The sequence below is a fragment of the Aeromicrobium sp. P2_G6 genome, from assembly GCF_056403535.1.
Genome location: NZ_JBFUFH010000002.1, coordinates 775556 through 829690 on the forward strand (window position 1 = coordinate 775556; position 54135 = coordinate 829690).

Annotated in this window: 59 protein-coding genes and 1 riboswitch (2 of these 60 only partly in view); of the genes, 30 read left to right on the plus strand and 29 right to left on the minus strand. The window is 68.6% G+C overall.

Going from position 1 to position 54135, the window contains the following annotated elements:
- The 3 genes in view from AC1DVU_RS10340 to lipB are tightly spaced (at most 36 nt apart) and all read right to left on the minus strand, a layout consistent with a single transcriptional unit that may run on beyond the window.
- A protein-coding gene (locus AC1DVU_RS10340) for a DUF4191 domain-containing protein (protein WP_476922343.1) crosses the window boundary here: on the minus strand, positions 1–426 show its 5' portion. 282 nt of this gene lie to the left of the window's left edge; 426 of the gene's 708 nt are visible here — the first part of the coding sequence; its start codon is at positions 424–426; its stop codon lies beyond the left edge, outside the window.
- 10 nt (positions 427–436) lie between these two features.
- Entirely contained in the window at positions 437–1360 is a 924-nt protein-coding gene (lipA, locus tag AC1DVU_RS10345; RefSeq protein WP_476922473.1) for a lipoyl synthase, read from the minus strand.
- A gap of 36 nt (positions 1361–1396) precedes the next feature.
- The gene (gene lipB / locus AC1DVU_RS10350; protein WP_476922344.1) at positions 1397–2119 is read right to left on the minus strand and encodes a lipoyl(octanoyl) transferase LipB; all 723 of its coding nucleotides are present in this window, start codon (positions 2117–2119) and stop codon (positions 1397–1399) included.
- A 68-nt stretch (positions 2120–2187) separates the two neighbouring features.
- On the opposite strand from lipB, the gene AC1DVU_RS10355 reads away from it, so the two are divergent.
- Positions 2188–2619, plus strand: a complete 432-nt coding sequence (locus tag AC1DVU_RS10355; RefSeq protein ID WP_476922345.1) for a hypothetical protein — start codon at positions 2188–2190, stop codon at positions 2617–2619.
- Here the strand turns inward: AC1DVU_RS10355 and AC1DVU_RS10360 are convergent.
- Genes AC1DVU_RS10360 through lpdA form a run of 8 tightly spaced genes read right to left on the minus strand, consistent with a single transcriptional unit; the run spans position 2612 to position 10350 of the window.
- Positions 2612–2878, minus strand: a complete 267-nt coding sequence (locus AC1DVU_RS10360) for a hypothetical protein (protein ID WP_476922346.1) — start codon at positions 2876–2878, stop codon at positions 2612–2614. The two genes, AC1DVU_RS10355 and AC1DVU_RS10360, sit on opposite strands and share 8 nt — an antisense overlap.
- Positions 2875–4449 carry a radical SAM protein gene (locus AC1DVU_RS10365; RefSeq protein ID WP_476922347.1) on the minus strand — a complete coding sequence of 525 codons (1575 nt, stop codon included), beginning with the start codon at positions 4447–4449 and terminating at the stop codon, positions 2875–2877. The genes AC1DVU_RS10360 and AC1DVU_RS10365 overlap by 4 nt, the downstream gene beginning before the upstream one ends.
- Complete coding sequence (locus AC1DVU_RS10370; RefSeq protein ID WP_476922348.1) at positions 4446–4802, minus strand: hypothetical protein; 357 nt, start codon at positions 4800–4802, stop codon at positions 4446–4448. Before AC1DVU_RS10370 ends, AC1DVU_RS10365 begins: the two co-directional genes overlap by 4 nt.
- A complete protein-coding gene (locus AC1DVU_RS10375; protein ID WP_476922349.1) occupies positions 4799–5578 on the minus strand; it encodes a prolipoprotein diacylglyceryl transferase in 780 nt (259 codons plus the stop codon). Before AC1DVU_RS10375 ends, AC1DVU_RS10370 begins: the two co-directional genes overlap by 4 nt.
- 48 nt (positions 5579–5626) lie before the next feature.
- Entirely contained in the window at positions 5627–6133 is a 507-nt protein-coding gene (locus AC1DVU_RS10380; protein WP_476922350.1) for a mycothiol transferase, read from the minus strand.
- Complete coding sequence (locus tag AC1DVU_RS10385) at positions 6130–7023, minus strand: TIGR01777 family oxidoreductase (RefSeq protein WP_476922351.1); 894 nt, start codon at positions 7021–7023, stop codon at positions 6130–6132. The genes AC1DVU_RS10380 and AC1DVU_RS10385 overlap by 4 nt, the downstream gene beginning before the upstream one ends.
- A gap of 3 nt (positions 7024–7026) precedes the next feature.
- Positions 7027–8946, minus strand: coding sequence for a 2-oxoglutarate dehydrogenase, E2 component, dihydrolipoamide succinyltransferase (sucB, locus tag AC1DVU_RS10390; protein ID WP_476922352.1), 1920 nt, complete (start codon positions 8944–8946; stop codon positions 7027–7029).
- A gap of 21 nt (positions 8947–8967) precedes the next feature.
- Positions 8968–10350 carry a dihydrolipoyl dehydrogenase gene (gene lpdA / locus AC1DVU_RS10395; RefSeq protein ID WP_476922353.1) on the minus strand — a complete coding sequence of 461 codons (1383 nt, stop codon included), beginning with the start codon at positions 10348–10350 and terminating at the stop codon, positions 8968–8970.
- Positions 10351–10456: 106 nt separating this feature from the next.
- On the opposite strand from lpdA, the gene AC1DVU_RS10400 reads away from it, so the two are divergent.
- The gene (locus AC1DVU_RS10400) at positions 10457–11029 is read left to right on the plus strand and encodes a hypothetical protein (RefSeq protein WP_476922354.1); all 573 of its coding nucleotides are present in this window, start codon (positions 10457–10459) and stop codon (positions 11027–11029) included.
- A 57-nt stretch (positions 11030–11086) separates the two neighbouring features.
- Here AC1DVU_RS10400 and AC1DVU_RS10405 read toward each other — a convergent pair whose 3' ends face one another.
- Both AC1DVU_RS10405 and AC1DVU_RS10410 read right to left on the minus strand, forming a co-directional pair.
- A complete protein-coding gene (locus AC1DVU_RS10405; RefSeq protein ID WP_476922355.1) occupies positions 11087–12439 on the minus strand; it encodes a serine hydrolase domain-containing protein in 1353 nt (450 codons plus the stop codon).
- A complete protein-coding gene (locus tag AC1DVU_RS10410) occupies positions 12436–13884 on the minus strand; it encodes a leucyl aminopeptidase (protein ID WP_476922356.1) in 1449 nt (482 codons plus the stop codon). The genes AC1DVU_RS10405 and AC1DVU_RS10410 overlap by 4 nt, the downstream gene beginning before the upstream one ends.
- An 81-nt stretch (positions 13885–13965) precedes the next feature.
- On the opposite strand from AC1DVU_RS10410, the gene gcvT reads away from it, so the two are divergent.
- Positions 13966–15066, plus strand: a complete 1101-nt coding sequence (gene gcvT / locus AC1DVU_RS10415; RefSeq protein WP_476922357.1) for a glycine cleavage system aminomethyltransferase GcvT — start codon at positions 13966–13968, stop codon at positions 15064–15066.
- A gap of 1 nt (position 15067) precedes the next feature.
- Positions 15068–15271, plus strand: coding sequence for a hypothetical protein (locus AC1DVU_RS10420; protein ID WP_476922358.1), 204 nt, complete (start codon positions 15068–15070; stop codon positions 15269–15271).
- A gap of 166 nt (positions 15272–15437) precedes the next feature.
- Here AC1DVU_RS10420 and AC1DVU_RS10425 read toward each other — a convergent pair whose 3' ends face one another.
- Positions 15438–15986 carry a DUF3043 domain-containing protein gene (locus AC1DVU_RS10425; protein WP_476922359.1) on the minus strand — a complete coding sequence of 183 codons (549 nt, stop codon included), beginning with the start codon at positions 15984–15986 and terminating at the stop codon, positions 15438–15440.
- 30 nt (positions 15987–16016) lie between these two features.
- Between AC1DVU_RS10425 and AC1DVU_RS10430 the strand changes: the two genes are divergently transcribed.
- The 11 genes from AC1DVU_RS10430 (at position 16017) to AC1DVU_RS10480 (ending at position 26503) form a co-directional block, all read left to right on the plus strand.
- Positions 16017–16742, plus strand: a complete 726-nt coding sequence (locus AC1DVU_RS10430) for a PspA/IM30 family protein (protein WP_476922360.1) — start codon at positions 16017–16019, stop codon at positions 16740–16742.
- On the plus strand, positions 16717–17619 hold the full coding sequence (gene htpX / locus AC1DVU_RS10435; RefSeq protein WP_476922361.1) for a zinc metalloprotease HtpX: 903 nt from the start codon (positions 16717–16719) through the stop codon (positions 17617–17619). The genes AC1DVU_RS10430 and htpX overlap by 26 nt, the downstream gene beginning before the upstream one ends.
- A 6-nt stretch (positions 17620–17625) precedes the next feature.
- Entirely contained in the window at positions 17626–18195 is a 570-nt protein-coding gene (pspAB, locus tag AC1DVU_RS10440) for a PspA-associated protein PspAB (RefSeq protein ID WP_476922362.1), read from the plus strand.
- 27 nt (positions 18196–18222) lie between these two features.
- A complete protein-coding gene (locus tag AC1DVU_RS10445; RefSeq protein ID WP_476922363.1) occupies positions 18223–19494 on the plus strand; it encodes an aspartate aminotransferase type Ic in 1272 nt (423 codons plus the stop codon).
- Positions 19495–19509: 15 nt separating this feature from the next.
- Entirely contained in the window at positions 19510–20625 is a 1116-nt protein-coding gene (locus AC1DVU_RS10450; protein ID WP_476922364.1) for a glycerate kinase family protein, read from the plus strand.
- 81 nt (positions 20626–20706) lie between these two features.
- On the plus strand, positions 20707–21075 hold the full coding sequence (locus AC1DVU_RS10455) for a HesB/IscA family protein (protein ID WP_476922365.1): 369 nt from the start codon (positions 20707–20709) through the stop codon (positions 21073–21075).
- Between the two features lie 58 nt (positions 21076–21133).
- A complete protein-coding gene (locus AC1DVU_RS10460; RefSeq protein ID WP_476922366.1) occupies positions 21134–22108 on the plus strand; it encodes a carbohydrate kinase family protein in 975 nt (324 codons plus the stop codon).
- 125 nt (positions 22109–22233) lie between these two features.
- On the plus strand, positions 22234–23082 hold the full coding sequence (gene ctaC, locus AC1DVU_RS10465) for an aa3-type cytochrome oxidase subunit II (RefSeq protein ID WP_476922367.1): 849 nt from the start codon (positions 22234–22236) through the stop codon (positions 23080–23082).
- Positions 23082–24842 carry an aa3-type cytochrome oxidase subunit I gene (gene ctaD, locus AC1DVU_RS10470; RefSeq protein ID WP_476922368.1) on the plus strand — a complete coding sequence of 587 codons (1761 nt, stop codon included), beginning with the start codon at positions 23082–23084 and terminating at the stop codon, positions 24840–24842. Before ctaC ends, ctaD begins: the two co-directional genes overlap by 1 nt.
- Positions 24843–24845: 3 nt before the next feature.
- Positions 24846–25241: a cytochrome c oxidase subunit 4 gene (locus tag AC1DVU_RS10475; RefSeq protein ID WP_476922369.1), complete on the plus strand. Its 396-nt coding sequence runs from the start codon at positions 24846–24848 to the stop codon at positions 25239–25241.
- 86 nt (positions 25242–25327) lie between these two features.
- On the plus strand, positions 25328–26503 hold the full coding sequence (locus AC1DVU_RS10480) for a L,D-transpeptidase (RefSeq protein WP_476922370.1): 1176 nt from the start codon (positions 25328–25330) through the stop codon (positions 26501–26503).
- Here AC1DVU_RS10480 and AC1DVU_RS10485 read toward each other — a convergent pair.
- The 5 genes from AC1DVU_RS10485 to ctaE all read right to left on the minus strand — a co-directional run bounded on the left by AC1DVU_RS10485 (position 26483) and on the right by ctaE (position 31205).
- Positions 26483–26752, minus strand: a complete 270-nt coding sequence (locus tag AC1DVU_RS10485; RefSeq protein WP_476922371.1) for a hypothetical protein — start codon at positions 26750–26752, stop codon at positions 26483–26485. The genes AC1DVU_RS10480 and AC1DVU_RS10485 overlap by 21 nt on opposite strands.
- Positions 26753–26878: 126 nt before the next feature.
- Positions 26879–28591, minus strand: coding sequence for a cytochrome bc1 complex cytochrome b subunit (gene qcrB / locus AC1DVU_RS10490; protein ID WP_476922372.1), 1713 nt, complete (start codon positions 28589–28591; stop codon positions 26879–26881).
- The gene (gene qcrA, locus AC1DVU_RS10495; RefSeq protein WP_476922373.1) at positions 28588–29637 is read right to left on the minus strand and encodes a cytochrome bc1 complex Rieske iron-sulfur subunit; all 1050 of its coding nucleotides are present in this window, start codon (positions 29635–29637) and stop codon (positions 28588–28590) included. The genes qcrB and qcrA overlap by 4 nt, the downstream gene beginning before the upstream one ends.
- Positions 29634–30458, minus strand: coding sequence for a cytochrome bc1 complex diheme cytochrome c subunit (gene qcrC, locus AC1DVU_RS10500; protein ID WP_476922374.1), 825 nt, complete (start codon positions 30456–30458; stop codon positions 29634–29636). The genes qcrA and qcrC overlap by 4 nt, the downstream gene beginning before the upstream one ends.
- A gap of 72 nt (positions 30459–30530) precedes the next feature.
- On the minus strand, positions 30531–31205 hold the full coding sequence (gene ctaE, locus AC1DVU_RS10505; protein ID WP_476922375.1) for an aa3-type cytochrome oxidase subunit III: 675 nt from the start codon (positions 31203–31205) through the stop codon (positions 30531–30533).
- Here ctaE and AC1DVU_RS10510 point away from each other — a divergent pair.
- Both AC1DVU_RS10510 and trpD read left to right on the plus strand, forming a co-directional pair.
- Positions 31194–31598, plus strand: a complete 405-nt coding sequence (locus AC1DVU_RS10510) for an Rv3143 family two-component system response regulator (RefSeq protein ID WP_476922376.1) — start codon at positions 31194–31196, stop codon at positions 31596–31598. The genes ctaE and AC1DVU_RS10510 overlap by 12 nt on opposite strands.
- A gap of 11 nt (positions 31599–31609) precedes the next feature.
- Positions 31610–32650 carry an anthranilate phosphoribosyltransferase gene (gene trpD / locus AC1DVU_RS10515; protein ID WP_476922377.1) on the plus strand — a complete coding sequence of 347 codons (1041 nt, stop codon included), beginning with the start codon at positions 31610–31612 and terminating at the stop codon, positions 32648–32650.
- Here trpD and AC1DVU_RS10520 read toward each other — a convergent pair.
- Both AC1DVU_RS10520 and AC1DVU_RS10525 read right to left on the minus strand, forming a co-directional pair.
- Positions 32647–32922: an Lrp/AsnC family transcriptional regulator gene (locus tag AC1DVU_RS10520; RefSeq protein WP_476922378.1), complete on the minus strand. Its 276-nt coding sequence runs from the start codon at positions 32920–32922 to the stop codon at positions 32647–32649. The genes trpD and AC1DVU_RS10520 overlap by 4 nt on opposite strands.
- A gap of 173 nt (positions 32923–33095) precedes the next feature.
- Positions 33096–34799: a DEDD exonuclease domain-containing protein gene (locus AC1DVU_RS10525; protein ID WP_476922379.1), complete on the minus strand. Its 1704-nt coding sequence runs from the start codon at positions 34797–34799 to the stop codon at positions 33096–33098.
- 180 nt (positions 34800–34979) lie between these two features.
- Between AC1DVU_RS10525 and AC1DVU_RS10530 the strand changes: the two genes are divergently transcribed.
- From AC1DVU_RS10530 to AC1DVU_RS10540, 3 genes are all read left to right on the plus strand, one after another.
- Positions 34980–35213, plus strand: coding sequence for a hypothetical protein (locus AC1DVU_RS10530; protein ID WP_476922380.1), 234 nt, complete (start codon positions 34980–34982; stop codon positions 35211–35213).
- A gap of 75 nt (positions 35214–35288) precedes the next feature.
- A riboswitch (cyclic di-AMP (ydaO/yuaA leader) is annotated at positions 35289–35463 on the plus strand.
- Between the two features lie 8 nt (positions 35464–35471).
- The gene (locus AC1DVU_RS10535; protein ID WP_476922381.1) at positions 35472–36440 is read left to right on the plus strand and encodes an NlpC/P60 family protein; all 969 of its coding nucleotides are present in this window, start codon (positions 35472–35474) and stop codon (positions 36438–36440) included.
- 52 nt (positions 36441–36492) lie between these two features.
- Positions 36493–37680 (plus strand): peptidase MA family metallohydrolase, encoded by a 1188-nt coding sequence (locus tag AC1DVU_RS10540; protein ID WP_476922382.1) that lies wholly within the window; start codon positions 36493–36495, stop codon positions 37678–37680.
- Here AC1DVU_RS10540 and AC1DVU_RS10545 read toward each other — a convergent pair.
- Complete coding sequence (locus tag AC1DVU_RS10545) at positions 37647–39380, minus strand: AMP-dependent synthetase/ligase (RefSeq protein WP_476922383.1); 1734 nt, start codon at positions 39378–39380, stop codon at positions 37647–37649. The two genes, AC1DVU_RS10540 and AC1DVU_RS10545, sit on opposite strands and share 34 nt — an antisense overlap.
- 129 nt (positions 39381–39509) lie before the next feature.
- Here AC1DVU_RS10545 and AC1DVU_RS10550 point away from each other — a divergent pair, with 129 nt between their 5' ends.
- From AC1DVU_RS10550 to AC1DVU_RS10565, 4 genes are read left to right on the plus strand one after another with little or no spacing between them, the layout of a single operon-like run.
- Positions 39510–39944: an SRPBCC family protein gene (locus tag AC1DVU_RS10550; protein WP_476922384.1), complete on the plus strand. Its 435-nt coding sequence runs from the start codon at positions 39510–39512 to the stop codon at positions 39942–39944.
- Positions 39941–40228: a hypothetical protein gene (locus tag AC1DVU_RS10555; protein WP_476922385.1), complete on the plus strand. Its 288-nt coding sequence runs from the start codon at positions 39941–39943 to the stop codon at positions 40226–40228. The genes AC1DVU_RS10550 and AC1DVU_RS10555 overlap by 4 nt, the downstream gene beginning before the upstream one ends.
- The gene (locus tag AC1DVU_RS10560) at positions 40225–41178 is read left to right on the plus strand and encodes an ROK family glucokinase (RefSeq protein WP_476922386.1); all 954 of its coding nucleotides are present in this window, start codon (positions 40225–40227) and stop codon (positions 41176–41178) included. Before AC1DVU_RS10555 ends, AC1DVU_RS10560 begins: the two co-directional genes overlap by 4 nt.
- On the plus strand, positions 41171–42208 hold the full coding sequence (locus tag AC1DVU_RS10565) for an ROK family glucokinase (protein ID WP_476922387.1): 1038 nt from the start codon (positions 41171–41173) through the stop codon (positions 42206–42208). Before AC1DVU_RS10560 ends, AC1DVU_RS10565 begins: the two co-directional genes overlap by 8 nt.
- Here the strand turns inward: AC1DVU_RS10565 and AC1DVU_RS10570 are convergent.
- Positions 42114–42515 carry a hypothetical protein gene (locus tag AC1DVU_RS10570; RefSeq protein WP_476922388.1) on the minus strand — a complete coding sequence of 134 codons (402 nt, stop codon included), beginning with the start codon at positions 42513–42515 and terminating at the stop codon, positions 42114–42116. The genes AC1DVU_RS10565 and AC1DVU_RS10570 overlap by 95 nt on opposite strands.
- Entirely contained in the window at positions 42508–43284 is a 777-nt protein-coding gene (locus tag AC1DVU_RS10575; protein WP_476922389.1) for an alpha/beta hydrolase, read from the minus strand. Before AC1DVU_RS10575 ends, AC1DVU_RS10570 begins: the two co-directional genes overlap by 8 nt.
- 78 nt (positions 43285–43362) lie before the next feature.
- On the opposite strand from AC1DVU_RS10575, the gene AC1DVU_RS10580 reads away from it, so the two are divergent.
- The 4 genes from AC1DVU_RS10580 (at position 43363) to AC1DVU_RS10595 (ending at position 47360) form a co-directional block, all read left to right on the plus strand.
- The gene (locus AC1DVU_RS10580) at positions 43363–44115 is read left to right on the plus strand and encodes a lysophospholipid acyltransferase family protein (protein WP_476922390.1); all 753 of its coding nucleotides are present in this window, start codon (positions 43363–43365) and stop codon (positions 44113–44115) included.
- 38 nt (positions 44116–44153) lie between these two features.
- Positions 44154–45170: a 6-phosphofructokinase gene (locus AC1DVU_RS10585; protein ID WP_476922391.1), complete on the plus strand. Its 1017-nt coding sequence runs from the start codon at positions 44154–44156 to the stop codon at positions 45168–45170.
- A gap of 170 nt (positions 45171–45340) precedes the next feature.
- A complete protein-coding gene (locus AC1DVU_RS10590) occupies positions 45341–46705 on the plus strand; it encodes a class II 3-deoxy-7-phosphoheptulonate synthase (protein WP_476922392.1) in 1365 nt (454 codons plus the stop codon).
- 181 nt (positions 46706–46886) lie between these two features.
- Positions 46887–47360, plus strand: a complete 474-nt coding sequence (locus AC1DVU_RS10595; protein ID WP_476922393.1) for a DUF1990 family protein — start codon at positions 46887–46889, stop codon at positions 47358–47360.
- Here AC1DVU_RS10595 and AC1DVU_RS10600 read toward each other — a convergent pair.
- The 3 genes from AC1DVU_RS10600 to AC1DVU_RS10610 all read right to left on the minus strand — a co-directional run bounded on the left by AC1DVU_RS10600 (position 47357) and on the right by AC1DVU_RS10610 (position 51425).
- The gene (locus AC1DVU_RS10600; RefSeq protein ID WP_476922394.1) at positions 47357–48244 is read right to left on the minus strand and encodes a DMT family transporter; all 888 of its coding nucleotides are present in this window, start codon (positions 48242–48244) and stop codon (positions 47357–47359) included. The genes AC1DVU_RS10595 and AC1DVU_RS10600 overlap by 4 nt on opposite strands.
- A gap of 3 nt (positions 48245–48247) precedes the next feature.
- Positions 48248–50302, minus strand: coding sequence for a Stk1 family PASTA domain-containing Ser/Thr kinase (gene pknB / locus AC1DVU_RS10605; RefSeq protein WP_476922395.1), 2055 nt, complete (start codon positions 50300–50302; stop codon positions 48248–48250).
- Positions 50303–50444: 142 nt separating this feature from the next.
- Positions 50445–51425 (minus strand): polyprenyl synthetase family protein, encoded by a 981-nt coding sequence (locus AC1DVU_RS10610; RefSeq protein ID WP_476922396.1) that lies wholly within the window; start codon positions 51423–51425, stop codon positions 50445–50447.
- Positions 51426–51511: 86 nt separating this feature from the next.
- Between AC1DVU_RS10610 and metF the strand changes: the two genes are divergently transcribed.
- Complete coding sequence (metF, locus tag AC1DVU_RS10615; RefSeq protein ID WP_476922397.1) at positions 51512–52405, plus strand: methylenetetrahydrofolate reductase [NAD(P)H]; 894 nt, start codon at positions 51512–51514, stop codon at positions 52403–52405.
- On the opposite strand, the gene AC1DVU_RS10620 is transcribed toward metF, so the two are convergent.
- Both AC1DVU_RS10620 and AC1DVU_RS10625 read right to left on the minus strand, forming a co-directional pair.
- Positions 52402–53661: a phytoene desaturase family protein gene (locus tag AC1DVU_RS10620; protein ID WP_476922398.1), complete on the minus strand. Its 1260-nt coding sequence runs from the start codon at positions 53659–53661 to the stop codon at positions 52402–52404. The two genes, metF and AC1DVU_RS10620, sit on opposite strands and share 4 nt — an antisense overlap.
- 56 nt (positions 53662–53717) lie before the next feature.
- A complete protein-coding gene (locus AC1DVU_RS10625) occupies positions 53718–53864 on the minus strand; it encodes a hypothetical protein (protein WP_476922399.1) in 147 nt (48 codons plus the stop codon).
- A gap of 51 nt (positions 53865–53915) precedes the next feature.
- Between AC1DVU_RS10625 and AC1DVU_RS10630 the strand changes: the two genes are divergently transcribed.
- Positions 53916–54135, plus strand: the 5' portion of a protein-coding gene (locus tag AC1DVU_RS10630; protein ID WP_476922400.1) for a class I SAM-dependent methyltransferase. Its footprint extends 551 nt past the window's final position; 220 of the gene's 771 nt are visible here — the first part of the coding sequence; its start codon is at positions 53916–53918; the stop codon falls past the right edge of the window.

The following is a 54135-nucleotide window of genomic DNA, read 5'->3' on the forward strand; positions in this document are numbered from 1 at the left end:
GGTGGGGTTGCCCTCGCCGACCAGGATGATGCCGGGACGGCCGACGACGCGGTGCACGACGTCCTGGTTCTTGGTGAAGGCGACGGCGGGCTTGAGCTCCCAGCCGCGGCGGAGCATCTGCAGGGCGCCGGCGGCAGCGCCCACCTGGCCCTCGACCTGGGCGTACGCGGCCTTCTCGGCGCGGCGGCCGAAGACGATGAGGGCCGCGAGGATGCCGATCAGGATGCCGAACACGATCGTGATGATCAGCCCGAACGTGCCGGAGCCGAACACGAAGAAGCCGAGCGTCGCAGCCAGACCACCGGCCAGCAGGAAGGTCAGCAGCAGGATGAGACCGATGTTGCGGTCACTGCGCTTGGTGATCGTGTACGCCTGGCGCATCTGGCCCAGGCGACCCTTGGCGGGTTCGGGGGTGGCATTCGACATGAGGGTCAGTCTACGTCGCGTTGCGGAGCGCGGCGCTGCCGCGTCCTGACTCAATCGCCTGCTTGTAGAGGCTGCCGGCCCGGTAGGACGAACGTACGAGCGGTCCGGACATGACGCCGGCGAAGCCGATCTCGTCGGCCTCGGTCTTGAGCTCGACGAACTCCTCGGGCTTGACCCAGCGCTCGACCGGGTGGTGACGCACCGACGGGCGGAGGTACTGCGTGATCGTGATGAGGTCGCAGCCGGCCTCGTGGAGGTCGACGAGTGCCTGGGAGACCTCTTCGCGGGTCTCACCCATGCCGAGGATCAGGTTGGACTTGGTGACCAGGCCGTAGTCGCGGGCCTGCGTGATGACGTCGAGCGAGCGCTCGTAGCGGAACGCCGGGCGGATGCGCTTGAAGATGCGCGGCACGGTCTCGACGTTGTGTGCCAGCACCTCGGGCTTGGAGTCGAAGACCTGCTCGAGCAGCTCGGGGATGCCGTTGAAGTCGGGGATGAGGTTCTCGACGCCGGTGCCGGGGTTGAGCTCGTGGATCTTGCGGACCGTCTCGGCGTAGAGCCATGCGCCACCGTCGGGCACGTCGTCGCGGGCGACACCCGTGATCGTGGCGTAGCGGAGCTCCATCTTCTGCACGGACTCGGCGACACGGCGCGGCTCGTCGCGATCGATCGGGTCGGGCTTGCCGGTGTCGATCTGGCAGAAGTCGCAGCGTCGCGTGCACTGCTCGCCACCGATGAGGAATGTGGCCTCGCGGTCCTCCCAACACTCGAAGATGTTGGGGCAACCGGCTTCCTGACACACCGTGTGGAGCCCTTCGCCCTTGACGAGCTTCATCAGCTCGTTGTACTCCGGGCCCATCTTGGCCCGGGTCTTGATCCACGCGGGCTTCTTCTCGATGGGGGTCTCAGCATTGCGGACTTCCAGACGCAGCATCTTGCGTCCCTCAGGAGCGATAGTCACCGTTCCAGCCTACGCCCGTGCCCCAGCCGTCACGCCGAGGACCGGCACGCTGGGATGTTCGTCGTGAACCAGATCGGCGGAAGGCTCGTACGCCTGCCAGTGGAGCAGCTCGCGCAGGTGCGGGGCAACCGCGTCGGCGGCCTCGCGCACGGTCACGTCACGCCCGAGCTCGGCACTCAGGGATGTCACTCCGGCGTCGGCGATGCCGCACGGCACGAAACGGTCGTAGAAGCCGAGGTCGACGTCGGCGTTGAGCGAGAAGCCGTGCATGGTGACGCCGCGCGAGACCCGGATGCCGATAGCGCCGACCTTGCGCTCGATGCGTCCCTGTCCGGCGGCGAGCCATACGCCCGAGCGGCCGGAGACTCGTCCGGTCGTGACGCCGAGGTCGGCGCACGCGCGGATCATGGCTTCCTCGACCCGGCGTACGTAGTCGACGACGAGGACATGGGACGGCAGCTTCGTGATGGGGTAGCCGACGAGCTGGCCCGGGCCGTGGAACGTGATCTTGCCGCCGCGATCGACATCGACGACCGGCGTGCCGTCGAGCGGCCGCTCGTGTGGCTCGGTGCGGCGCCCGGCGGTGTAGACCGGCGGGTGCTCGAGGAACAGCGCGGTGTCGGTGATCTCGTCGGCGACGCGCTGGGCGTGCAGCTCGCGTTGGAGCTCCCACGCATCGACGTAGTCGATCGCGCGTTCGCCATACCACTCGTCCAGAATCTGCAGCGTCACCTCTCCAGCCTAACCGGCCTGTGGATGGCGGCGAGCGCGCTGGTGGCGTACGGCGGCACAGTGGCGCCATGGACTGGCTGTGGGTGCTGATCGCCGCCGTGCGAGCCGTCTCGCCTGCACCTGACGATGTGTGGGCCACGCGGCTCGGCGAGCTCGACCAGGTCCGGGCCGAGGCGTTCGCGACGGCCGACGTCGACCTGCTCGGCGACGTGTACGTCCGGGGGAGCCGCGCGCTGGACGTCGATGCCGCGACGATCGACGACTACCGGCGACGTGGCGGCCGGGTCGCCGGTGCCGAGATGCGGGTCATCTCGTGTCGGGTCGTTGCAGCGTCGCCCTCGCGAGCTCGCCTCGAGGTCGTCGATCGACTGGGACCGGGGCGGATCATGTGGGCCGATGGGTCAGCGACGGCGCTGCCGCGTGACGAACCGTCGCGGCGAGTGATCACCCTCGTGCGTACGACCGAGGGCTGGCGCATCGCCGGGGCGAGACTCAGGTGACCCAGAACCAGATGCCGACCGCACCGGCGATGGCCAGCGTTGCGAGGTAGGCCAGCACGAGCCGGGTGTCGCGCAGGACGCAGCGCGACCGCTCGAGGCCGCCCCGCCAGGCCTTCCAGTAGCCGGCGAAGCCGAGCGCCGCGAAGCCAAGGAGCGCGACGGGGCCGAGCACCCAGCCGAGCAGGGCGATTGTGGCGAACACGCACAGCCGCAGCGGGTCGTACGTCGTGGCGTCGGACTCGGTCGCGTGATGGGTCATGGCAGCGTCTCCAAGAGGTTGGTCCGGCCGGTCGCGGTTGACAGCCGCGTGCGTGACAAGGGCGCCCACGCCTGGACCGCGCAGAACGGCGCGCACTGGTGTGCGGACGTCTCGGCGTTGACCGTGGCGACGTGCACGCAGCACTGCGTGAGCCGCTCCTCGATCATCGTCGACATGTCCATGAAGGGCTTGACCGTGATCCGCACGACCCGCTCGCCGAGCATCTTGCGGAGCCGCTTCTTCTGACCAGGCAAGGCGGACGAGGCCAGCGTCGTGAGGGTGCCGATGCCGAGATCGCAGTTCTCGCAGATGTCCTTCCAGATGTTGCCGATGTTGGGGTGCGACAGCGACGACTGCTCGCTGAGCAGATCGAGCAACGAGTCCTTGACGACCCGCTTCATCGTCACCGGGATCGAGTCGTCGGCGATCCGGTTGGCCAACACGTCAGGCTCGAGGTCGAGCCACTGCTTGAGCTTGTCGTGACCGATCAGCGATGTGAGCGACCGCCACGTGCCTGAGTCGTCCCGCAGCAGGTAGCCGACCGAGCAGCAGTGCGGGTGCGAGCACGGGAGCGCCGTGAGGTCCCGCCAGGTGACCTGACCGGCGGTCTGCGCGTCGAGCCGGGCGAGGACGCCGGTGTGGGTCAGACGGTCCATGGGATCGATCCCGGCGGACCGCCCGGAGCCGAACACCGGCTGGATCGTCACCCCGCCGACGTACGGGGTTTCGAGCCCGCGCTTGACGACGTAGCCGATCTCGTCGTCGTTGACACCGAGCGCTGCGGTCATCGTGAGGGTCGTGAAGATGCCGGCGGCCGAGAGGCGATCGAGGGCGCGGTCCTTGAATCTGCGGATGTCTGCGCCGCGATGATGTGTCGACGCCTCGGCCGACTCGCCGTCAAACTGCAGATAGACCTCGACACGCTCGCGGTGCCGGGTCAGCAGCGCCAGAAGCTCGTCGTCCTGGGCGATCCGCAGGCCGTTGGTGTTGACGAGCACCCGGACGATCGGCCTTGCCGCGACGGCGTCGAGCAGCTCGGCCAGCTGCGGATAGAGCGTCGGCTCACCGCCGGACAGCATGAGCACGTCGATGCGCCCGTTCTCGCGCTTCAACCGGGTGTCGATCGAGGCGAGGACCTGCTCGAGAGGAGCGACCGACGACATCGCCGGCGCCGACTCGGCGAAGCACGTGGGACAGCGCAGATTGCAGTGGTCCGTGATGTCGGCCAACAGGATGCACGTGTGCTGCGTCTGCATCTCGGGCAGGCCGTCGGCGTACGCGGACGGCACCGGCTGGAAGTTGCCGGCGACGTCCGGCTCGTGCACCTTGGTCGGTGCGGTCCACTCCTCGAGGTACGACAGGATCTCCGGCGACTCGTCGTAGAGCGTCGTCACCAGCCCGTGGTCGGGGCACCCACGCTCGAGCCATACACGGTCGTCGCGCACTGCGAGCCACCCCGAGAGCCGGCGTACGTCTGCGAGTGGGCGGTCCGGCTTCTCGTCGTGGCACCGTGGGCAGAACGCGTTGACGTAGCGATGGACGCGGTAGTCACGCAACGGCATTCCGGTCATGCGTTCAGGCTCGCGATGATGGCGACGCACGCGCCGCCGACGACGATCACGGCGATGGCCCAGCTGATCAGGATGCCGAGACCCCACGGGCGGGACGCCTTGCCGAACATGAGACCGATCCCGACGAGCGGCACGAGAACAAGCCCCAGCAGGACCTCGACGCCTCCGAACCCGGCGCCCGTGCCAGAGGCGATGGCGAGCACGATCAGAGGCAGCAGGATGGCGGAGATGCCGCCGACGACGACTCCGCCGAAGATCTCCCACCCGCGGCCTTTCTCGGGCCGGGGCATGGGTTGCGGGTAGTGACCCCACGGCGGTGGCTCATCGGGTGGTCCGGTCGGCGGCTGGGTCATCGTGCCTCCACTGGCTCGAGTCGGTAGATGCCCTTGCGGGCCTGCACGACGATGCGCGCGACCACGAGGGGGACTGTGAGGAGAAGGAACAGCTGCGGCCGGGTCAGGCCTTGCCAGGCGACCTCGTTGCCGCGGGTGAACTCGACGAGGAACCGGAAGACTCCGTAGCCGAGCAGGTAGAATGTCAAGGTCTCGCCCGGCGACACCAGCCGATGGCGGAGCCAGAACCAGATCACGGCGAACGCGGCCGCCTGGAACGCGATCTCGTACGCGAAGGACGGATGCAGCGGAACGCCGGCGGGGGCGCCGAGGCGGGCAGCGTCCTCGGCATCCAGCCGGATGCCGAATGAGGTGCCGGTCGGCGTCCCGGGAAGCTCGGTGAAGAAGCAGCCGAATCGGCCGATCGCCATGCCGAGCGCCACGGCGGGCGCGAACAGGTCTCCCGTACGAGCTTCGTAGCCGACCAGGCGCTTGGCGATGTGGACCCCGAGCCAGGCCCCGAACAGCCCGCCGAGGATGCTGCGGTTGCCGTAGAGCCACTGCTCGGGGAGTGAGGCGTTCTCGCGCAGGTCGAGATGCTGGAACCACGGCCCCAGCCGCATGAAGATCGCGCCTCCGACCAGGGCACCGAGCACGACGTACCAGATCCGTTCGTCGGTCTGCCCGCGTCGCCGGGCCTCGACGACGAAGATCGCGGCTGCCGCGAGCACGCCCAGCGCGACGAACAGGCTGTGGGTCGGGATCGGCAGCCCGAGTACGTCGATCGTCGGCAGCACGGAGCCAGCATGTCAGCGACCGGCAGCATCCGTACGCCGAATCGCCGGTCAGCCCTCGCCGGTCGTCCCGTCGATCAATTCACGCACGATGTCGAGGTGACCCATGTGGCGGGCGTACTCCTGCATGACGTGGAACAGGATGGCGAGGAGCGTGGGCGGCGGCGTGCCATCGGCGAAACGACCGTCTCCGGATGCGACGTCGAGCAGGTCGTGGCTCGCCACGATCTCCCGGACTCGGACACCGCCTGCGTCGAGCGCGTCGAGCATCTCGTCGATCGGTCCAGTGGTGGTCCAGCGGCCGGACTCGTCGCGATCGCCCCACGGTTCGCCGACGTCCTCGCCGAGGAACCCCCAGACGAACCACCGGCGCTCCATGTGGACCAGGTGGGACACCAGCTCGGCCGGCGACCAGCCCGACGGCAACCGGCTGTCGTGCAGGTCCGAGCCATCGAGGTCGGCGACCTTGCGGCGCACCTCGGAGCGGAAGTAGTCGAGGTAGTCCAGGAACTTCTCGGCCGGATCGACTGCGTCGGGGCCCGGCTCCGGGAGCTTCATCTCAGCGCGGCCTCGAGCGCGGAGCGGAGGTCGGGCTCGGAGAACGTGAAGCCCGCATCGACCAGCGCGGCGGGGGAGACGCGCATCGACCCGAGCAGGTCGTCGGCCATGCTGCCCAGTGCCGCCTTGATCGCGAATCGCGGTGCGACGAGGAACGTCGGCCGGTGCACGACGTCTCCGAGGGTGTCGGTGAACTCCGCGTTGGTGACCGGGACCGGCGCCCCGAAGTTGAACGGGCCGCTGAGCTCGGGGGACTCGATCAGCAGCGTGGCGGCGCGCACCCAGTCGTTGAGCGAGATGTACGACATGTAGTGGCGCCCGGGACCGAGGCGGGCGCCGAGGCCGAGCTTCCAGAACGGCACCATGAAGCGGAGCAGGCCCTCGCCGGCCTTGAGCGCCAGGGTCGTACGCGTGAAGCAGACCCGTGCTCCGGCTTCGATGGCCGGGGACGCTGCGGCTTCCCACGCCCGGACGACCCCGGGCAGGAAGCCCGAGTCGGCGGCGCCGGTGCGTTCGGTGAGCACCTCGGCGCCGCAGTCGACGCCGTAGTAGGACATGCCCGAGGCCGAGATCAGCGCCGGGGGCTTGGCCGACGCCGCGATCGCCTTCGCGAGCGTGCCGGTGGCCGACGTGCGGGACTCGAGGATCAGCTTGCGGCGCTTCTCGGTGCGCGGCCAGCGCGCCACCGACGCTCCGGAGAGGTTGACGACCGCGTCGGCCCGATCGATGACGATCTGGTCGATGCGCCCCGCGTAGGGGTCCCAGACCGACGCGTCGTCAGCAGGAGGGCCGGAGCGGACCAGGCGAGTGACCTGGTGACCGCGCTGGCGCAGGTTCTGCGTCAGCGCGGTGCCGAGGAACCCCGAGGCACCCCCGATGACGACGTGCACGGGTCAGGACCCGAGCTCGCCTTCGAACGAGCCGCCCTGCAGGCGCTGCTTGACCGCAGTCAGGTAGCGGCCGGCATCTGCGCCATCGACGATGCGGTGGTCGTACGTCAGCGCGAGGTAAGCCATGCTGCGCACCGAGATGCTGTCGCTGCCCTGCGCATCGGTCACCACGACGGGGCGCTTGACGACAGCGCCGACGCCGAGGATCGCCACCTGCGGCTGGTTGATGATCGGCGTGTCGAACAGGGCGCCATTGCTGCCGAGGTTGGTGATCGAGAACGTCGCGCCGGACAGCTCGTCCGGGGAGATCTTGTTGGTGCGCGTCCGCTCGGCCGCGTCTGCGATCTTGCGGGCCAGCCCGGCGATCGACAGGTCGCCGGCGTCCTTGATGGTCGGCACCAGCAGGCCGCGCTCGGTGTCGACCGCGATGCCGAGGTGCTCTCCAGCCGGGTACGTGATCGTGCCCGCCTCGATGTCGACCGCCGAGTTGAGCTGCGGGTACTGCTTGAGTGCCTCGATCGCAGCCTTGGCGAAGAACGGCAGGAACGTCAGCTTGACGCCCTCGCGCTCGAGGAAGGCATCCTTGTGGCGAGCCCGCAGGCGAGCCACCTCGGTGACGTCGACCTCGTGCACCTGGGTGAGCTGCGCCGAGACCTGGAGCGACTCCACGAGTCGGCTCGCGACGACCTTGCGCAGGCGCGAGAGCTTCTCGGTCTTGCCACGCAGCGGCGACGGCTCGGCTGCCGCGGCGGGAGCCGCAGCAGCGGGTGCGCTGGCGGCGGGGGCTGCTGCCGGTGCCGCTGCTGGCTTCTCGGCGGCGTCGAGGACGTCCTGCTTGCGGATGCGGCCGCCGACGCCGGTGCCGGACACGGCGGCGAGGTCGACGTTGTGCTGCTTGGCGAGCTTGCGGACGATCGGCGTGACGTAGGTGTCGCCACTGGCGCTCGGTGAGGCCGCCGGGACCGGAGCGGGCTCGGGCGCAGGCGTGGGAGCCGATTCGGCAGCGGGTGTCGGGGCCGGTTCGGGAGCGGGTGGCGGAGCAGGTGCCTCGGCGGGTGCTGCCTGTGCCGGGGGTGACGCTTCGGCGGGGTTGGCCTGCGACTCGGGTGCTGCTGCTGCCTCGGGCGCAGGCGTGGGCTCGGGAGCCGGTGCTGCTTCGGGGGCGGGAGCCGCCGGTGCGCTGGCGGCGGGCGCTGCGTCGGCCGAGCCGATGATCGCGAGCTCGGCGCCGACCTCGACGGTCTCGTCCTCAGCGACCTTGATCTCGAGGAGCTTGCCGGCGACCGGCGAGGGAATCTCGGTGTCGACCTTGTCGGTCGAGATCTCGAGCAGCGGCTCGTCGACGGCGACGTCGTCACCGACCTGCTTGAGCCATTGCGTCACGGTGCCCTCGGTGACGCTCTCTCCGAGCGCCGGAAGGGTCACGGCCGTACCGCCACCGGACGTCGGCGCGCTCTCGGCCTGCGGTGCGGGGGCGTTCTCGGCTGCGGCCTGCTGCGCGTCGGCGCTGCCGGCAGGTGCGGGGGACCGCTCCTCGGACGCGCTCTCCGCGACGGGCTGCTCGGCCGGCGCCTGCTCGGCGGGGGCCTCAGCGGCCGGGGCCTGCTCGGCCGGAGCCTCAGCAGCGGGTGCTTCAGCGGCCGGGGCCTCGGCGGCAGGTGCGGCGTCGCCACCGGCGCTCTCGCCCTCCTCGCCGATGATCGCGAGCACGGCGCCGACCTCGACTGTGTCGTCCTCGTTGGCCTTGATCTCGAGCAGCACGCCCGCGACTGGCGACGGGATCTCGGTGTCGACCTTGTCGGTGGAGATCTCGAGCAGCGGCTCATCGACCGCGACGGAGTCGCCGACCTGCTTGAGCCATTGGGTGACTGTGCCCTCGGTGACGCTTTCGCCGAGAGCGGGAAGGGTGACAGACGTAGCCATGATGTCCTCTGGTTCTCCGGGTCAGGCGTGTGAGTGGAGCGGTTTGCCGGCGAGCGCGAGTGCTGCCTCGCCGAGTGCTTCGTTCTGGGTGGGGTGGGCGTGGATGAACTGCGCCACGTCCTCGGGGTAAGCCTCCCAGTTGACCATCAGGGAGGCTTCGCCGACCTGCTCGCCGTAGCGGGCGCCGATCATGTGGACGCCGACGATGGGCCCGTCCTTCTCGCGTACGAGCTTGACGCTGCCCGCCGTGCTGAGGATCTGGGACTTGCCGTTGCCGCCCAGGTTGTAGTCCTGGATCTCGACCTTGTCGTCGCCGTACTTGTCGCGGGCCTGCGGCTCGGTGAGCCCGACAGACGCGATCTCGGGGTCGCAGTAGGTCACGCGGGGGATGCCGGAGTCGATGACCGGCTGCGGCTTGAGGCCGGCGATCTCCTCGGCGACGAAGATGCCGTGCGCGAAGCCGCGGTGTGCGAGCTGCAGGCCGGGGACGAGGTCACCGACCGCGAACACGCCGTCGACGTTGGTCGCGAGGCGCTCGTTGGTGGGCACCCAGCCACGGTCGACCGTGATGCCGGCCTCCTCGTAGCCCATGCCGGCGGAGTTGGGGCCGCGGCCGACCGCGACGAGGACCAGGTCGGTCTCGATCGTCGTGCCGTCCTCGAGGGACACCGTCACGCCGGACTCGGTCTGCTCGACGCTGCTGAACTTGACTCCAGTCTTGAAGTTGATCTTGCGCTTGCGGAACGCGCGCTCGAGCTGCTTGGACAGCGACGGGTCCTCGAGCGGGATGAGCGTCGGCAGGCCCTCGATGATCGTGACGTCGGCGCCGAACGACTTCCAGACCGATGCGAACTCGACGCCGATGACGCTGCCGCCGATGATGACGACCTTCTCGGGGACCTCGCTCATCGTGAGCGCCTCGGAGCTCGTGATGACCCGGCCGCCGATGTCGAGACCCAGCGTGCGCGAGACCGAGCCGGTCGCCAGCACGACGTTGGTGCCGGTGTAGCGCTCGCCGTTGACCTCGACCGTCTTGGCGTCGACGAGCTTGCCCTCGCCCTCGACGACCGTGATGCCACCGGACTTGATGAGCCCCTGGAGACCCTTGTAGAGGCGATCGATCACGCCGTCCTTGTACTTGTTGACCGCCGGCATGTCGACACCGTCGAACGTCGACCTGATGCCGTAGTGCTCGCCCTCGCGCGACAGGTCAGCGACCTCCGCCGAGTGGAGCAGCGCCTTGGTCGGGATGCAGCCGGTGTGCAGGCACGTGCCGCCCAGCTTGGCCTTCTCGACCAGCGCGACGGACTTGCCGAGCTGGACCGCCCGCAGCGCGCAGGCGTAACCGCCACTGCCGCCGCCGAGAATCACGATGTCGAAATTGTTGCCGGCGACGTCCGCCACTGTGTCCTCCCAAGGATGTCGTTCGTCATCATCTTGTCACTTGAGGCAACGACGCTGCCACCGGGGTTTGATCGGGGTGTGCCCGATGATCGGGCACACTTGTCACATGGGAATCTTCCGGCGTAAGGCCAGGACTGATGGCGGCGCCGTGGTCTCCGATCGCAACGCGAGCCGAGCGGACCTCGACGCGCTGCGCGCCTTCGCCGAGTCACGCAAGGGCGTCGAGGCCTACGTCGAGCCCAAGACCTCGGTCACCCAGACGACGTTGCTCCTGGTCGCCGCCGACGGTGAGTCGATCCGTCGCCGGGTCCCCTCGGCCCAGGCCGCGTACGAGTTCGCGCGCAAGAAGCTCAACATCCCGGTCTATGACGCCAACCTGGTCGGTGTGCCGTCGCGCAAGCGTGACTACGACCTCCGCAAGGCCAAGGGCACTCCGTCACCGCAGACGACCTCCACGACTCCGCAGCCGGCGAAGCAGACCCCCAAGGAGCTCGCCGCGATCATGACGCTGGAGTCGATCGCCGGGGTCGACCCGCTGCCGACGAACCCGTCGTTCGAGGAGCTCATGCGGGTCTACCGCAAGGCACGCAAGCAGGCGCACCCGGACCGGCTCGGCGGCGATCGCCACCGGTGGGACACCGTCGAGGACGCCGCGCGAGCCCTCGGCCTGCCTGACTGACCTACCAGCTGGTTGAGGTGCGTGGGCCGCCCGCGTCCTAAGCCTCCGTTGCTCCGCTCAGTGCCAGCCGGCCTCGTCGACACCGCCGGGGATCGTCGCGTCCGGATCGTAGGGCGTGCGGGTGAAGACGAACGATGCGAGCACCAGGCGGATCGCCCGGCCTGAGGCGTCGCGCTCCACCGCGAGCGGCTCTCCGCGGTAGTAGCCGTCGAGTCCGACCCACCCGTCGCCGTCGGGCCTGAAGCGCGCGCCGCGGCCCTCGCCCGGTGTGCCGAGCACGAGCTGACCATCTGCCGCGAGCGAGAGCCTGAACTCGTACGTTCCCCAGAACCACGGGCCGACCAGGTCGAGTCTCGCTGCCTGGGAGACATCGGCCGTCCACGGCTTCGGCGGCGACGGCTCCTTCTCGGCGAACAGGCTGAGCAGCTCGGTGGTCGCCTTGCCCAGGCCACTGGTGGCGTTGGTCATCAGCACGATGCCGTCGCCGGACTCGATGTCGACCCGGAGGTCCGCCACGAACCCCGGCATCGATCCGCCATGACCGGCGAACCGGCGCCCCTCGACGTTCCACGTCTGCCAGCCGAGGCCGTGCGCGCCGGTCCAGGCCGCACCGACCACGTCGTTGACCGCGATCGGCCGCAGCATCTCCTTCAGCGTGTCCGAAGCCAGCACGTCGCCGGTTCGCCCACCCAGGAAGGCCGCCCACACGGCGAGGTCGTCGACCGTCGACCAGAGCTGACCGGCGGGCGCCATCGAAACGGCGTCGTGCTCGGGCTCGACGTGCACGAGGTCGGCGAGTGGGTGCACCGCAAGGCCCGGAGCGGCAGGCTGCATCGGACGGGGTGTCGTGCGCGTCATGCCGAGCGGCTCGAGGATGCCCACCCGGACGGCGTCCTGCCACGGCTGTTCCCGCAGGCGGGCGATGAGCTCACCGAGCACGGCGAAGCCCACGTTGGAGTAATGAAAGACCGTGCCGGGCGTCGATCGCAGCCCGGGGCTGGAGGCCAGCAGGGCGGCCCACGAGCCGCCTTCGGTGCGCTCCCACCAGTCGCCGTCGGTCTCGGCCTGGAGCCCCGAGGTGTGCGTCAACAGCTGAGCGACGGTCACCTGCGGGAACGGCACCTCGGGCAGGTGAGTGCCGATCGTGTCGCCGAGGTCGAGGCGTCCCTCGTCGCGCAGGCGCAGGACCTCGACGCCGACGAACGTCTTGGAGATCGACCCGATCCGGTACTGCGTGTCCGTCGTCGGTGCAGGACCGTCAGCACGGCCGTCGAGTGTGCCGACGGCGTCAGACCAGACGATTGAGCCGTCACGCACGATGCCGGCGGCGATCGACGGAAGGCGTTGCTTCGACTGCTCGACGGCGAGCCGCTGGGACAGCGCCCGGCTCGTGGAGGCGTCGATCGTCATCGAGCCCCGGCCAGCTCCGTCGCGAGCCGGACGAGCGTACGTACGCCGGTGCCGGTGCCGCCCACGGGCGTGTAGTCGAACGCGCTGCCCTCGTTGAACGACGGCCCGGCGATGTCGAGGTGCGCCCAGGGGATGTCCTTGACGAACTCCCGCAGGAACGCCGCCGCGAACAACGCGCCGCCGTACGGCTTGGGGTTGTGCTGGCGCAGGTCGGCGATGCTGGACGAGTTGACCTTGCCCTTCATCTCCTCTGTGATCGGCAGCGGCCACATCGACTCGCCTGCGGACTTCGACGCGGCAAAGACCATGTCGCCGAACTCCTCGTCGTTGCCGAGGATGCCGCTGGTCTGCTCGCCCAGCGCCACGACGCAGGCGCCCGTGAGGGTCGCGACGTCGACGATGCGATCCGGCTTGGCCTCGGCGGCGAGGGCGAGGCCGTCGGCGAGCACGAGGCGCCCCTCGGCGTCGGTGTTGTGCACCTCGACCGTCGCGCCGCTGCGCATCGTCAGCACGTCACCGGGGCGGGTCGCGCCGCCGCTCGGCATGTTCTCGGCGATGCACGCGTACGCGGTGATCTTGATCGGCAGCCCGAGTCGGGCAATTGCGACGGTCGCGGCGACGATCGCGGCGGCGCCGGCCATGTCCAGCTTCATGGTCTGCATCGAGGCGCCCGGCTTGATCGAGAGTCCGCCCGAGTCGAACGTGATGCCCTTGCCGACCAGCGCCAGGTGCGTGACGGCGTTGGCGGGGGAGTACGACAGCGTCACCAGCCGCGGCGGGCTGTCGGATCCGCGGCCGACACCGAGGATGCCACCGCAGTTCTCCTTGGCGAGTCGCTTCTCGTCCCACACCGTCACCTTGACGTCGGTGCCCGCGTGGGTCGTGATGGCCTCGGCGAAGTCAGCCGGCCGCAGGTCGCCGGGAGGCATGTTGACCCAGTCGCGCGCGGTGTTGACCGCAGCGGCAACCGTCGCCGCCCGCTCGACGGCCTTCGTCGCCGTCGTCTGACGTGCGAACGGGCTCAGGATCACCGCGCTCTTGAGCTTGGGCTTCTTGGCGTCGCCCTTCTTCTTGGACTTGAAGGTCTCGAACGCGTAGGCACCGAGCGGCACACCCTCGGCGATCGCCTCGACCTCGTCGACGCCGGCCGGGTGCAATGCGATCGCGACACTCGTGGCGTTCTTGGCAGCGCGTACGCCCCGGGCCGTGGCCCGGCGCAGGTCCTCGGCAGTCGGCTCCTCGGGCAGTGCGACGGCGACGATCAGCGACGCCTTCGCGGCACCGTTGGCGGGGAACGTCACGGTCTGCCCCTTCTCACCCGTGAACCCCAGCAGATCGAGCGTCGGCGCCAGATCACCCTTGTCCTCGTCGCCCCGGATCCCAAGGATCAGGGCGTCGGCGCGCGCGGTGGTCGGCTTGGCGGTGCTGAGGGTCACGGAAAGCATGTCCGCCACTCTAGGGTCGAGGGCCACACCGGCGCGAGGACCCCGACGAGGTGCCTGGGCAGGTGCCCTAGGTTGGCTGCCATGGATCTGCTTCATTCGCCGTTGCACGACCGCCACGTGGCCCTGGGCGCCAAGCTCGCCGAGTTCGGCGGCTGGGACATGCCGCTGGAGTACTCCGGGGGTGGCGTGCTGGCTGAGCACAAGGCCGTACGCGAGGCTGTCGGCCTGTTCGACGTGAGCCACCTGGGCAAGGCCCTGGTGCGCGGCACGGGCGCTGCGGACTTCGTCAACGAGTGCCTGACCAACGACCTCCGTCGGATCGAGACCGGCAAGGCGCAGTACACGCTGTGCTGCGACGAGGACGGTGGCACGGTTGACGACCTCATCGCCTACCTCCGCAGCGACTTCGAGGTGTTCCTCATCCCCAACGCAGCCAACACCGCGGCCGTCGTGGCCCGCCTGCAGGCCGCCGCGCCACCTGGCATCGAGGTCATCGACCAGCACCGCGACTACGCGGTCCTCGCGATCCAGGGGCCGCTGAGCGACGAGGTGCTGACGTCCCTCGACCTGCCGGTCGACCATGAGTACATGTCATTCGCCGACGCGACGATCGCCGGTCAGGAGATCACGGTGTGCCGCACGGGCTACACCGGCGAGCGTGGCTACGAGCTGGTCGTCCCGTCGGCGTCCGCGGGCGAGGTCTGGGACGCCGTCATGGCAGCGGGGGAGCAGTACGGCATCCGCGCCTGCGGCCTCGGGGCTCGCGACACACTCCGCACGGAGATGGGCTACCCCCTGCACGGGCACGAGCTGTCCCCGGAGATCAGTCCGGTCATGGCGCGAGCCGGCTGGGCTGTCGGGTGGAACAAGCCGGCGTTCTGGGGCAAGGAGGCACTGGAGCGGCAACGCGCCGAGAAGACCGTCCGTACGCTGCGCGGGCTCCTCGCCCAGGGTCGCGGCATCCCGCGACCCGGCATGACGGTCGCCGATGCTGACGGCGCCGAGCTCGGCGAGATCACCTCGGGGACGTTCTCCCCGACGCTTCGCCAGGGCATCGCGCTGGCACTGCTGGAGCCATCGGTCGAGGACGGCGCGACCGTCACGGTCGACGTACGAGGTCGCTCCGAGGCATTCACCGTGACCAAACCACCATTCGTGCAACCGTCGACCAAGGAGAGCTGACATGGGCTGGACATGGACGTTGGAGAACTCACTCGGCGAGGTCGAGGGCCGGTCGGACGAGTTCGAGAGTCGCGGCGACGCCGAGTCATGGGTCGGCGAGGAGTTCGGGGCCCTGCTCGAGCAGGGGATCGACCAGGTACGCCTGTTCGACGGCGAGACCGAGATCTACGGCCCGATGTCCCTGCACGCCGACACGGAGTCGTAGCCGACGACCTACTCGGTGGTCGAGTGGGTCCGAGGAACGAGGACCCGTATCGAGACCACGTCACAGGACTTCGATGGGTCGAGCGAGCCCTCGGCTCACTGGGTCTCGATACGCCTGCTCGCAGAGCTCGCTGGCTACTCGACCGGCGGGTGGTGCCGTAGAACTGTCAGTAGCGGTTGGCGAGGGGTTCGCCGCGCTTGAGCTGCGGCTTGGGGAGCCGGAACCGGCGCAGCTGCGTGCTGCGGAGGACCGCGTACGCAACCGAGCCGCGGGTCTCGTCGGGTGAGAACCGCTGCTTGAGCTGCTTCCTGAGACCGCGCACGAGCAGGAGCTCATCGATCACGGTGCCGAAGATGATGAACGGATACAGCAAGAAGGTCGCCGTGGCACCCCACTGGGCGTTGCTGCCGAAGATGCTGATGACGAGCACGAGTGCCAGGAACGGCAGCAGGAACTCCGCGAAGTTCCACCTGCGGTCGACGTAGTCTCGGGCGAACTTGCGCACCGGGCCGCGCTCACGCAGCGGGAGGTACTTCTCGTCGCCGGTCTTGAGCGCCTCGCGCTGCTTGAGCCGGAGCTCCTCGCGGGCGGCCCGCTCACGCTTGGCCTGCTCCTTGCGCGTCACGGGGACTTTCATCTGCTTCTTGCGCGCGGCTTCGGCCTCTTTGCGCGTCGGCGTGCGACGCCCCTTGCCGGCCTCTGTCTCGTCTACCACCTGCGCAACCCTACCCGTAGGCTAATTGGCATGAGCATCGGCAAGCGGATCGCCAAGATCTTCCGTTCGTGGCGTTTTCGTGGCAATGATGTCGAGGACCTCAAGGACAAGCTCGACGAGACCTACCGCACCCAGACGGCCCTGCTCCGGCAGGTACGCCGAGGGGTCGCGGACGTCGCCACGAGCCGCAAGCGGGTCGAGCTCCAGCTGGTCGCGCTCGACCAGCAGGCTGCTCAGCTCGACGACGAGGCACGCCAGGCCGTGGCCCACGGCAACGACGACGAGGCTCGCGCCGTCCTGACCCGCAAGGTCACCCTCGAGAAGGCGGCTGTCGACCTCAAGACGCGTCACGCCGACCTCAAGGCCGAGGAGGACAAGCTCGAGGCCACGGCGCTCAAGATCGAGCAGGAGGTCGAGGCGTTCCGCGTCCGCAAGGACACTCTGGCAGCGCGCCACACCGCTGCAGCCGCCCGTGCGGAGATCAACAGCGCCACGCGAGGCATCAACTCGTCCGTCAGCGATGTCGGCCAGGCCGTCGAGTCGGCCGAACGGCGTACGCGGGAGCTCGAGGCGACCGCCGACGCGGTCGACGAGCTCGTCTCCGAGGGCATCGTCAGCAAGCCCGGCGAGAGCGCCGACGACGCGCTGCGCCGCCAGTTCGACACGGCGCTGGACAGTGCCGAGGTCGACCGGCAGCTCGAGGAGATCTCCACCCCCAGGAAGGACGACGATGGCACGGACGCGATTCAGAGGTGACCGCGGCCTGACGCTGCGGATGGGTGGTGTCGGGCTGGGACTCGGCGCGCTCTATGTCATTTTCGGCGTCGTGCTGTTCGAGGTCTTCAACGGCAGCATCATCGCCATCATCATCACGCTCGGCTTGGCGTGGGGCCAGTGGTACTTCTCCGACTCGCTCGCCCTCAAGTCGATGGGCGCCAAGGTCGTCGAGCCCGAGCAGGCGCCCGAGCTGCACGCCATGATCGACCGGCTCTGCGCCCTCGCCGACATGCCCAAACCGCGGGTCGCGGTCGCAGTGACCGACATGCCCAACGCGTTCGCGACCGGACGCTCGCCCAAGCACTCCTCGGTGTGCGTCACGACCGGCATCATGCAGCGCCTCGACGCCGACGAGCTCGAAGGCGTCCTGGCCCACGAGCTGTCCCACGTCGCCAACCGCGACGTCACAGTCATGACGGTCGCCTCGTCGCTCGGGCTGCTCGCCGGGTTCATCACACGCTGGGGCATGTACGCCGGCAACATCTTCGGCGGCCGCGGCAACAAGAACAGCGGCGCCGTGTTCCTGGTCGTGTTCCTCGTCAGCATGGTGGTCTACTTCCTGAGCTTCGTCCTGACCCGCTCGCTGTCGCGCTATCGCGAGCTCAGCGCCGACCGCAGCGGCGCCTATCTCACCGGCCGGCCGTCCAAGCTGTCGTCGGCGCTCGTCAAGATCTCCGGCGACATGGCCCGCATCCCCAACCGCGACCTCCGCGAGGGACAGGCGATCAGCGCCTTCTTCTTCGCGCCGGCGATCAACCGGGAGTCGATCGGCGCGATGTTCGCGACCCACCCGCCCCTGCAGGTGCGTCTCGACCAGCTCGCCAAGGTCAGCGCCGAGCTCTCCGAGCAGGGCTGACCGGCGGTGGGCATCTTCGACGCGATCCTCGGTCGCACCAAGCCGCCGCAGGCCGATCTCGACGTGCTGTTCGCCGTCCCGCAGGCCGCGCTGTCGTTGCAGACCGAGGGGTTCGCGACGACCGGCTCGGGGTCGGTGTGCTTCCGCGACGTCGAGGGCAACGCCGACGACGCCGTGATGGCCGACGCCGAGAAGCTCATCACGACCAACGCCGGGGCCACGGTCACGCGCAGCACGGACCGGTTCGGGTTCCACTGGCTCACCGTCACACGTACCGACAAGGACGTCTCGGGGCTCGTGACCGACCTGCACGCGGTCAACAGCTCGCTCGCCGACGCCGGGTTCGGCTCGGCCCTGCTGTGCTCGACGATCGGCTTCACTGCGGCGGACGGCAAGCCCCTCGCGCTGGTCTATCTCTACAAGCGCGGCACGTTCTACCCGTTCGTGCCGCTCGAGGGGGAGAAGCGCGACAACGCCCTCGAGCTGCAGGTGCGTGGTGTCGTCTCCGAGGACGTGCCGATCGAGCCCGACCTCACCAAGTGGCTCGCAATCTGGGGCGCTCCCGGTCTCGGCTGAATCGACCCGGCCGGATAGGTTGGACGGGTGACGTTCGACACCCTCTCCAGTGACCAGATCCAGGCCCTGCTCGACGAGCAGACGGCGGCGTACCAGACCCTGAAGGACTCGGGCCTCAAGCTCGACCTCACGCGGGGCAAGCCGTCGCCGGCGCAGCTCGACCTGTCCAACGAGCTGCTGTCGATGCCCGGCCCGGACTTCAAGGACGCCGCCGGCACCGACACCCGCAACTACGGCGGGCTCACCGGGCTGACCGAGCTGCGGGAGATCTTCGCCCCGATCATGCAGGTGCCCGTCGACCAGGTCGTAGCCGGCGACAACGCGAGCCTCGCGATGATGCACGACAACCTCGTGTTCGCGCTGTTCCACGGCGTTGCCGACTCCGAGCAGCCGTGGGGCGTCGAAGAGGCCGTCAAGTTCATCTGCCCCGTCCCCGGCTACGACCGGCACTTCGCGCTGCTCGAGGAGTACGGCATCGAGATGCTGCCGGTCGACCTGCTCGACGACGGGCCCGACGTCGCCGCCGTGCGCGAGCTCGTCAAGGACCCTGCGGTCAAGGGCATGTGGCTCGTCCCGACCTACAGCAACCCGACAGGGGCCGTCGTCAGTGAGGCGGTTGCCGCCGAGCTCGCTGCGCTCGAGACCGCGGCGCCGGACTTCCGGATCTTCTGGGACAACGCGTACGCCGTGCACCACCTCACCGAGCAGCACACCAAGACCGCCGACATCCTGGGTCTCTGCTCGGCGTCGGGACACCCCAACCGCCCCGTGATCTTCGCGTCGACCTCCAAGGTCACGTTCGCGGGCTCCGGCGTGTGCTTCCTGGGCAGCTCGGCCGCCAACATCGAGTGGTACCTCAAGCACCTCGCCAAGCGCACGATCGGCCCGGACAAGGTCAACCAGCTCCGGCATGCCCGGTTCCTCAAGAGCGTCGACGGCGTGCACGCGCTGATGGACGGCCACCGCGCGATCCTGGCGCCGAAGTTCCAGGCCGTCGTCGACATCCTGCGCGCTCGCCTGGGCGACTACGCCGTCGCGAGCTGGACCGAGCCCAAGGGCGGCTACTTCGTCAGCCTCGACGTCGTCGACGGCACGGCGTCGCGGGTCATCCAGCTCGCCCGGGAGGCAGGCGTCGCCATGACGCCCGCCGGTGCCGCATTTCCCTATGGCGACGACCCGCGTGACCGCAACATTCGCATCGCGCCGTCGTACCCCTCGCCGGAGGAGCTCGAGGCAGCGATCGACGTGCTCGCGACGTGCGTGCTGATCGCCGCGGCCGAGCAAGCCCTCACCCAGTAGACCGCTGACGTACGCGTGAGGGTTCTGGTGGCGCCGGACGCCTTCGGAGGGACGCTGACAGCTCCCGAGGCGGCGCGAGCGATCATCGAGGGCTGGCACCGCTACGCGCCCCACGACGAGCTGACCACCGCCGCAATGGCCGACGGTGGCCCGGGGTTCGTCGACGTCCTGCACGAGGGCATCGGCGGAGACCTGGCGATCGTGACCGTGCGCGGCCCGGTGGGCGCTGACGTGCCCGTGACGGTGCTGCACGCCAACGGCACGGCGTATGTCGAGAGTGCCCAGGCCTGCGGTCTCCACCTGGTCGTCCCGCAGGACCCCTTGAACGCCACCACGTACGGCGTCGGCCAGGCGATCGGTGCTGCGCTCGACGCGGGGGCTCGCCGGATCGTCGTCGGACTCGGCGGCAGCGCCACCAACGACGGGGGAGCGGGACTCCTCGCTGCGCTGGGCGCCACAGCAGACGTGCCGCTCGACGCCGGGCCCGGGGGCCTCGCCGGCATCACACAGGTCGACCTGGCGCCGGCCCGCGCTCGCTTGGACGGCGTCGAGCTCGTCATCGCCGCCGATGTCGACGTCCCGCTGCTCGGGATGTTCGGCGCCACCAAGACGTTCGGCCCGCAGAAGGGCCTGACCGACGACCAGATCATCGCCGTTGACGGTGCGCTCGACCGGTTCGTCGCCGCGACCTGCGGCACGACACCGGCGGAGCGCCGCGTGGCCGATGCCAAGGGGGCGGGTGCTGCGGGCGGGCTGGGATTCGCGCTGATGCTCCTCGGCGGCGAGGTGGTCTCCGGCATCGACCTCGTCGCGCACTCCGTCGGGCTCACGAGTCAGGCCGGCGCCCACGACCTCGTCGTGACGGGGGAGGGCAAGTACGACTTCTCGTCCCGTGCCGGCAAGGTGGTCTTCGGCGTCGCGGCCGTGGCCGGCGCGGCGGCTCGCCCGTGCATCGTGCTCGCGGGCCAGGTTTTGGTCGGCTCCCGCGAAATGCGCGCGATGGGCATCGAGAGCGCGTACTCGGTCACCGAGCTGGTTGGCATCGACGCGGCGATGGGCGAGGCGTACGCCAGCCTCGCAGCGCTCGCCGAGCGTGTCGCACGTACGTGGTCGCCACGGTCTGAGGATTGACGGCGTACGATGGAATGGAATCGGCACGGAGCATGTTGACCACCGTGTCGTGACCAAAAGACCAGATCCATGGGAGACCAGATGACGATCGAGACTGAGCAGTCCACCGTCGAGACCGCACCGGCGACCGGGGTGACCCTCAGCGAGGGCGCTGCCGAGAAGGTGAGCAGCCTGCTCGCCCAGGAAGGTCGCGACGACCTCGCGCTGCGCATCGCGGTGCAGCCCGGCGGTTGCTCGGGCCTGCGATACCAGCTGTTCTTCGACGAGCGCTCGCTCGACGGCGACCAGATCTTCGAGTTCGGCGGCGTCAACGTCGTGGTCGACCGCATGAGCCTTCCTTACCTCGGTGGCGCGACGATCGACTTCGTCGACACGATCGAGAAGCAGGGCTTCACGATCGACAACCCGATGGCGACCGGCTCCTGCGCCTGCGGCGATTCGTTCCACTAAGACATAAGACACACGACGGCCTCCTGCATTGCGGGAGGCCGTTGTCTATTGTGTGGGGGTGCACCTCGCCATCACCGGTTCGATCGCCACTGATCACCTCATGACCTTCCCGGGCAAGTTCGCCGATTCACTCGTGCCGGACCAGCTCGACAAGATCTCGCTGTCCTTCCTCGTGGACGACCTCGACGTACGCCGTGGGGGGTGCGCCGCCAACATCACCTACGCGCTCGCGCGCCTCGGCTACCGGGCCCTGCTCGTGGGCGCCGTCGGCCGTGACTTCGAGGTCGAGTACCGCGGCTGGCTCGACGACGCGGGCGTCGACACGTCCGGCGTGCTGGTGTCCGAGACCCGCCACACGGCGCGCTTCGTGTGCACGACTGACACCGAGATGGCGCAGATCGCCACGTTCTATGCCGGCGCGATGTCCGAGTCGCGCGACATCGACCTGTTCGCGCTCGGCCAGGACTTCGACCTCGTGCTGGTCGGCCCGGACGACCCCGAGGGCATGCTGCGCCACACCCGCGCCTGCCGTGAGCACGGCATCCCGTTCGCGGCCGACGTCTCGCAGCAGCTCGCATGGGCCGAGGGCGACGTCATCCGCGACCTGATCGACGGCGCTGCCTACCTGTTCAGCAACGACTACGAGGCTGCGCTGATCGAGCAGAAGACCGGCTGGTCCTCGGCCGACGTCCAGGCTCACGTCGGCACCCGCATCGTGACGCGTGGCAAGGCCGGCGTGACGGTCTACCCGGCCGACGGCGACCCGATCGAGGTCAAGGCCAACGAGGGAATCGTCGCGGTTGACCCGACCGGCGTCGGTGACAGCTTCCGCGCCGGATTCCTGGCTGGAATCGCGGGCGGACTCAACTTCGAGCGCTCGGCACAGATCGGCTGCACGATCGCCGCCAGCGTCGTCGAGACCAAGGGCACCCAGGAGTACGAGCTCGAGCGCGAGGGGTTCCTCAAGCGCATCAGCGCGGCGTACGGTGAGCAGGCCAAGGCTGAGATCGACGCGGCACTTTCGCTCGCGTGACCCGACCTTCAGACGTACGTTCAACAGAGGCAGACCTCACCGCAGGTGACCGGCCTCGCTCCAGTAAGGTGCTTCACGTGTCGTCACGTGACAGTCATGGTTCAGAAAGGCGCCCCGTGGGTCGGATGAAGCTGGCGGTTATCGCCGTTGTGGCTGCTGTCGTTTTGAGCGGCTGTTCCGAGGTCGGTGACAACGACCTCAAGCGCCTTGCGCTGCCTGTCGCGGGCAGCGATCGATCGAACGCCATGTGGAACGTGTGGCTCGGCGCCTGGATCGCCGTGCTGGCCGTGTTCCTGCTGGTCTTCGGCCTGATCGTCTTCTCGATGGTCCGCTACCGCCGCCGCAGCGACGACGAGGTCCCGGTCCAGATTCGCTACAACCTGCCGATCGAGGCGCTCTACACGTTCGCGCCGGTCATCATCGTCGCGGTCTTCTTCTTCCACACCGTCACGTCGCAGAACGAGATGCTCGAGAAGGTCGACAATCCCGACCACACCATCGAGGTCGTCGGCAGCAAGTGGCAGTGGGCCTTCAACTACCTCGACGAGGACGCGACGCAGGGTGAGGACGTGTTCGATGTCGGCACGCCCCAGAACCCCGCAGACCTGTGGCTTCCCGTCGACGAGTCGATTCGGTTCAACCTGGTGTCGCCGGACGTCATCCACTCGTTCTGGGTCCCTGAGTTCTACTTCAAGATGGACGTCGTGCCCGGCAAGATCAACACGTTCGACATGACGCCGACCCGCGAGGGTGTCTTCACCGGACGCTGCGCCGAGCTCTGCGGCCTCTACCACTCACGCATGATCTTCAAGGTCCACGTCGTGTCCAACGCTGAGTACGAAGCGCACCTGGCCAAGCTCGAGAGCGCCGGTCAGACGGGCGCGCCCAAGGGCGCAGAAGAGGCCCACACCATCGCAGGCCTCGGCAAGGGCGGGCACGTGACCGACGTCCAAGGCAACGGAGGCGGTAAATAATGGCCACCACCACGGCGGCATTCGAGACACCTCGCGAGGTGACGCACGAGCGCACCCTCGGTCAGAAGGTCGTTACGGTCCTCACCACGACCGATCACAAGGTGATCGGCAACATGTACCTCTTCACGTCGTTCGCGTTCTTCATCATCGGCGGCATCCTGGCGCTGCTGATCCGCGCTGAGCTGGCACAGCCCGGCACGCAGATCGTCGACGAGGAGACCTACAACCAGCTCTTCACGATGCACGGCACGATCATGCTGCTGATGTTCGCGACGCCGCTGTTCTTCGGCTTCGGCAACGCGGTCATGCCCCTGCAGATCGGTGCGCCCGACGTCGCGTTCCCGCGCCTCAACATGTTCAGCTACTGGCTCTACCTGTTCGGCTCGACGATCGTCGTCTCCGGGTTCTTCGTGCCCGGGGGAGCGGCGAGCTTCGGCTGGTTCGCGTATGCGCCGCTGAGTGATGCGGTCAACTCGCCAGGCCTCGGCGGTGACCTATGGGTCATGGGCCTGTGGATGTCGGGTCTGGGCACGATCCTGGGCGCGGTCAACTTCATCACCACGATCTTCACCATGCGAGCGCCGGGCCTGACGATGTTCCGGATGCCGATCTTCGTGTGGAACACCCTGGTCACGAGCATCCTGGTCATCATCGCGTTCCCGATCTTCGCCGCCGCGCTGCTGTCGCTCGAGGCCGATCGCCGTCTCGGCGCCCACGTCTTCGACGCCGCCAACGGTGGTCCGATCCTGTGGCAGCACCTGTTCTGGTTCTTCGGGCACCCTGAGGTCTACATCATCGCGTTGCCGTTCTTCGGCATCATCACCGAGATCTTGCCGGTCTTCTCCCGCAAGCCGATCTTCGGCTACATGGGCCTGGTGGGCGCGACCCTCATGATCGCGGCGTTGTCCGTCGCGGTGTGGGCGCACCACATGTTCGTGACGGGCTCGGTCGACCTGGCCTTCTTCTCGTTCATGACCTTCCTGATCGCGGTGCCGACAGGAGTCAAGTTCTTCAACTGGATCGGCACGCTATGGGGGGGATCTCTGTCCTTCGACACCCCGCTGATCTTCTCGCTCGGCTTCCTCACGACATTCCTCTTCGGTGGTCTGACCGGGGTCGTCCTGGCGTCGCCCACGCTGGACTTCCAGCTGTCTGACAGCTATTTCGTGGTTGCCCACTTCCACTACGTCGTGTTCGGCACGGTGGTGTTCGCGATGTTCGCCGGGTTCTACTTCTGGTGGCCCAAGCTCACCGGGCGCATGCTCGACGAGAAGCTCGGCAAGATCCACTTCTGGCTGCTGTTCATCGGGTTCCACATGACGTTCCTGGTGCAGCACTGGCTGGGCGTCGAGGGCTTCCCGCGCCGCTACGCCGACTACAGCCCGACCGACGGGTTCACGACGCTCAACGAGATCTCCTCGATCGGTGCGTTCCTGCTCGGTGCGTCCACGCTGCCGTTCTTCTTCAACGTGTGGAAGTCGCGCAAGGGGCCGCTTGTCGGGCTCGATGACCCGTGGGGCTGGGGCCGCTCGCTCGAGTGGGCCACGTCCTCACCGCCGCCGCGCCACAACTTCACGTCATTGCCGCGCATCCGCTCCGAGAGCCCGGCGTTCGACCTGCACCACCCGGAGATCGCCAGGCTCGAGCTGCTCGAGAACCCGGGGGAGACCTCGACGTTCGCCGACGCGCCTGACGTCGAGGGCAAGGGCGAGGGTCAGGCGCCGACAGACCACCCCGACGACGGCAAGGACGGTCGCTGATCCATGAAGGCCGAGTACTGGACCATCATCGCGTGCGGGATCTTCTTCGCGATCGTCGCGCCCGTCTACTGGGTTCTCACGCACGACCCCACCGGCACGTCGGCGTTGACCATGACGTTCCTTCTAACCGCCCTGCTGGGGTTCTACCTCGGCGTCGTGGCCAAGCAGATCCCCGACCGCCCCGAGGACCGCAGCGATGGCGAGATCGCGGACGGCGCCGGCGAGCAGGGGTTCTTCCCGCCCTACAGCTGGTGGCCCCTGTTCTGCGCCTCGGCGCTCGCGGTCGTGGTGCTGGGCGTCGTGATCGGCTGGTGGCTGTTCATCATCGGCGCCGTGCTCTTGTCGGTCGCGGCCATCGGCTGGATCTTCGAGTACTACCGCGGCATCCACGCCCACTGATCGCCTGACCTGCGCGACATCGCGACGCGTCGGATGACGCTCCGAGCGTGTCCGGACGGCGACCTGTCACCACCTAGAATGATCTGGTGAGGGATCTTCGTCTGCCGGCCGCGCTCCTGTGCGCGGCTCTTGTGGCTCTGTCCGCCTGCACCACCGACGGCGTCAAGGACGCCGTCACTCCCGACGACCCCAAGGATCCCATCACCCTGACGGCGAACGTCGAGCAGAAGGCTGCCGACGTCGAGGTCAGCACGATCGTCGCGGTCAAAGCGGCACACGGGTCGATCACCAGCGCGGTCCTCAAGAGCGACGACGGCATGTCCACGGTCAAGGGCCGGGTGGCTGGCGACTCATGGCTGGCGAGCCAGCGTCTGGAGCCTGGCACGGCCTACACGCTCAAGGTCGAGGGCACAGGAGAGGATGGCAAGCCCGGACACATCATCCGCCGCTTCACGACCCAGGCGTTGACCCTCGCCCAGCAAACCTACCCGTCCGTGGCGCCCCTCAAGGGTGAGACCGTCGGCGTCGGCATGCCGGTCATCGTCACGTTCGACGTCCCGGTCAAGAACCGGGCGCTCTTCGAGCGCAACATGCACGTGCAGTCGACCCCTGCTGTCGAGGGCTCATGGACCTGGTTCTCGGACCGCGAAGCGCACTTCCGCCCGCAGACCTTCTGGCCGGCCCATGCCCGGGTCAAGATCAACCTGCGCCTCAACGGCCTGCCCGCCGGTGCCGGCATCTACGGCCAGCAGGACCAGCTCGTCGACTTCAAGGTCGGGAGCAAGCGGGTGACGGTCGTCGACGTCGCGAAGCACCGACTCAAGTACACCGTGGACGGCAAGGTCGAGAAGACCATCCCGGTGACGACTGGCGACAACGGCCACCGCACGCGCGAGGGCACCAAGGTCATCATGGAGAAGTTCTCCTCGATCGACATGGACGCGGCCACCACAGGCGTCGACTCGGAGGATCCGGGCTACTACAACATCGAGAACGTCCGCTGGGCCATGCGAGTCACCAACTCCGGGGAGTTCCTGCACGCCGCGCCGTGGTCGGTGGGCTCGCAGGGCCGGGCCAACGTGAGCCACGGCTGCACCGGCATGAGCACCGCCAACGCGAGCTGGCTCTACCACCACTCCCGCCGCGGTGACGTCGTCCGCTACGTCCACAGCCCGAGGCCGCTGGAGGACCGCAACGGCTGGACCGACTGGAACGTCAGCTGGTCGACCTGGCTCAAGGGCTCAGCGCTCCACAGCGCCTGAGCGACGTACGACGAGCGCTGCGCGAGCCTTGTGCAGGTGCGGCATCAGGCCGTAGATGACGATGGGGACCGCCACGGTCGCGAGCACCAGGGTCCGCACGACGGTCGGCAGGTCCTTCAGCGTGTCGCCGAGGGCGAGGTTGATGACGCTCAGTGTCGGGAAGACCGCGATCCAGATCATCAGCGCGAGCTGGTGCTTGGTGGGCGGCGGGACGGGCGTACGCGGGGGAGTGACTCGTGAGGATGACATGACTCCAGCCTGCCGCGGCATCGCCAATCCGACAACTCAGTTTGCCAGTTCAGCGAATCGAGACCTCCACAGGCGACACGACGAAGCCCCCGCGAGTCGCTGACGGGGGCTTCGTGTCGTGGGAGCTCAGTGCACCCGGGGGATGCCGGTCTCGGACACGCCCTGGAACTCGTCGCCGAGCTCGACCGGGTGCCCGTTGTGATGGGCGAGATGCTCCTCGGCGTGGTGGACGTCCTCGACGGTGGGCTTGTCGACCGCACCGTCGTAGTAGATCGCCCGCGCCTTGGCGCGAATCTTGGCCATGCGGCCGTGCGGCGCGGCCACACCGTTGTGGTCGGTCTCCGGGGGAGCCTCGAGCACCGGTAGCCGGTCGTGGACGGTCAGCGTGTACTGGGAACCGACCGGCAGGGGCGCGTGGCGCTCGGTGAAGCCGCCGTCGGGCGAGCGCTCGATGACGCCCGTCTCGTAGCCGTGCAAGATGCGGTTGGCATCCGCACGCTGCAGGCCGATGCAGATCCGCTTGGTGATGATGAACATGATCACCGGCAGGACGAAGAAGCCGATCCGGCAGAACCAGGTGATTGCGTTGAGGCTCAGGTGGAACTTGGTCGCGATGATGTCGTTGCCGCCACCGATCCACAGCACGCCGTACGAGGTCATGGCCGCGACGATGAACGCAGTCCGGAACGGCGCGTTGCGCGGGCGCTCCAGCAGGTGGTGCTCACGCTTGTCACCCGTGATCCACTGCTCGAGGAATGGCCATGCCGCGCCGATGCCCAGGTAGACACCCGGCAGGATCGCCGCGGGAAGGAAGACGTTCCAGCTCCAGGTGTAGCTGAAGAACGTGCTCTCGAAGTTGGGCATGATGCGGACCGCGCCCTCCACGAAGCCCATGTACCAGTCCGGCTGGGAGCCGGCGGTGACCTCGGAGGGGTTGTAGGGGCCGTAGGCCCAGATCGGGTTGATCTGCAGCAGGGCGCCCAGCAGGGCAGTGAAGCCGAAGACCACGAAGAAGAACCCGCCCGCCTTGGCGGCGTAGACCGGGAGCATCGGGTAGCCGACGACGTTCTTCTCGGTGCGTCCAGGGCCAGGCCACTGCGTGTGCTTGTGGAAGACGAGCAGGATCATGTGCGCACCGATGAGCGCCAGGAGCAGCGCCGGGATCAGCAGGATGTGCGCCATGTAGAGGCGCGGGATGATCACGTCGCCGGGGAACTCGCCACCGAAGATGAAGAACTCGAGGTAGGAGCCGACGATCGGGATCGACCTCAGCAACCCGTCGACGAAGCGCAGGCCCGTGCCGGACAGCAGGTCGTCGGGGAGCGAGTAGCCCGCGAACCCCTCGACCAGGCCCAGGACCATCAGGCCGATGCCGATCAGCCAGTTGAGCTCACGCGGCTTGCGGTAGGCGCCGGTGAACATGACACGGAGCATGTGGACGATCATCGCGGCGACGAACAGCGCGGCCGCCCAGTGGTGGATCTGGCGGATCAGCAGCCCGCCGCGGATGTCGAACGAGATGTCGAGCGTCGAGGCGTACGCCTGGGACATCTCGAGCCCGTTGAGCGGCGTGTAGGACCCGTTGTAGGTCGTCTCCGCCATGCTCGGCTGGAACCAGAACGTCAGGAACGTGCCGGTCAGCAGCAGGACGACGAAGCTCCAGAGGGCGATCTCGCCCAGCATGAACGACCAGTGCTCGGGAAAGACCTTGCGGAGCAGGTGCGAACGCTTGCTGGCACCGGCGAGGCCGAGGCGGTCATCCAGCCACTCGACCGGTCCGGCGGCCTTCTTGCCGAAGCCGGTGTCCTCGATGTTGGTGCTGTCGTCGATGGTGCTCATGACTTATCGTCCAACCTCTTCTGGTCGCGTGCCAGTTCTGGATAGCTGGGCGCCACGATTTCGGGGAAGTCGCTCACGGCGATCAGGTAGCCCTCGGCGTCGAGCGCGAGGGGCAGCTGGGGGAGCGGCCGGTGCGCGGGACCGAAGATGACCTTGCCGTTGTCGGCCAGGTCGAACGTCGACTGGTGGCACGGGCAGAGCAGGTGGTGGGTCTGCTGCTCCCACAGGCTGATGGGGCAACCGACGTGCGTGCAGATCTTGGAGTAGCAGAGGATGCCGTCGATGCCCCAGTTCTCCCGGCCCTTGGCGGGCGAGATGTCCTCAGGGCGCATCCGGACGACGATCACGGCTGCCTTGGACTTCTCCTGCAGCAGCTCGGTGCCGTGGAGGACGGGGTGGCCGTCCTTGTCGGTCTCGTACATGATCGCGGGCTCGGCGTTGACCAGCTGGCCGACCTGCAGGTCAGACGGCTTGATCGGCGTGCCGGCGACGTCGTTGACGACGCGCATGCCCTTCTTCCACACGGTGTTCTTGTGGCCGTAGGGCAGTGGACCCATGTCACGGAGCAGGATGACCGTCGGCAGTGCCAGGGCACCCATCGAGAGGAACAGTGAACGGCGGATCATCGGGCGACGGCCGAAGCCGGACTCGTTGATGCCGTCGTTGAGGTCCTTGAGCGTGTCGGCACGGTCCTCGGCGCTCGAGCTCGCAGGGTGGCGCAGCTCGACCATCTCGTGGTCGCCCATGAGCTTCTTGGCCCACTGGATGATGCCGACGCCCATGAGCAGCATCGCGCCGCCGAGTGTCGCACCCAGCGTGAAGTTCATCGCCGACCAGCCCAGGAACGTCTGGTCCTTGTCGATCATGATGTAGCCGACGCAGAACCCGACGAGCAGCAGCGACGCCACCGTGAACATGCCGGAGATCTGTCGCTCGGCGCGCTTGTCCTGCGCCGGGTCGACGTCGGTCGGTCGGTACTGGTGATCCGGCAGGCCGGGGTCCTTGACCGGTTCGTGATCAGGCACGAGGTCCAGCTCGTCGCTCATTTCTTCTTCACTCTCGCTCCGTGCGCGCCGATCCAGATCGCCGCGATCAGCAGTCCGCCGATGCCGATGAGCCAGGTGAACAGGCCTTCGGACACCGGGCCGAGGCCGCCACCGGCCATGCCGCCGTAGTTGGGCTGGTTCTGCACCTGCTTGATGTAGGCGATGATGTTGCTCTTGTCCTCGGGCGTGATGACGTCGTCGGAGAACACCGGCATCTGCTGCGGCCCGGTGATCATCGCTTCAGCGATGTGCTTGGCGCTGACGCCGTCGAGCTTGGGGGCGTACTTGCCGCCCGGCAGGGCGCCACCGGCGCCGACCGAGTTGTGGCACGCCGTGCAGTTGGTGCGGAAGAACTCGCCGCCCTCACGGATCTGCTCGACGGTCTTGCCCGAGATGTCGGTGTACTCGGAGTCGGGGATGGCCGGTCCGGGTGCGAGGGACGCGATGTAGGCAGCGAGCTGCTTGGTCTCCTCGTCGGTGTACTCGGGGTCCTTGACCGGGGCCTGCGGAGCCGACTTGGCCATCGGCATGCGGCCGGTGCCGACCTGGAAGTCGACGGCGGCAGCGCCGACGCCGATCAGCGAGGGGCCGTAGTTGCTGCCACGCTTGGTCTCGATGCCGCTGGCGTTCTTGCCATGGCAGCTGGCGCAGCCGACCAGGAACAGCTGGCGACCGGCCTCGACGTCCTGCGTCGACGCGGTGTCAGCCTGCGCGGGCTTCGGTGCAAGTGCCGCCGAGAGGCCTCCCATGACGACGAGCGACATCAGGAGTACGACGATGCCGGCGAGTGGATGCCGGCGTCTGGTGGACAGTTTCCGCACCGAGAACCTCATTCCTTGAAGTGCTGCTGAGAATACCTTCGGGCGGTGACCCGACATGCAGTGAGGGGAGCCTTAACGGAGCACGTAGATCGTCGCGAACAGCCCGACCCAGACGATGTCCACGAAATGCCAGTAGTAGGACACCACGATCGAGGAGATCGCCTGCTCATGGGTGAACTTGCGGGCGGCGAACGTACGGCCGATGACCAGCAGGAACGCGATGAGGCCGCCGATGACGTGCAGGCCGTGGAACCCGGTCGCGAGGTAGAAGAGGCTGCCGTAGGGCGAGGAGGAGATCGTGACGTGCTCGGTGACCAGTGCGGCGTACTCCGTGGCCTGGCCGGCGATGAAGATCGAGCCCATGAGGTAGGTGAGGATGAACCACTCGCGCATGCCCCAGAGCTTGACCTGGAACAGGCGGCCGGAGCGGCCCGGCTTGCCGCGCTCCGCGGCGAACACGCCGAACTGGCAGGCGACCGACGACAGCACGAGGATCGTGGTGTTGGCCGTCGCGAACGGGATGTTGAGCTTCTCGGTCTCCTGCCCCCACAGCTCGGGGGAGATGTTGCGGATCGTGAAGTACGCGGCGAACAGGCCGGCGAAGAACATGAGCTCGCTGGAGAGCCACACGATGGTCCCCACCGTCACCATCGACGGACGGCCTTCTTGGCCATGGAGTCGGGAAGCAGGAATCACGGATGTAGTCGCCACGCGATCATTATGTACGATCGACCCGTGAGCGAGCACAAGCCCCTACGTGTCCTGGTCTACAGCGACGATCGTGATGTCCGCGCTGCCGTGCTTTCAGCCCTCGGAGCTCGCCCGCATCCTGACCTTCCGCCCTTCGAGTACGTCGAGTGCGCGACCGAGCCGGTCGTGTTCCAGCACCTCGACGAGGGCAAGATCGACCTGGTGATCCTCGACGGTGAGGCCGTGCCCGCAGGTGGCCTCGGCATCGCCCGGCAGATGAAGGACGAGATCTACCTGGCACCGCCGGTGCTCGTGCTGACCGGACGCCCGCAGGACGCCTGGCTCGCCACGTGGTCGCGTGCCGAGGCCGCGGTGTCCCACCCGATCGAGCCGATCCGCCTGGCCGAGGTCGTCATCGACCTCGCCCGCGGCGTGCTCCAACCCGGCTGACGGGCCGCTCGATGTCCACGACCTGGCCCGACGTCCTCTCCGCTCTCGTGTCGGGCGAGGACCTGGACGCGTCCTCCTCCGCCTGGGCGATGGAGGAGATCCTCTCCGGCAACGCCACGCCCGCCCAGATCGCCGGCTTCGCCGTTGCGCTTCGCGCCAAGGGCGAGACCCTCGCCGAGGTGCAGGGGCTCGTCGACTCGATGTATCGCCACGCCGTCCCGCTCAAGGTCGACGGGCGTGTCGTCGACATCGTCGGCACTGGGGGCGACCGCGCCAAGACCGTCAACATCTCGACGATGTCCGCCGTCGTGATCGCCGGCGCCGGCATTCCCGTCGTCAAGCACGGCAACCGGGCGGCGTCCAGCGCGAGCGGCTCGGCTGACGTGCTCGAGCAGCTGGGCGTACGCCTCGACGTCCCGCCCACCAAGATCGTCGAGGTGCTGCACGCGTGCGGCATCACGTTCTGCTTCGCCCCGGTGTTCCACGCGTCCTACCGCTTCACGGCGGTGCCTCGACGTGAGCTCGGCATCCCCACGACGTTCAACTTCCTCGGCCCGTTGACCAACCCGGCCCGGCCCGCGGCGATGGCGGTCGGTGTGGCGGACGCGCGGATGGCGCCGATCATGGCTGGCGTCCTCGGCGCGCGGGGAGCAGACGCCTTCGTGTTCCGCGGGGACGACGGGCTCGACGAGATCACGACGAGCACGACGACGCACGTGTGGATCGCCGATGGTGCGACCGGCGAGGTCTCCGAGGACACGATCGACCCGCGGGCGTTCGGGTTCGACTACACGCCGGTCTCCGAGCTCACGGGTGGTGACCCGGCGTTCAACGCCAAGGTCTTCGAGCGCGTGTTGGGTGGCGAGGAGTCGTCCGTACGAACGGCAGTCCTGCTCAACGCCGGCGCCGCCATCGCAGCGCACGAGGCGGCAGAAGGCGACCTGGAGAGCAGACTGCGATCCGGCATCGAGCGGGCGAAGGGGTCGATCGACACCGGCGCCGCCACGAAGGTCCTCGAGAACTGGGCCAGGACCACGCAGACCTTGGCCTAGAGCCCGATCGAGAACGCTTCCTCGAGGTCGTGCTGGCTGAACGTCTGGAACGCGATCTGGGTCTGCGTCGACAGCACGCCGTCGACCTTGTTGAGCTGGTCGGCAACGACCGTTGAGACGTCGTCGACCTGGCGTACGCGGACCATCGCCAGCAGGTCGAGGTCACCGGTGACGGAATAGACCTCACTGACCCCGTCGATGTCGGCGATCTGCTCGGCGATCTCGGAGAGCCGCGAGACCTCGGCCTGGATGAAGACGATGGCGGTGATCACGATCAGCACACTAAGGCATCTCGTCCCGCCCAGGCACGGCGCGCGCGGCCCCGCATCCCGTCTGGCGGCGTTATCGTCGGTCGCCGCACAACCCCGGTGCGCCTCCCTCCTCTGCCTTGCCAGCCGGGCGCGGATGCCACGCTCGCTGATCGAGCCTGGGCGGAACGAGGTGCCTAACCCGGCCGCTGGAGTCCCTGCCACGACGCGCTGGCGTCCTCGAACGGTGAGAGGTGGCGGGCCGCGCCGCTCAGCGGGGTGTGCCACGCGCCGCGGACCATGCGCAGGCCGGGGGACTCGAGCCAGCGCAGCAGCGTCTCGGTCTCCTCGGCGGTCGCGGCGGGGATCGGCCCGAACCCCGGCTCGACGGACTCCGCGGTGGCCAGGAGCGCGTCGACCCAACCGATCGGGTGGGTGCCCCGCGGCATGACGCCGGCCGCCGCGAGCCGGCCGAAGCGGATCACGTGGATCTCCCAGCCCTCGGGGTGTGGTGCCGCCGCGACGAGCTCGTCGGTGCCGGTCAGCTCGCGGAGCCGTTGGGTGCGGGCGACAGCGCGGAGGAAGCCGGTGAGCCGGTCGCGCCAGATCGCGGCATCCTCGAACCGCTCGGTGCGGGCCAGGTCGAGCATGCGGCCACGGATCGCCGTGACGAGCTCTTCGGGGTCACCCGTCATGGCCTTGCGCACGTGTGACACCTCGACGGCGTACGTCTCGAGGTCGACCGATCCGTCGCAGGGGGAGAGACAGTGGCCCATCTCGGCGAGGGCGCACGGCGAGATGTGTGACTTCTTGGCGAGCTTGGTGGTGCACTGGCGGATGCGGAAGGAGTCGTGCAGCGCCGTGAGGGCCCCTTCAGCGGCCGCGCGGCCGCGGAACGGACCGATGTAGTCGGCGTCGTCGTCGAGGATCTTGCGGACGATCGAGAGCCGGGGCCACGGCTCGCGGGTCAGCTTGAGCCAGCTGAGCCGGTCGGGGAATCGCGAACGCCGGTTGTAGGGCGGACGATGCTTGCCGATCAGGCGGAGCTCGCGGACCTGGGCCTCCAGGGACGTCGCGCAGACGATGCCTTCGATGCGCTGGGCGAGCATGACCATCTCGCCCATCCGGGTGCGCGTCTCGGCCTTGGTGAAGTAGGAACGTGTGCGCACACGGAGGTTGCGCGACGTGCCGACGTAGAGGATCTCGTCGCGGGCGTCGCGGAAGAGGTAGACGCCAGGTGCCTCGGGGAGGTGCTCGGCGAGATGGCGCTTGCGGCGCTGCTCCGGCTTGACCTTGGCGGTGTAGGTCGACACCTCCTCGAGCGTCGTGACGCCCAGCGGTCCCAGGCGCTCGAACAGGCCGTGCAGGACGTCGACCGTCGCTCGCGCGTCGGAGAGCGCGCGGTGGTTGGGCGTCGTCGTGGCGGAGAACTTCGCAGCCAACGTCACGAGCTTGCAGTTGGGCACCTCCTCGCGGGTCAGGACGCGCCGGGCCAGGATCGCGGTGTCCAGCGTCTCGAACCCCGGCCACGGGATGCCCAGCTCACGGCTGAAGTGCTTGAGGAAACCGACGTCGAACGGCGCGTTGTGGGCCACGAGCACGCTGCCTCGGGCGAATTCGAGGAAGCTCGGCAGCACCTCGGCGATCCGCGGAGCGCCGATGACCATCTGGTTGGTGATGCCGGTCAGCACCGTGATGTAGGCCGGGATCGCCTCGTCGGGGTTGACCAGGCTCTGGAACTCGCCGACCACCTCGCCGCCGCGGATCTTGACGGCTCCGAACTCGGTGATCTTGGAGCCCTTGGCAGCCGAGCCGCCGGTCGTCTCGAGGTCGACGACGCAGAACGTCGTGTCAGCCAGGGGACGGCCGAGCTCGTCGAACGATCCCTGAACTACCTCCATGTGGTTCACCGTAGGTGGGGGTACGGACACTGTGCCGGAGGCGCACGGAGTGCAGTGCCGGAGACACACCGGATGTGGTCCTGGAACCTGCAACGCGCGGCGTTTTTGTCCGGACCTCCTCCTAGCGTCATACCTGTCCCCGAACGACGGGGCGTGTGGCAACAGCAGGAGGTGCAAGCCATGATCGAGAATTCCCCCACCGACTCCGTGGTCGTCGATTGCGACCGGTGTCTCGTACGCAGCCCCAGTGCGTGCGGCGACTGCATCGTGACGGTCCTGCTCGGCGCTCCACCCGCCGGCATCGAGATCGATCCCGAGGAGATGGCGGCGCTCGGCGTGCTCGCCGATGCGGGCCTCACACCGCCCCTGCGCCTTGTGACCCCGGTCACCGGCCCCGAGACACAAGCTGGTTGAGAGTTGAACTGACCCCGACCTCCCCCTACAGTGGGGCCTTGTGTGACCGGTGAACGCCGTCCCCCCCGGGCGGCGTCGGGCGCACCGCCGAATTGCCACAGTCATGGGGAAGATGTCTGAGGCGAACCGGGGACCCATGTGTGTGGGGTGAATCGGATCGCGCTGATCTGTCAAAGGATCGGCGCGGACCGTAGGGCAGACCTTGGCCCGAACCCGTCAGCTCACCCGGTAGGCGTCGAGGCAACATAGGAGTCTTGCGTGCGCTTGCCCGCTACCCGAACACGTCGTCAAGGATTTGCCGCAGCTGCGGTGCTCGCTCTGATCGGTGGGCTGTTCGCCCTGCCGTCGGCCGGAGCCGATCCAGCTGTCACGCCCAAGGACGTCAAAGCCGCGTTCCACAAGGCCGAGGCCATGAACGAGCAGGTCAACCAGCTCGAGGTCCAGGCCAAGCAGACGCAGTCCGAGATCGACGACCTCACCGGTGACATCAACCGCGACCTCGGCGAGTACAACCGCCAGAAGGCCGAGCTCGGCGACGCGATCGCCCAGCAGCAGATGGACGCGCCCCTCGGGCCGAGCGTCAACCTGCTCGCCAGCGGCGACCCCGACCAGTTCCTGGCCGGCCTGGGCGCAGTGCAGGCGCTCAACAGCACCCGCGCCGACGCGCTCGAGAAGTTCGGCGAGATCAGCAAGGAGCTCAAGAACCGCCGGGCGCAGCTCCAGGACCGCAAGGCCGAGCTGGCCGCAGCCCAGAAGGACGCTGACGCCAAGCGCGACAAGATCCGCAAGCAGTACGCCGACGCCAAGGCCGAGCTCGCGCGCCTCACCGCGGCTGAGCAGGCCACGTTCAACGCCAGCGACACCGACATGCCGGAGGTCGACGCCTCGGGCCGTGCCAAGACCGCGATCAACTTCGCGCTCGCGCAGCTCGGTGACCCCTACGTCTACGGCGGCACCGGCCCCGACAGCTGGGACTGCTCCGGACTCATCATGAAGGCGTGGGCCGCGGCCGGTGTCTCGCTCCCGCGTGTCGTGGGTCCGCAGATGGCCGCCACCACCCGCGTCGCGATGAACGCGTTGCAGCCCGGCGACCTCGTGGCGTACGGCGACATGTCCCACATCGGCATGTACCTCGGTGGCGGCAAGGTCGTCCACGCGCCCCGACCCGGCAAGAGCGTCGAGATCACGAGCCTCAGCGGCTTCAGCGTCGGCGGGCGGGTTGGCTGACCCAGGCCGAAGGCTGGGGCCGAATGCGGTCGCAGTCCTAGTCCTGGTCGCAATGGGCGCGGCGCTGCTGGTCTGGCAGCGCCCATGGCAGGAATCCGGCGGCCCCGTCGTCGGCATCCCTGCCGACGCCTCCTCGGAGCTCACGGCCCAGTTCCGCAGCTTGACCGAGGCGGGCTCGGAGTCGGAGTTCATCTCTGCGGCCGGCAGGTCCAAGGCAGCGAAGGCTTTCGCCCGCCGCGCCTGGCGGGCGCGCGAGGCGCTCGGCGCCAACGCCGTCGAGCTCCGGTACGTCAGCGGTGGCGACGTCGCTGACCGCGCTGACGGTTCGGCGCTGGCGACGGTCGACGTCAGCTGGCGCGCGGGCGAACAGATCGGGCTCAGCGACACCACGGTCCATACGTCGTCGGTCGCGTTCCGGGTCACGCCGCAGGCCAACGGTCACTTCTCGCTGATCGGTGCAAGGCCGCGCGAGGGCGCCCTGCCGATCTGGCTGGCCGGCGACGTGGCGGTCGAGCGCAGCTCCGGCGCGGTCGTCATCCGGGTCGACGGCGGCGACTCGGAGCTGCCGGTGGAGTCGATGGCCACCGGTGCGCGCGCCGCTGTCGGGCGGGTGGTGTCCGGGACGAAGGGCGATGTCACGGTCGTCTCGCCGCACACCCAGAACCAGATGGCGCGACTCGTGGGGCAGCCGCTCGACCAGGTCCGCCAGATCGCGGCCGTCACGACCCGGTTGGACGGCCGGGGTGGCACGTCGGCCGACACGGTCATCGTGCTCAATCCCGCAGTGTTCTCGACGATGGACCGGCGCGCCGCCCAGGTCGTCCTGACGCACGAAGCCACCCACCTGCTCACCCACGCGGTCGGCACGTCAGCCGAGAGCTGGGTGGTCGAGGGATTCGCCGACTACGTCGCACTCCATGACGACTCGGCGTCGTTGTCGGTCAGCGCCGGTCAGATCCTCGGTGAGGTCAAGGCGGGCCGAACGCCGGAGCACCTGCCCTCCGCCACCGACTTCGACGCCGAGTCGCACGGCCTCGGTGCGGTCTATGAGTCCGCGTGGATGATCTTCCGGATGCTGGGGGAGCGCTACGGCGACGCCCGCGTGGTGGAGTTCTACAAGGCCGTGATGGCCGGCACCACGCTCGACGACGCGTTGGCGACGTCATTCGGCCTCACCACCGCGCAGCTCACCACCCAATGGCAGGACTACCTCGAGAAGAGCGCCTCGACCGTGTCGTGAAAGTCGCGGAGCACGGCGTTGCGCTTGACCTTGAACGACGGAGTCAGATAGCCGTTGTCCTCGGTCCAGTCCTCGGGCAGGATCACGAACTTGCGGATCGACTCGGCCTGGGAGACCTGTGAGTTGGCGTCGTCGATCGCCTTCTGCACCTCGACCTGCAGCGCCGGATCGTCAAGGTCGCCGGTCCAGGCCTCGGCGTCGATCGTGACGAGGGCGGCGACGAACGGCTTGCCGTCGCCGACCACGAGGCACTGGCTGACGTACGAGTTGGCGCGCACGCGGTCCTCGAGCACGGCGGGAGCGACGTTCTTGCCGCCCGCCGTCACGATGATCTCCTTCTTGCGCCCTGTGATGCGTACGTAGCCGTCGTCGTCGACCTCGCCGAGGTCGCCGGTCGCGAACCAGCCGTCGGCGTCGAGGGCCTCGGCCGTCGCTTCGTCGTTGTGCCAGTAGCCGGTGAAGACCTGCGGACCGCGGAAGCTGAGCTCGCCGTCCGGCCCCACCCGCACCTCGGTGCCGGGCAGCGGTCGACCGACCGTGCCGATGCGCTGGTCGTCCGGCGTGTTGACGCAGAGCGCTGCGGTCGTCTCGGTGAGGCCGTAGCCCTCGAGGACCGAGACGCCGATGCCGCGGTAGAAGTGCGCGAGGCGGTCGCCGAGCGGCGCACCGCCGGAGATCGCCCACTCCGCGTGGCCGCCGAGGGCGTCGCGCAGCCGTCCATAGACCAGTCGGTCGAACAGTGCGTGCCGCGTGCGCAGCGCGATGCCGGGCTTCCCGTTGTCGAGCGCCTTGCTGTACGCGATCGCCGTCTGCGCGGCCCGGTCGAAGATCTTGCCCTTGCCGTCGGCGTACGCCTTGCTGCTCGCGGTGTTGAAGACCTTCTCGAACACGCGCGGGACCGCGAGCACGAACGTCGGCTGGTACGACCCCAGGTGGGTCACCAGGTCCTTGACGTCGGCGGTGTGGCCCAGCTTGGCTCCAGAGCGGATCGCACCGACCTGGATGATGCGGGCGAACACGTGCGCGAGCGGCAGGAACAGCAGCGTCGATGCGCCGTCGTGCTCGAACAGCTCCGGAAGCTCGGGAAGCGCGGCACCGAGCTCGTAGCGGAAGTTGCCGTGCGTGAGCTTGCAGCCCTTGGGGCGTCCCGTCGTTCCGGACGTGTAGATCAGGGTCGCGAGCGTGTCGCTCGTCAGCGCGGAGCGGCGGGACTCGACGTCGGCGTCACTGACGCCTGCGCCGCGCTCGGTGATCTGGTCGATCGCGCCGTCGTCCAGCACCCAGACGTCGCGGAGGTCCGGCGCCTCGGCCATCGCCTCCTTGACCCTGGCGAGGTGCGCTTCGGACTCGACGATCGCCGCGATCGCCCCGGAGTCGGAGAGGATCCAGGCGATCTGCGCTGTGGAGGAGGTCTCGTAGACCGGGACCGTTGCGGCGCCGATCCACCAGATGGCGTAGTCGGCGACGGTCCATTCGTAACGCGTCTTGGAGAGCAGTGCGACACGATCGCCGGGGGAGACCCCGGACCCGACGAGGCCCTTGGCCACGGCGAGAACGTCGTGGTGGAAGTCGCCGAGTGTGACGTCCTGCCACTCACCGTCCACCATCCTGGCGAGGGCGACATCGCCGGCATGTCCGGGAAGACGGTCGAGAATGTCGTGGGAGAGGTTGCCGAGTTCGGGTGCATGCGCCTGTGTCACGTACGGCAGGCTACTCTCACGGGCTCCGGCGCACGGAATCGGTGGCGGAGCCGGCGACCTCCCGGGGACAGTGCCCAGCCGCCACACCACTAGCATGGGGACACACATCGAGCCGGACGAGGAGGGGTGATGGCGCGAACCACGAGCGACATCGTCATCGATGCTCCAGCGGACCGGATCATGGACGTCATCGCGGACTTCGGGTCCTATCCGGACTGGGCGACGGGCGTCAAGACCGCCGAGATCGTCGCGTCGGACAACGGCCGGGCCAAGCAGGTCCACTTCGTCCTCGACGCCACACCGATCCGCGACGAGTACGACCTGGGCTACACGTGGGACGGCAACACGTCCGTCTCGTGGAGCCTTGCCGAGAAGGGTTCGATGCTGAAGTCGATGGACGGGGCGTACATCCTCGAGCCGATCGACGGCGCACAGACCCGCGTGACCTACCAGCTGGCCGTCGACGTCTCGATCCCGCTGCTCGGCATGCTCAAGCGCAAGGCCGAGAAGGTCATCATCGACACGGCCCTCAAGGGGTTGAAGAAACAGGTCGAGGCCCGGTGACCGAACACAGCTCCAGCGCTGGCTCCGCGGCATCTGACCCGGTGGGCTCGGTCGCCGAGGAGGCATTCAAGCTGTTCCGCACCATGGCGTCCCAGCCCAACGCAGAGACCGGCGATGGCGGGCATCACGTGTGCACGACGTCGTGGTGCCCCGTGTGCCAGGTTGCCGGCTTCGTGCGCGACAACCCGGACGCCCTCGCCAAGGTGTCGGAGTCCGCGGCACAGCTCACCCGCTCGCTCCGCGAGCTCATCGACACAGCACTGACACCTCGGGAAGAGACATGACACTGGCCGTTGGCGTCGACATCGGCGGAACCAAGATCGCGACAGGGCTCGTCTCCGAGGACGGCAAGATCCTCGACTCGGTCTCAGAGCCCACGCCCGACGACGCGACCAAGATCCCCGCGATCGTGGCTGACCTCGTCGAGCGTCTCGTCGGTGACGAGAAGGCTGCCGGCATCGGCATCGGTGCCGCCGGATTCGTCGGCGAGGACCGCTCGACGATCCGTTTCGCGCCCAACATCGACTGGCGCGAGGAGCCGCTCGGCGAGCAGGTGCGCGCACTTGTGGGCCTTCCCGTCGTCGTCGAGAACGACGCCAACGCGGCGGCGTGGGGCGAGTTCCGCTTCGGCGCCGGCGAGGACACCGACGACCTGCTGCTCGTGACGATCGGCACCGGCATCGGCGGCGGCATCGTGCACCGAGGTCAGTTGTTCCGCGGTGGCTTCGGCGTCGCAGCCGAGATCGGCCACATGCGCGTCGTCCCTGACGGCATCCTGTGCGGCTGCGGCCAGCACGGGTGCTGGGAGCAGTACGCCAGCGGCAGCGCCCTCGTACGCAATGCGCGTGAGCGCGTCGCGAACGAGGACGAGGGCGCCGCGGCCATCGCCGCCCTCGGCAACGGTGACCTCGGCAAGATCACCGGCCCCGGCATCACCAAGCTGGCCCAGGCCGGTGACCCGCTGTCGATCGAGCTCCTCGCGGAGCTCGGGCGGTGGATGGGCGAGGGGATCGCGGTCCTCACGACGATCCTCGACCCCAGCGTCATCGCGATCGGTGGTGGCGTCGGCGCGGCCGGCGACCTGCTGATGAACCCGGTCGTGGAGGCGTTCGAGGCCAATCTGCCGGCCCGCGCCCACCGACCGGAGGCGGCCCTGCGTCTGGCCGCCCTTGGCAACCACGCCGGCATCATCGGCGCCGCCGATCTCGCCCGGGTCGAGCCGACCGATGGCTGACAAGCTCGCCGTCGGGATCGACATCGGCGGCACCAAGATCGCCGCCGGCGTGGTCGACGAGGACGGTCACATCCTGGCCCGGCTCAAGCGGGAGACCCCGACGACCGAGCCGCTCGAGGTCATCGACGCGATCGCCGACATCACCGAGGAGTTCCGCCGCGAGCATCACATCCGTGCGATCGGCGTTGGCGCGGCCGGCTTTGTCGACGCCACACAGTCGACGGTTCTCTTCGCACCGCACCTGGCGTGGCGTCACGAGCCCCTCCGCGACGCGGTGGCCCGGCGCACGGGCCTGCCGGTGCTGGTCGACAACGACGCCAACGCGGCAGGCTGGGCCGAGTGGCGCTACGGAGCGGCGCAGAACGAGGCCGACCTCGTCCTGATCACGCTCGGCACCGGCATCGGCGGCGCGATCGTCATCGACGGCCAGCCCTATCGCGGCCAGTTCGGCATCGCAGGGGAGTTCGGCCACATGCAGGTCGTCCCCAACGGCAACCAGTGCGAGTGCGGCAACCTGGGGTGCTGGGAGCAGTACGCCAGTGGCCGTGTCCTGACGCGCCGCGCCCGCGCCGCTGCGACCGAGGGCACGGTGTTCGGCAAGAAGCTGTTGGCCGAGGCCGGCGGCGAGGTCACGTCGATCGAGGGTCATCTCGTCACCAAGCACGCCCAGGCCGGCAACGACGAGGCGATCGAGTGGATCGCCGAGGTCGGTGACTGGCTCGGTGTCGGCATCGCCAACCTCGCGGCGGCGCTCGACCCCGGCATGTTCGTGATCGGCGGTGGCGTCAGCGACGCCGGCGAGCTGCTCGTCGGCCCGGCGCGCGCGGCCTTCAGTCGTACGTTGACGGGTCGCGGCTACCGTGCCGAGGCGCGGATCGTACGAGCCCACCTCGGGCCCGAAGCCGGCCTCATCGGTGCTGCGGACATGGCACGACTCACAGCACGGCGCCGTCGTCCGGCCAATCCTTCCGCGAGGGCCCGTGTTCGGGCAACTGCAAGATCAAGTAGATCGCCGCGCCGACGAAAATGAGCGAGGCGGCCGCCACGATGGCTCGGTCGAGGAACACCCCGGACACCGTCGCGAGCACGAGCGACAGCGGCGCGCCGAGCACGCCGACCCAGGCGAGCAGGACGCTGCGGCGACGGGGGATCAGCGGCGTCGAGTCGACCTGCCGGTAGAACGGTTCCTCCACGTCGTCGGCAGCGTCGACCTTGTCCTCGGTCATCGGTGACCACTCCGGCTTCGGCTCCACAGCCGGTTCCTGCGGCTGGTCGACGAATGACAGGTCGAGCTCGAGCCCTTCGACGATCTTGTCGAAGTCGTCGCGCTCAGTCATCGGGATTCCCCACATGCTCGGCGATGAACGCCGCGGTGCGGTCGAAGATCACCTGGTCGTCGTTGTCGATCGTCGCGACGTGATAGCTCTCGGGCAAGGCGACGAAGTCCAGGACCTTGGACGACACGCCCGCCCGGATCAGGTCGACCGAGGTCGCGTCGAGGACGTGGTCCTCGTCGGACTTGAAGATCAGCAGCGGCTGGGTGACCTTGTCGAGGTTGTCGCGGACGTCCTTCCACATCTGGAGCTGCGACGCGAGGGCCTTGAGCGGCGTCCGGGTGTAGCCGACCTCGTCCTGTCCCGGCTTCTTGATGTCGTTGCCGATGCCCGGCAGCGAGCGCACGGCCCACTTGAGGACGGGGAGGAGCTTGAGGTCGAAGCGGGCGAGGTTGACGACGGGATTGACCACCACGACGGCGTCGATGTCATCCGGTCGCTGCTCAGCGAGCCGCAGGGCGAGGCAACCACCCATCGACAGGCCCGCGACGACGACGTGGTCGCAGCTCGCGCGGAGCTCGGTCAGTGCGGCGTCGACCTCGGCGTACCACTGCTCCCACCGCGTCGTGTTGAGGTCCTGCCACGTCGTGCCGTGGCCGGGGAGCCGCGGCACACGCACCGTGTGGCCCAGGCTCGCGAGCTGTTTGGCCCACGGCGTCATGGAGGCGGGGGAGCCGGTGAAGCCGTGGCTCAGGAGCACTCCAGTGCGGCCGCCGTCCGCGGAGAACGGCTCGGCGCCGGGCAGCAGGGCAGGTGACGTCGTCGAGGTCATGGGTTCATCTTCCCCCATCGTCGTTTCGATCGGGTCGCATCATGCGAAAGGCATGCGGTTCAGAGTAGTGTCCTGTCCGTGTTCTATTGGTTCCTGAAGTTCCTCGCACTGGGCCCCTTGCTCAAGCTGATCTTCAGGCCGTGGGCCGAGGGCACCGAGAACGTGCCGAAGGAAGGTGCGGTCATCCTGGCCAGCAACCACCTGTCGTACGCCGACTGGCTGTTCATGCCGCTCGTGATCCCACGCCGGGTCACGTTCGTGGCCAAGGCCGAGTACTTCGAGGGCTCGGGCGTCAAGGGCTGGCTGCAGAAGACATTCTTCTCCGGTGCCGGCCAGGTGCCGATCGACCGCACGAGTGGCTCCGCCGCCGCAGGAGCGATCAAGACGCAGTTGCGGCTCCTCGCCGACGGCGAGGTCTGCGGCATCTATCCCGAGGGCACACGCTCGCACGACGGCAAGCTCTATCGCGGACGCACCGGAGTGGCACGGCTCGCGCTCGAGGCCGGCGTCCCGGTCATCCCGCTGGCGGTCATCGGCACGGACGTCGTCGCGCCTCCCGGCAAGATCTTCGGCAAGTTCGCCCGGCCGGGCGTCCGCTTCGGCAAGCCGCTCGACTTCAGCCGCTACGAGGGCATGCAGGACGATCGCTACATCCTGCGTGCGGTCACCGACGAGATCATGTACGAGATCATGCGACTCTCGGAGCAGGAGTACGTCGACCTCTACGCCCAGGACTCCAAGAAGCGCGATCGCGACGCGGAGCGTGAGGCCGCCAAGGTCGCCGCCCGGGCCGAGGCCGACGAGGTCTGGGACCAGATCAAACCTGAGTAACGAACCCACCAACGAAGGGAAGCTCGATGCGCGTCGGCATGCTCACTGGGGGAGGCGACTGCCCCGGACTCAACGCGGTCATCCGAGGCGCCGTGCGCAAGGGTGTGTCCACGTACGGCCACGAGTTCGTCGGGTTCCGCGACGGCTGGCGCGGGCCGCTCGAGAACGACACCATCACGCTCGACATCAATGCCGTCCGCGGCATCCTGCCCCGGGGCGGCACGATCCTCGGCTCGTCGCGCACCAATCCGTTCGCGATCGAGAACGGCGTCGAGCTGATCAAGGACAACCTCGCGGCCAACGGCTGTGACGCGCTGATCGCGATCGGCGGCGAGGACACCCTCGGCGTGGCGACCAAGCTCGCGGACCTGGGAGTCAACGTCGTCGGCGTGCCCAAGACGATCGACAACGACCTGTCCGGCACCGACTTCACCTTCGGCTTCGACACCGCGGTCAACATCGCGATGGAGGCCATCGACCGGCTGCACACGACCGCCGAGTCGCACCACCGCGTGCTCGTCGTCGAGGTCATGGGCCGTCACGCGGGCTGGATCGCGCTGCATGCCGGTCTCGCCGGCGGCGCCAACATCATCCTGATCCCCGAGCGCCCGTTCGACATCGACAAGGTGTGCGCCCAGGTCGAGAGCCGGTTCGCGACGCACTACTCACCGATCATCGTGGTCTCGGAAGGTGCCGTGCCGGCCGATGGTGGGTCGATGTCGCTGGTCAGCGGCGAGAAGGACGCCTTCGGCCACGTACGCCTCGGCGGCATCGGCGACCGGCTCGCGTCGGAGATCGAAAAGCGTACGGGCCAGGAGGCTCGCGCTGTCGTGCTGGGTCACATCCAGCGTGGCGGCACGCCCACGGCGTTCGACCGCTGGCTCGCCACGCGATTCGGCCTGCACGCGATCCAGGCGGTGCACGAGGGCGACTTCGGCACGATGGTCGCCCTGCGCGGCACCGACATCGCCCGCGTCCCGCTGTCGGAGGGCACCAAGGAGCTCAAGGTCGTACGCCCCGAGCTCTACGAAGAAGCCGAAGTTCTGTTTGGCTGAGGCGCGCGGCTCGTTCCTCGCCGCTCCAGCGACTCCTTCGTCGCCGCTGCCGGGCTCCGCCCGGGCGCCCGCCTCGCTGCGCTCGGCCCATGGTCCGGACGAGTGGGGCCGCGGGCGGCCTTCGCACCTCAACCATCGGTTGTCCCATCCCATCACGGCGTGCGCGGGGCATGACGAGACCCGCGTATCATTCTGGGGTGAGTATTCCCAGCCTTGACGACCTCCATGCGATGGGCGCTGCCCAGCAGCCCACGTATGTCGATCCGTCCGCCCGCGACGCCGCGGTGCAGACGCTGCGGAAGATGCCGCCGCTGGTTTTTGCCGGCGAGTGCGACGCGCTGCGCGACCGGCTCGCCGAGGTCGCCCGCGGCGAGGCGTTTCTGCTCCAGGGCGGTGACTGCGCCGAGACGTTCGAGGGCGTGACCGCCGAGAACGTTCGCAACAAGCTCCGTGTGCTGCTGTCGATGGCCGTCGTGCTGACCTACGCCGCGAGTGTCCCGGTCGTCAAGGTCGGCCGCCTCGCCGGGCAGTACGCCAAGCCGCGCTCCAGCGACACCGAGACCCGCGACGGCGTGACCCTGCCGGCCTACCGCGGCGACGCCGTCAACGGCTTCGACTTCAACGCCGCTTCCCGTGCCCACGACCCCCAGCGGCTCGTGGACGTCTACAACGCCTCGGCCTCGACGCTCAACCTCGCGCGCGCCTTCACGACCGGTGGCTACGCCGACCTGCGCCAGATGCACGCGTGGAACACCGACTTCGTCAAGAACAGCCCGGTGGGCGAGCGCTACGAGCGCATCGGCGCCGAGATCGACCGCGCGCTCGCGTTCATGGACGCGATCGGCGTCGACCCCGACGAGTTCCACACCGTCGACTTCTTCTCCTCGCACGAGGCCCTGATCCTCGAGTACGAACACTCGCTGACCCGCATCGACTCGCGCACGGAGCGCCCGTACGACGTGTCGAGCCACTTCGTGTGGATCGGCGAGCGCACGCGCCAGCTCGATGGCGCGCACGTCGAGCTGATGAGCAAGATCGCCAACCCGATCGGCGTCAAGCTCGGCCCCACCAGCACCGCCGACGACGCGATCGCGCTCTACGAGAAGCTCAACCCCGAGCGCACGCCGGGCAAGATCACCTTCATCACCCGTTTCGGCGCCGGCAAGATCCGTGAGGGCCTGCCCAACCTGGTCGAGAAGGTCACCGCTGCCGGCATCGAGGTCGCGTGGGTGTGCGACCCCATGCACGGCAACACGTTCGAGACCTCCAACGGGTACAAGACCCGCGAGTTCGACGACGTCATCGACGAGGTCCGTGGGTTCTTCGAGGTGCACCGCGCGCTCGGCACCTGGCCCGGCGGCGTGCACGTCGAGCTGACCGGTGACGACGTCACCGAGTGTGTCGGCGGCGGCGCCAAGCTGTCGGCCGAAGACCTGACGCACCGCTACGAGACGCTGTGCGACCCGCGCCTCAACCGTGCCCAGAGCCTCGAGCTCGCGTTCCTGGTGGCCGAAATGCTGTCTGGTCGTTCTTGAGTTTTCTCGCTTCTCGATGGGGTCGGGGTCGATGACTGCTCTTGGTCGTCCGCTCACTTCTGATCGACGTTGCAGGGTCCTTGGTAGTTCCTTCGAGGTGCATCGGTTGGTCCCCGCGCGCTGGTCCACGCGTCGCGTCGTGACGGAGCCTTCGAGTGGCCGGGTCAGGGGTGGCTGAGTCATGAGTGAGCTCACGTATTCGGAGGTGGGGGCGACGGCTCATGTGCCGTTGCCTGTCGGCTATCACCACGTACGCGCGACGCGATCGCTCGGCGTCGTCGACCTCGAGGAGGTTGCCGAGGCGCTCATGACCTGGCAGATGCAGGAGCGGTCGGGCGTACGCCTGGTGAGTGGGCCGCCGCGAGCGACCATTGGCGCAGACGTCATGTTCCGGTTCTTCGGACAGAAGGTCCCGTGCCGCGTCGTCGACGTCGTCGACGAGCCCGATCGGCGCGGCTTCGCCTACGGGACGCTGCCGGGTCACCCGGAGACTGGGGAGGAGCGGTTCACCGTCGAGCGTGACCCCGCGTCCGGCGAGGTGACCGCGATCGTCACGGCATTCTCCAACCCCGCGCTGTGGCGGACCAGGCTCGCCGGGCCGCTCGGCCGGATCCTGCAGCGGGCGATGACGCAGCGCTACCTCAACGCGCTCTAGTCCCCGGGATTCGGACGCGAATCCGCCTCGACGCGTGTCTCGCTACGTCCGGAGGTCTCTGCAAGGATCATCGCGGCCAGCACAAGCGCACCGCCGATCAGGAGACGCCAGCCCACTCCCTCGTTGCCCAGCCAGATGGCGAAGGTCGCCGCGAAGACCGGCTCCATCGTCATGAGCAGCGCCGCACGCGAGGCGTCGAGCTGGCTCTGTGCCCAGGTCTGCGCCAGCATCGCCAGCGCACCGGCGGCGAGCGCCATGTAGACCGTCGCGATCCAGTCGCCGGAGCGGTCCGGCAGCGTGACGCCCCCGGGCGCGGCGGCGACGAAGCACAGCGCCGCGATGACGCCCATCTGGATCGTCGCCATCGCGTACGCATCCTTGGCCGACGACCACCGTGACAGCACCACGATGTGCACCGCGTAGAGGATCGCGCAGACGAACGTGATCGACTCGCCGAACCCGACGGCGAACCCACGGAGGGAAAGGATCGCGAGGCCGACGGTCGACAGGCCGACCGCGAACCACACCGTCCGGGACACCTGCTGCCGGAAGGCCAACGACGCAAGCACGGGGGTCGCGACGACGTACAGGCCCGTGATGAATCCCGACACGCTCGCATCGGTGTGCCCGAGGCCGACGGTCTGCATGATCTGCGCGACACCATAGATGCCGCCGGCGTACGCACTGCGGCGACGCACCTCGGGGGAGAGGCGTGCGATCGCGCGGGGTGCGAGCAGCACCATCACGGTGAACGCGATCGCGAAGCGTACGGCGAGGAAGTCCGGCGCCGGAATGCGATCGAGCAGGTCCTTGATCAGGAAGAACGTGGAGCCCCAGACCGCGGTGACACCGAGGAGTGCTGCCGCGGCGAGCCTGGTGCGCACGGGTCAGAAGCCGACGACGGTGACGGTGCTGCCCTTGGGCCGCTTCGACCCTGCCGGCGGGGTCTGTGCCTTGACGATGAAGTTGCCGGCACCGAACGCCGTCATCTTGAGGCCGACCTTCGCGAGCATCTTCTCGGCGAACGCCCGGCTGTGATTGACGAGGTTGGGCACCTCGACCATCTCGGGGCCCTTGGAGACCGTCAGTGTGATGGTGTCGCCCTTGACCTGCGTGCCCTGGAACGGTGTCTGGGACACGACGTTGCCTTCGTCGACGTCGGTGCTGAAGACCTGGCTCGCCGAGACCTTGAAGCCGGCGTCCTCGAGCCCCTTCTTGGCGTCGGCGAACGGGCGACCGCGATAGTCCTCGACCTTGATCGGCTTGGGGCCCTTGCTGACCCCGAGGACGACTTCTGTGCCGCGCTTGAGGTCATCGGTCACCGCGTAGTTGGTCACGCCGATGACGCGACCCTTGTCGACCTTCTCGTCGTAGACGTTCTTGGTGTCACCCACGACGAGGTCGACCTTCTTGAGCGCCGCGGTCGCAGCGGTCACGGTCATGCCCTTGAGATCTGCGGGGACGTGGACGCGGTCAGGACCCTTGGACACGACCGCATCGATCGTGCTGCCCGGCAGGATCTTGGCTCCCGGCTCGGGATTGGTGTCGATCACGGTGCCTGCGGGCCGATTCTCCGAGAACGCCTCCTTGGTGACCTTGAGCTCGAAGCCCTGCTTCTGTGCCGTCTCCTTGGCGAGGGCGACGGCGCTGCCCTCGAGCACCGGCGTGTCGTCGTAGCGGCCGACGCTGAACCAGTAGCCGACGGCGAAGACCAGTAGTGCCAGCAGGACCGCCAGGATCAGGAGGTTGCGTCCACGGTGCGACTTCGGCTCGCCGGCGCGCGCCTTCTTGTAGTCCTCGGCCGACATGATCGGATGCAGACCCGCGGGGCGGTCGGCGGCCTCCGGGAGCACGGGCGGGGCGTCGAGGCCTGCGCGGGTTGGGGGGTCCACCGGCGCCAGCGGGGCCAACCCGGCGGACCACTGCACCGTGGCCTCGTCGACGTGGACTGCCTCGGTCGGCTCGGACGCGGAGGACGAGGTCGGGCGCGCCACGGGTGGGACGCGAGGCACCGAGACCGTGGGGGCATCGTCGTCGGCGTGGCGTGCTCCGGGCAGGAGGTCGGCAACCAGATCGGGATCGTCGGTCAGGCCGGCGTCGAGCGCCCGCTGCACGGACCGGACCTGCTGCAGCATGACGCGCGCATCAGTGGACCGCTGGTCGCGGTCGCGGACGGTGGCCCGCGCGACGAGCGCATCGACGTACGCCGGGATGCCGGGCACGACCGCCGACGGCGCGCCGATGTCCTCGTGAACGTGCTTGTAGGCCACCTGGATCGGCGACTCGCCGGCATGCGGCTTGAGCCCCGTGAGCATCTCGTAGAGCATCGCGCCGCACGCGTAGATGTCGGATCGGGCGTCGGCTCCGTCGTTGGTGACGATCTCCGGAGCGAGGTAGGAGACCGTGCCGATCAGCGTGCCGCCGGTCGCCGTCGTGGCCGCGCTGACCGCGCGCGCCAGGCCGAAGTCGGCGACCTTGACGTCGCCGTCGGGAGTGATGAGGACGTTCTCGGGCTTGACGTCGCGGTGGATGATCTTGGCCGCGTGGGCTGCCGAAAGTGCCACGAGCACCTGCTCGAGCAGCTCGAGCGCGCGATAGGGYGGCATCGGCGCTTCTTCGCGCATGAGGTCGCGCAAGGTGCGCCCCGGCACGTACTCCATGACGAGGTAGGTGACGTCGCCGTCGCGCCCTTGGTCGAAGACCGAGACCACGTTGCGGTGGTTGAGCTTGGCGGCCGACTTGGCCTCACGGACGAATCTGTCGGTGAACTGCTGGTCGTCGCCGAGGCCGTGGTGCATGACCTTGATCGCAACGTCGCGGTCGAGCCGGCGGTCGACAGCGAGAAAGACGCTGGCCATGCCGCCGCGCGCGATGCGATCGCCGATCAGGTAGCGGTCGCTGAGGACGCGCCCGACCAGGGCCTCGTCGCCCGTCACCGTCACGCCGCTCTCCCTCGATCCTTGGATCCCCCGACCCGTCCACTGATTCTAGAGACTCTTCCACATGGAGAACGTGACGGTGGGCGTGTCACGGTCTTGTCGTGACGTTCGCCACTCGGAATGATCGTGCGCGACGAGCTCGGGATCAGCGTGTTCGACGGGTTGCTGTGAGCGCGAGCGGCCCCAATACGTCGCGCGCTCTCGCACCGAGGCGGTCGATCGCCTCATCGGCCTCCGCCTCGAGCCGGGCGATGTCGTCCTCGACGGCGGCGAGTGCTCCCGACGTACGGATGAGGTCGCGCACGGGGGCGACGCCCTCGGACGTGCCGAGGGACGAGCGGAGCAGCTCTCGGCCGGGCTCGTCGGTCAGCTCTGCAGCCCGAGCCACCAACACGGTGCGTTTGCCCTCTCGGAGGTCGTCCCCGGCGGGCTTGCCGGTCAGGTCGGGATCGCCGAACACGCCAAGCACGTCGTCGCGCAGCTGGAATGCCTCGCCGAGGGGGAGTGCGACCTCGCTCAGTGCCTGGATCAGGTCTGGACCGGCGCCGGCCAGAGCCGCGCCGATGTGGAGGGGCCGCTCCACGGTGTACTTGGCGGACTTGTAGCGCACGACCTTCATCGCCTCGGCGACCGACAACGAGGCGCGGGTCTGTCCCGCGACGTCGAGGAACTGGCCGGCGACGACCTCGGTCTTGCACAGGTCGAGGAACCCGAAGGCCTCGTCGGTGTGCGGGAGGCCGTTGCTGCGAAACAGCTCGTCGCACCAGGACAACAGCAGGTCACCCAGCAGGACCGCAGCCGAGGCGCCGAAGCCGGCCGGATCGCCGTGGCGGGACTCCTCGCGATGCTGCGCCTCGAACGCGCGGTGCACGCTGGGTCTGCCGCGGCGAGTGTCTGATCCGTCCATCAGGTCGTCGTGCACGAGCGCGCTGGCCTGCAGCCACTCGAGGGCTGCCGCCGCTGTGACGATTCCGGGCTCGTCGGGGTCGCCGCCGGCGACGAGCCATCCGGCGTAGCAGAACTGGGGACGCAGGCGTTTGCCGCCGGCGACGAACCCGATGGCGGCGTCGGCGAGGCCTTCGAGGTCGGGTCCGAGCTCGGCGAGCATCAGGCGCTGTCCTGCCACGAAGGAGTCCAGAGTGTGATCTATACGCGTCCGGAATTCGGGATGATCGGCACGTGGATTCACAGCCTGGACGATACCGTTGGGGCATGCCATCCGAAGACCAGTCCCTCGTCGACGCCATCAAGGGGCCGTCGCCGAGCTACTCGTTCGAGTTCTTTCCGCCCAAGGACGACGAGGGCGAAGCGGTGCTGTGGCAGACCATCGCCGATCTCGAACCCCTCGCGCCGACCTTCGTCTCGGTGACCTACGGCGCTGGCGGCACGAGCCAGGAGCGTACGGTCCGCATCACCGCTCGCATCGCCGAGCAGACCAGCATGCGCCCGGTCGGCCACCTGACCCTCGTCGCGCAGACTCGCGGCGAGATCGAGTCGGTGCTGAAGCAGTACGCCGCGGCCGGCGTCGACAACGTGCTCGCCCTCCGCGGCGACCCCAAGGGCGGCCCGCGCGCCGCCTGGGAGCCCCACCCTGATGGCATGAACCACGCGATCGATCTCGTCGAGCTCGCCACGGCTCTGGGCGGGTTCCGCATCGGTGTCGCGGCGTTCCCCGAAGGCCATCCCGACGCGGCGAGCCTCGACCACGACGCCCAGGTGCTGGTGGACAAGGCCGACGCGGGCGCGGAGTACGCCATCACGCAGCTGTTCTTCCGGTCGTCCGACTACTTCGCCCTCGTGGACCGTGTGCGCGCCAAGGGCTGCGACATCCCGATCGTTCCGGGCATCATGCCGATCCTCAACTTCGCCCAGGTCGCCCGCATGGCCGAGCTGTCGGGTGCCGAGCTGCCGCGCGAGGTGCTCGACCAGATCGAGCCCATCCAGGACGACAAGGCCGCCGTGCGCACCAAGGGCATCGAGCTCGCGACCCAGATGTGCCGTGACCTGCTGGCCGGGGGAGCGCCGGGCCTGCACTTCATCACCCTCAACCGGTCGAAGGCGACCCGCGAGATCTTCGAGGCGCTCCGCGCCGACAACCTCGTCTAGCGCGGCACGGGGCCGATCGCCTCGGCGATCGAAGCGGTGGCCATGCCGATGGCCTCGAGCGTCGCGCCCGGGTGGGCGTGCGCGCCCGCGAAGTAGAGCCCGCCAGTCGGGGCGACGCCAGGCAGCTCGAACGCGCTGGTCCAGCCCCGCCACGCCCACCCCGAGTGGCCGAGCCTCACGAGGTCGCTGGGATTGAGGTCGATCTGCTCGTCGACGTATGGCCGAAGGTCGATCCCGAAGCGTACGAGCGCACGCAACGGGTCCTCGCCGCTGCGGTGCTCGATCGTCCAGAGGCCTTCTCCGCCCGACCACATCCTGATCGGCGGGTTGGCATGCACGAGGATCTCGTCTGGCATCGACGGCGCCTCGGATGTCAGGGCGACCAAGGTCCTCGACGCCGGTATGACCGGCATCAGCGTGACCGGCGGCAGGGGAGCGGGCCAGGTCGGCGCGCACCACACGACGAGGTCGGCCGGCACGGTGCGCAGGGACGTCACGACCCCGCGTACGTGTCCGTCCTCGAGGATCAGCTCGTGGGCCGATTCGCCGAGCTCGATCGTGACCCCGCGCTCGCCGAGCCTCGTCTCGAGGGCGGCCGCCAGAGCCGGCAGGCCGCCGACGAACCGCCAGCGACCGAACGATCGCTCGACGTAGTGGCCGACCGCGACGAATCCGGGAGTGGCGTGCCGGTCATGTCCGGCGAGCCGCACGGGGTCGAGCACGAGCTTGCGGAGCCGGTCGTCGTCGAGGTCCTTCTCCGCGAGGGTTGCGATGGTGCGGCGAGGCTGCAAGGCCTTGCGGACGGTCCGGTCGATCGCGGGCTTGCCGGCGAACACCTGGTCGAGCGCCATACGGCGGATGACGTCCCACGTCTCCGCGTAGCTGTCGACCCACGGTGACCACTCGTCCTCGCCGAACGCCTCCATCAGCGCGCCGTGCTGGTCGCCGCGGTTGCCGAGCGGGAGATCCAGCACCGACTTGTCCTTGAAGACGTGGCGCCGCCCCTCGGTCTTGGTGAGGTCGAGGACGCGCTCCAACGGCCGGCCGGACTTGCGGAACAGGTCACGGAAGACACCCGGCAGCGTCACGGTGTCGAGGTCGGTCTGCCACGTGCGCCCATCGACGGTCATGCCGTTGAGCCGGCCGCCCAGCTGCTGACCGGCTTCGAGCAGCGTCACGTGGTGGCGCAGCTTGGCCAGCCGAGCCGCGGCCGACATGCCGGCGAAACCGCCACCCACGATCACGACGTTGGCCATGCGCGCAGACTACGTGGTGGCCCGCCGACGCCTGCGCCACGCCATCACGAGCGAGATCACCAGGACATCGGTACGCCCGAGGCTGTCCGGAATCGCAACGGTGTCGCTGAGGCGGTCGACCAGACCAGCACCGCCACCGTCGCACATGCGTTGACGCCGCTGGCCCGGCCGCTGGAGAACACGAGGGCCGTCAGTGACTCCATGCTGGGGACGCTATCGGAAACCGCGATCCACGCTGTGGCACAGTGTCCGTCATGGGTCCGGTCCGCACCGAGTTGATGTGGCAGTCCGTCGTGGATGCCGTCGACGTTGCGGGATCCGGTGACGCGCTCGACGTGCTCGACCTCGGCGGCGGCACGGGCAGTGATGCCGTACGCCTCGCGGCCCTGGGCCACCGCGTCACGGTCGTCGACCCCAGCCCCGATGCGTTGGCGTCGTTGCACCGTCGCGGAGTCGAGGCCGGACTCGACGAAG

What these genes read in the sequence shown, in the direction of transcription:
- AC1DVU_RS10560 (WP_476922386.1), top strand. Translation starts at nt 40,225, where the DNA reads ATGACACTGGCCGTTGGCGTCGACATCGGCGGAACCAAGATCGCGACA.
- lipA (WP_476922473.1), bottom strand. Translation starts at nt 1,360, where the DNA reads ATGCTGCGTCTGGAAGTCCGCAATGCTGAGACCCCCATCGAGAAGAAG.
- trpD (WP_476922377.1), top strand. Translation starts at nt 31,610, where the DNA reads ATGTCCACGACCTGGCCCGACGTCCTCTCCGCTCTCGTGTCGGGCGAG.
- sucB (WP_476922352.1), bottom strand. Translation starts at nt 8,946, where the DNA reads ATGGCTACGTCTGTCACCCTTCCCGCTCTCGGCGAAAGCGTCACCGAG.
- ctaD (WP_476922368.1), top strand. Translation starts at nt 23,082, where the DNA reads ATGGCCACCACCACGGCGGCATTCGAGACACCTCGCGAGGTGACGCAC.
- metF (WP_476922397.1), top strand. Translation starts at nt 51,512, where the DNA reads ATGCCATCCGAAGACCAGTCCCTCGTCGACGCCATCAAGGGGCCGTCG.
- AC1DVU_RS10570 (WP_476922388.1), bottom strand. Translation starts at nt 42,515, where the DNA reads ATGACTGAGCGCGACGACTTCGACAAGATCGTCGAAGGGCTCGAGCTC.
- AC1DVU_RS10365 (WP_476922347.1), bottom strand. Translation starts at nt 4,449, where the DNA reads ATGACCGGAATGCCGTTGCGTGACTACCGCGTCCATCGCTACGTCAAC.
- AC1DVU_RS10380 (WP_476922350.1), bottom strand. Translation starts at nt 6,133, where the DNA reads ATGAAGCTCCCGGAGCCGGGCCCCGACGCAGTCGATCCGGCCGAGAAG.
- AC1DVU_RS10625 (WP_476922399.1), bottom strand. Translation starts at nt 53,864, where the DNA reads ATGGAGTCACTGACGGCCCTCGTGTTCTCCAGCGGCCGGGCCAGCGGC.
- htpX (WP_476922361.1), top strand. Translation starts at nt 16,717, where the DNA reads ATGGCACGGACGCGATTCAGAGGTGACCGCGGCCTGACGCTGCGGATG.
- AC1DVU_RS10575 (WP_476922389.1), bottom strand. Translation starts at nt 43,284, where the DNA reads ATGACCTCGACGACGTCACCTGCCCTGCTGCCCGGCGCCGAGCCGTTC.
- AC1DVU_RS10565 (WP_476922387.1), top strand. Translation starts at nt 41,171, where the DNA reads ATGGCTGACAAGCTCGCCGTCGGGATCGACATCGGCGGCACCAAGATC.
- AC1DVU_RS10355 (WP_476922345.1), top strand. Translation starts at nt 2,188, where the DNA reads ATGGACTGGCTGTGGGTGCTGATCGCCGCCGTGCGAGCCGTCTCGCCT.
- AC1DVU_RS10475 (WP_476922369.1), top strand. Translation starts at nt 24,846, where the DNA reads ATGAAGGCCGAGTACTGGACCATCATCGCGTGCGGGATCTTCTTCGCG.
- AC1DVU_RS10405 (WP_476922355.1), bottom strand. Translation starts at nt 12,439, where the DNA reads ATGACGATCGACGCCTCCACGAGCCGGGCGCTGTCCCAGCGGCTCGCC.
- AC1DVU_RS10595 (WP_476922393.1), top strand. Translation starts at nt 46,887, where the DNA reads ATGAGTGAGCTCACGTATTCGGAGGTGGGGGCGACGGCTCATGTGCCG.
- AC1DVU_RS10420 (WP_476922358.1), top strand. Translation starts at nt 15,068, where the DNA reads ATGGGCTGGACATGGACGTTGGAGAACTCACTCGGCGAGGTCGAGGGC.
- AC1DVU_RS10410 (WP_476922356.1), bottom strand. Translation starts at nt 13,884, where the DNA reads ATGCTTTCCGTGACCCTCAGCACCGCCAAGCCGACCACCGCGCGCGCC.
- AC1DVU_RS10590 (WP_476922392.1), top strand. Translation starts at nt 45,341, where the DNA reads ATGACGAGACCCGCGTATCATTCTGGGGTGAGTATTCCCAGCCTTGAC.
- AC1DVU_RS10400 (WP_476922354.1), top strand. Translation starts at nt 10,457, where the DNA reads ATGGGAATCTTCCGGCGTAAGGCCAGGACTGATGGCGGCGCCGTGGTC.
- AC1DVU_RS10550 (WP_476922384.1), top strand. Translation starts at nt 39,510, where the DNA reads ATGGCGCGAACCACGAGCGACATCGTCATCGATGCTCCAGCGGACCGG.
- gcvT (WP_476922357.1), top strand. Translation starts at nt 13,966, where the DNA reads ATGGATCTGCTTCATTCGCCGTTGCACGACCGCCACGTGGCCCTGGGC.
- AC1DVU_RS10525 (WP_476922379.1), bottom strand. Translation starts at nt 34,799, where the DNA reads ATGGAGGTAGTTCAGGGATCGTTCGACGAGCTCGGCCGTCCCCTGGCT.
- qcrB (WP_476922372.1), bottom strand. Translation starts at nt 28,591, where the DNA reads ATGAGCACCATCGACGACAGCACCAACATCGAGGACACCGGCTTCGGC.
- AC1DVU_RS10430 (WP_476922360.1), top strand. Translation starts at nt 16,017, where the DNA reads ATGAGCATCGGCAAGCGGATCGCCAAGATCTTCCGTTCGTGGCGTTTT.
- AC1DVU_RS10620 (WP_476922398.1), bottom strand. Translation starts at nt 53,661, where the DNA reads ATGGCCAACGTCGTGATCGTGGGTGGCGGTTTCGCCGGCATGTCGGCC.
- AC1DVU_RS10455 (WP_476922365.1), top strand. Translation starts at nt 20,707, where the DNA reads ATGACGATCGAGACTGAGCAGTCCACCGTCGAGACCGCACCGGCGACC.
- AC1DVU_RS10360 (WP_476922346.1), bottom strand. Translation starts at nt 2,878, where the DNA reads ATGACCCATCACGCGACCGAGTCCGACGCCACGACGTACGACCCGCTG.
- qcrA (WP_476922373.1), bottom strand. Translation starts at nt 29,637, where the DNA reads ATGAGCGACGAGCTGGACCTCGTGCCTGATCACGAACCGGTCAAGGAC.
- AC1DVU_RS10540 (WP_476922382.1), top strand. Translation starts at nt 36,493, where the DNA reads ATGGGCGCGGCGCTGCTGGTCTGGCAGCGCCCATGGCAGGAATCCGGC.
- AC1DVU_RS10370 (WP_476922348.1), bottom strand. Translation starts at nt 4,802, where the DNA reads ATGACCCAGCCGCCGACCGGACCACCCGATGAGCCACCGCCGTGGGGT.
- AC1DVU_RS10530 (WP_476922380.1), top strand. Translation starts at nt 34,980, where the DNA reads ATGATCGAGAATTCCCCCACCGACTCCGTGGTCGTCGATTGCGACCGG.
- ctaC (WP_476922367.1), top strand. Translation starts at nt 22,234, where the DNA reads ATGAAGCTGGCGGTTATCGCCGTTGTGGCTGCTGTCGTTTTGAGCGGC.
- AC1DVU_RS10485 (WP_476922371.1), bottom strand. Translation starts at nt 26,752, where the DNA reads ATGTCATCCTCACGAGTCACTCCCCCGCGTACGCCCGTCCCGCCGCCC.
- AC1DVU_RS10585 (WP_476922391.1), top strand. Translation starts at nt 44,154, where the DNA reads ATGCTCACTGGGGGAGGCGACTGCCCCGGACTCAACGCGGTCATCCGA.